Raw genomic sequence first — 57437 nt, forward strand, 5'->3', positions numbered from 1 at the left:
GTTGGCGCCATGGATGGCGCCATCGAGCCCCCATGGACGGGTTTACGGCGTGTCCCGCTGGCCCATCCCGTCCCGCCCAGCTAGCAGCAATCCAGAGCCGCTCTTGACGTTGATGTTGCTGTTGCTGTTGCCTGCCGCAGGCAGCGCCCGCGGCCGCCGCCGCAAAGGAAACTCCTTAAATCTTCTTCGCCAGCGACTCGGCCAGGCCGGTGTAGCTGCCCGGGGTCATCTCCAGCAGGCGCTGCTTCGCATCCGCCGGCAGCTCCAGCCCCTGCACGAACGCACGCATCGACTCGGCCGTGATGCCCTGGCCGCGGGTCAGCGCCTTCAGCTGCTCGTACGGGTTCGGCAGGCCATGGCGGCGCATCACCGTCTGCACGGCTTCCGCCAGCACTTCCCAGGCCGCGTCCAGATCGGCATCCAGGCGCTGCGGGTTCACTTCCAGCTTGCCCAGGCCCTTGGCCAGCGAATCCAGCGCCACCTGGCTGTGGCCGAACGCGGTGCCCAGCGCACGCAGCACGGTGGAGTCGGTCAGGTCACGCTGCCAGCGGCTGATCGGCAGCTTCGCGCTGAAGTGCTCGAACAGCGCGTTGGCAATGCCGAAGTTGCCTTCCGCATTCTCGAAGTCGATCGGGTTGACCTTGTGCGGCATCGTCGACGAGCCGACTTCGCCTTCCTTCAGGCGCTGCTTGAAGTAGCCCAGCGAAACATAGCCCCAGATGTCACGGGCCAGGTCGATCAGGATGATGTTGGCGCGGCGTGCGGCATCACCGATCTCGGCGATGTTGTCGTGCGGTTCGATCTGCGTGGTGTACGGGTTGAACACCAGGCCCAGGCCGGTCACGAAGCGCTCGGCGAAGGCCGGCCAGTCCACGTCCGGGTAGCTGGCGATGTGGGCGTTGTAGTTGCCCACCGCGCCATTGATCTTGCCGGTCAGTTCGACCGCGGCAATCTGCCTGCGCTGGCGTTCCAGGCGGGCGACCACGTTGGCCAGTTCCTTGCCCAGCGTGGTCGGCGAGGCGGTCTGGCCGTGGGTGCGCGACAGCATCGGCTGGCCGGCCTGGGCGTGGGCCAGGCTGCGCAGGCTGTTGGCGATGCCGTCCAGGGTCGGCAGCAGCACCTCGCGGCGGGCCTGTTCCAGCATCAGGCCGTAGCTGAGGTTGTTGATGTCTTCGCTGGTGCAGGCGAAATGCACGAATTCCAGCGCCGGGGCCAGCTCGGCGTCGTCCTTCAGCTGTTCCTTGATGAAGTACTCCACCGCCTTGACGTCATGGTTGGTGGTGCGTTCGATCTCCTTCACGCGCGCGGCCTGGACCGGGCTGAAGCTGGCGGCCAGGGCGCGCAGGCGGGCGACGGCGGCGTCGGAGAACGGGGCCAGTTCGACGATGCCCGGCTCGGCGGCCAGGGCCAGCAGCCACTCCACTTCGACCGTGATGCGGGCCTTGATCAGGCCGTACTCGGAGAAGATCGGGCGCAGGGCGTCGACCTTGCCGGCATAGCGGCCATCGAGCGGGGACAGGGCGAGCAGGGCGGAATCGGACATGTCGGCAGGGCTGGGGCGAGCGGCGGGGGCCATATTCTACGACGTGCCGGTGAGGTAGTGCCGGCCGCTGGCCGGCAACCACGCCAGGCCCACGATTCGATGGATTGCCGGCCAGCGGCCGGCACTACCCCTTGTGCGTGCAGATCGGCCCTGCGGATGAAACGATCTGGCCCGCCCTCGTCATCCCACGCTGCGGGCAAGGGAGTATCGTTGGCGCAGCCGCCAGCCCGGGAAGCGACACCCTGCCAGCCGCCGCTTCCCTTTCCCCAACTGAAGTAGTGCGGAGTTGATGCAATGAGCAAAGCTGCAAGCAAGGGTTTCAGAATCGAACACGACAGCATGGGCGAGCTGCAGGTGCCTGCGGACGCCCTGTGGGGCGCCCAGACCCAGCGTGCCGTGCAGAACTTCCCGGTGTCGGGCCAGCGCATGCCGCGCGGTTTCATCCGTGCCCTGGGCCTGGTCAAGGGCGCCGCCGCGGGCGTCAACGCAGAACTGGGCCACCTGCCGAAGAACGTGGCCAAGGCCATCCAGACCGCTGCCGCCGAAGTGGCCGCCGGCAACTGGGACGCGCAGTTCCCGATCGATGTCTACCAGACGGGTTCTGGCACGTCGTCGAACATGAATGCCAATGAGGTCATCGCCACCCTGGCCAACCGTGCCGGCAAGGCGGGCAAGACCAGTGTGCACCCCAATGACCACGTCAACCAGGGGCAGAGCTCCAACGACGTGATTCCGACCGCACTGCGGGTGTCGGCGGTGTTGGCGACGCATGAGCAGCTGCTGCCGGCGCTGGTGCACCTGCGCAAGACCCTGGACAAGAAGGGCCGCAGCCTGCGCAAGGTGGTCAAGACCGGCCGCACCCACCTGATGGATGCGATGCCGCTGACCTTCGAGCAGGAATTCGGCGCGTGGTCGGCGCAGCTGGCGTCGGCGCAGGAGCGTATCGAAGACAGCCTCAAGCGCGTGCGCCGGCTGCCGCTGGGTGGCACCGCCATCGGCACCGGCATCAATGCCGATCCGCGCTTCGGTGCACAGGTGGCCAAGGCACTGAAGCAGCAGACCGGTTTCAAGTTCGACAGTGCCGAGAACAAGTTCGAAGGCCTGGCCGCACAGGACGACGCGGTGGAGCTTTCCGGTCAGCTCAATGCGCTGGCGGTGGCGCTGATCAAGATCGCCAACGACCTGCGTTGGATGAACGCCGGTCCGCTGGCCGGGCTGGGCGAGATCGAACTGCCGGCGCTGCAGCCGGGCAGCTCGATCATGCCGGGCAAGGTCAACCCGGTGATTCCGGAAGCGACGGTGATGGCCTGTGCACAGGTGATCGGTCACCACACTGCGATCACCGTGGCCGGGCAGACCGGCAACTTCCAGCTCAACGTCACCCTGCCGCTGATCGCAGTGAACCTGCTCGATGGCATCGGCCTGCTGGCCAACGTGTCCACCCTGCTGGCCGACAGTGCGATTGCCGGGCTGAAGGTGCGCGAGGACCGGGTTGCCGAGGCGCTGGCACGCAACCCGATCCTGGTTACCGCCCTCAACCCGATCATCGGCTACGAGAAGGCTGCGGCGATTGCCAAGCGTGCGTACAAGGAACAGCGCCCGGTGCTGGATGTGGCGCTGGAGGACAGTGGACTGGAGGAGGCCGAGCTGCGTCGCCTGCTGGACCCGACCGCGCTGACTGCCGGTGGCATCCAGGCCGGTGGCGGCGGCGCCGGCGGTTGATCGGCCGGTTGTAGAGTCGAGCCATGCTCGACTGTTGTTCCGGAGTCGAGCATGGCTCGACTCTACAGAAAGCAGAAACGCCGCCCTTTGGGCGGCGTTTTCTTTCAGCGACGGTCGGCGACGATGTTGCCGAAGGTGTCGGTGTAGTCCTTGAACTCGGGGATGCGCTGGATCAGGTCCGCCGGAATCACGACCATGCCCTCCGGCGGCTGGATCTTCACCGGCTGCATGTTGGGATCGGCCGGTGCGGCCACCAGGGTGTTCTGGCGCAGCACCTGCAGTTTGCCGAACATGGTCTGCAGCATCTGTTTCTGCCCGTCGTCCAGCGGAATCTGGATCTCGTCCATCTTCATCGTGCCGTCGGCGAGGATGATGATGTTCGGCGCGGGCGGGCGACGCACGGTGACCATGCCTTCGCTCACGGATATCTTGGGCTTGCCGCGTTCGGCACGGTGGTTGCGGTAATCCTTGTCACAGCCAACCAGGCCCAGGCAGAGCAGGGCGGCCAGCAGCAGAAACAGCTTCTTCATGGCAATCGGTTCGGGGGCGTCCGGGGCCGCCATTGTAAGCCGGGCGGCGCACTACGGCCGGCAGCCGGACGCCGCTGCCGGCCGGGTGCGCTGATCTGTCACAGGCCTAGCGCTGGACCACGGTGTCCTTGCCGCAGTCGTCCACGTCGCTCTGGTCCATGGTCGCGTAGGGCTTGAATGCCGGCAGTTCACGTGCGAGCGCCTGCTGGCTGGCCAGCATCGCCGGAAGGCGGTCGCAGATGCGCTTGGCCTGGGCTTCGATCTTCTCGGCTTCGGCATTGATGCGCTTTTCGACACCTTCGCTGTCGCCGCTGAAAATGCCCTTCAGCGCTTCGCCGGCAGCACTGGCACCCAGTTTGGCGCCGGCCAGGCCGACATCCATGCCGTCCATCGCGATGGCGACCACGTGGCCGCGGTAGTCCTGCAGATGACGGCGCTGGATATCGTTGGCGGCGATCTCCTTGCCCGCGATCAGCAGGCGGCCATCCGGCGTGATCTCCGCACGTGGCTGCTTGTCCGCCGAGATCTTGATGTTGCCCTGGGCGATATCCTTGCGGGCATCGTCCATTGCGTTCTTGACGGTCTCGCCGACGCCGCCTGTGGCTTCGGCCACACTCTTGCCGACGGTCTTGTCGGGTGCTGACGACGTGCCGCCGCAGGCGATCAGCGGCAGGGACAGCAGCACAGCGGGCAACAGGCGCAACAGGTTCATGGTGTTCCCCTGGTAGTGTCTGGAAGAGGGTTTACTTGCTGCGCGGCAGAGTGACCCGGCCGCTGACGTTGCGATGATCGACGTCACCGCTGCCGCTGCGGTCGACGGTCAGGGTGCCGCGCACGCCGTCGACGTTGATGTCGCCCGAGCCGTGGCTGCGGACATGCACATTGCCACCGATGTCGGCCAGATCGACCCCGCCGGAGCCGACCACGCCCACTTCAACGCTGCCCTGCACGCGCTTGAACTCGATATCACCCGAGCCCACGGTATCCAGCCGCGCGTTGCCACGCACATCGCTGATCTTCAGGTCACCGGAGCCGACGGTACCGGTGCTGGCATCGCCGGTGATGTTGCGTACGGTGACGTCGCCGGAACCCAGCGACAGCAGATTCAGGGAGCTGCCGCCATCGATGTTGAGGTCGCCCGAACCCACTGCAGCGTGGATGCTGCCGCGGGTACCGCGGACCACGGCATCACCGGAACCCACGTCCACGCTCAGCGACTGTGCGTTCTCCACGCTGGCATCGCCCGAGCCGATCTTGAACTGCAGCGGCATGTTGTCCGGCACGCTGCCACGGATATCCAGCCAGGCGTAGCTGTTGCCCAGGCTGATACCGCTTTGGCGGCCGTCGCGGCGCAGGCTCACCACCAGCTTGTCGCCGACCTTGCGCTGCTCCAGCACCAGCTGGTCCAGCCATTCCTGGCTGGACGCGCAGGCGCGGCCATCCAGCTGGCCGCCGCCAGCGCTGGCGACCACCTTCAGGTCATGCTGATTGACCTCGAACACCACCGTCCTGGCACCAGCCACGTCCAGCTTCAGTGCGCGGGCGGCAGTGAACTTGCAGTTCGGAGCATCGGCGGCCAGCGCCGACAACGGCAACAGCAACAACGCAGAACAGGCGAGCAAAGAACGCATGGGTGGTGCCTCCGGATGGATGGGATCAGATCTCGCCGGCGCGCTTGCGCAGACGGATGGCAAGGAAGATGAACACTGCACCGACGACGGCGCCGATCCACAGCTCCGGCATCGCCAGCGACTTCAGCTGCGAGGCGGGGGACATCAGGCTGACGACCGAGTCCAGATCGCGGCGCGATGCTTCGTCGGCGCCGAGGCGATACAGCAGGTCCATGCCGGGCACGCCGCCCAGCAGCAGGCGGCCGACGATGTTCTGCCAGAACCAGCCGGTGGTCAGGCCGAACAGCGGCATCATCTTGGTGGAGCTGACAATGATGCCGGCAAACAGCGGCAACATTACCGCCCACAGGAACGGCTTGCTCCTGGCCCATGCCGAGCACAGCAGCAGCCAGCCGGCGGTGGGCAGGGCCCACAGGGCATAGACCGGAATCCAGGCCAGGTGTCCAGCGGCCAGGGTCAGCGGGCTGGCCGGGCCCCAGATCAGGGTCATCGGGCTGCCACCGTGCAGCAGCGCGACGGCACTGATGATCAGCATGAAGCCGAACATGGTGAGGATGCCGGCGATGACCGCGAACAACGGTGCCACGATCAGTGCGCTGATCACCTTGGACAGCACGGTCTGCGTGTCCGACAGCGGCAACGACTTCCAGAACAGGATGCTGCGGTCACGGCGATCGTCGTAGAGGGCGCCCAGGCAGTAGAAGAACACGACGAAGGCCAGCACCACGAACGGCCAGCTTGAACTGAGTACCAGAGTCAGGTCCAGGCCGTTGCCAAGATCAGCAAGGTCCTTGGCACTGATGTCACGGGTGAGCAGGGCCAGGTTCAGGCCGTTGATGTTCACGTTCTCGCCATCGATGTGCAGGCCGCCGTCGCGTGCTGCACGGTTCAGCGCGAACAGGCCGAAGGCAATGCCGGCGATGCTCATCACCAGTGAGATCAGGCCCGCGATCAACGGGGCATACAGGAAGCCGCCGCGGTTCTCCCAGTACTCGCGCTTGAGCAGCCAGCGCAGGGTGCCGATCGGGCTGATGGGGTGGTTGACGGCATTCATGCGTAGGTCCCCTTCATGATGGCGACGAACAGGTCGGCCAGGCCCGGGATGCGGGTCTCGCCGAGAGAGGAAAGCTGGGTGCGCGGCACGCCATCGAACAGCATCACCGTCTTGCCGAACGCCAGGCTGCGCTCGTCGATCGGCTTCAGGGCGCGCGCGGTGTCCAGCTGGTCGGCATTGACCAGCAGCTCGGTATAGCGCTGGCCGACGTCGTCCATTTCCGCGTCGAGCACGATGCGGCCATCGCGGATGAACATCACGTCGCTGAGGATGTGCTCGATCTCCTCCACCTGGTGGGTGGTGACGATGATGGTTTTCTGTTCGTCGAAGTAGTCTTCCAGCAGGCGCTGGTAGAACTCCTTGCGGTACAGGATGTCCAGGCCGAGGGTCGGCTCGTCCAGCACCAGGATGCGGGCATCGATGGCCATCACCAGCGCCAGGTGCAGCTGCACGATCATGCCCTTGGACAGCTCGCGCACGCGCTGCTTCGGCTGCAGCTTGGTGTTGGCCAGGAAGCGCTCGCAGCGGGCGCGGTCGAAGCGCGGGTGGACGCCGGCCACGAAATCGATCGCCTCGCGCACCTTCAGCCAGCGCGGCAGCACGGCGACGTCGGCGATGAAGCAGATGTCGTTCATCAGTTCGTCGCGGTGCAGTCGCGGGTCGCGGCCGAGCACGCTCAGTTCACCCTCCACCGAGGTCAGCCCAAGAATGGCCTTCAGCGCGGTGGTCTTGCCGGCGCCATTGGGCCCGATCAGGCCGACGATGCGCCCGCTTGGAATGCTGAAACTGGCATTGTCGAGGGCGACCGTGGTCTTGTAGGCCTTGCGCAGGCCTCGGGCGGTGATGACCGACTCACTTGCAGTGCTATTCATCAGACTTTCCCCTGGGGCAGCAATTCGTCGAGGCTCAGGCCCAGGCGCTGGATGCGCTCCAGAACCGCCGGCCATTCTTCGTTGAGGAAACGGTCGCGTTCGCTGCTGCGCAGCTGCGTGGCCGCCTGCTCGGTCATGAACATGCCCAGGCCGCGGCGCTTCTCGACCAGGCCTTCGTCGGCCAGCTCCTGGTAAGCGCGCGAAACGGTGATGGGGTTGAGTTGATAGTCGGCGGCCACCTGGCGCACCGAAGGCAGGGCATCGCCCGGCTTGAGGATTCCGTCGAGCATCATGGCGATCACGCGCTCCTTCAACTGACGGTAGATGGGAGCGCCGTCGCTCCACTGGATGTCGCTCATATTCAGCTCCGTGGGGTCAGCGGCTGGGCGAACGAGAAATACGGCATGGACAGCGCGCTGTGCAGCCGACGCGGGGGAGGGGGGGAGGAGGGGGCGTTCCCTGCGGGGGAGAGAGTCGCGTCCTGCGCACTTTCAGCAGCGGCGGAAACAGGGGCGGTGGGCGTGGCCCACCAGGCCAGCACGAGCAGGGTCGAAACAGCGACGGCCGCGGGGGCGGTGAGGTTGCGACGGATCCGGACGTTCATGGCTTCCCCCTGTCTCAGGTGACTGGTGTTGTATGCAACTATAACACCGGCACGCCTACGTGCAACCCCTTGCCGTCCCCAACTGATGGCAGGGGTGGTCAGATTGCTGAAACATCCCTTTAGTCGATTGATTTAAAAGGGAAATGAATCTTCTGCAGGGGGCTTTTCGGGGCGGCCTTCCATTCAGTGATGTCCATGCTATGTCATCACTGCGCCTTCGATGGCGCCCGGGCAGCACATTCGCCACGCCGCGCAAAGCCTGGGGGACCTGTGCCATCAGGGGCTCCAGAGCCCGGTGCTATAGTTCGGCCGATTCCCGGCCAGCACTGGCCGGGCCTTGTGAATGGCTACCGCGGACCGCCTCTGATGCCCCTGCCGACCGTTTCCCCGTGCCGCCTGCGCGGCCTGTCCCTGCTGGCCCTGATGGTGGCCGGCGCCGCCGGTTCCGCCAGTGCGCTGGCGGCCGACCTGCTCGATCTGGAATACCGGCCGTTGGCCAGCAAGCAGCAGGTGAATCTGCAGCAGCGCTATCACGGGCAGGTGCTGCTGGTGGTCAACACCGCCAGCAAGTGTGGCTACACGCCGCAGTACGAAGGGCTGGAGGCGCTGCAGAAGCGCTATGCAGGCCGCGGTTTTGCGGTGCTGGGCTTTCCTTCCAATGACTTCAAGGGCCAGGAACCGGGTGACGAGAAGCAGATCCAGGACTTCTGCACCCTGACCTACGGCGTCAAGTTCCCGATGTTCGAGAAGGTGCATGTGGTCGGCACGCAGGCCACGCCGCTGTACCAGCGGTTGACCGCAGCGACCGGCGTTGCGCCGGCCTGGAACTTCCACAAGTACCTCGTGGGCCGCGATGGCAAGGTCATTGCCCAGTTCGCCAGCAAGGTGACGCCGGACGATCCGCAGCTGACCGCGGCCATCGACAAGGCGCTGGCGGCAGCCGCCACGCATTGATATCCAGCACGCATGCCTCGACATCGACGGCATGCGTGCGACAATGTTTCTTTTCGCGCCGACGTCGGCGCCCAGACACTTCCAGGAATGCAGCGAATGAAGATGGGAATGCGCGGCGCCGCGGCGTCGGTTCTGATTCTGGCGATGGGCACTTCGGGTGTCGCTCTGTCGCAACAACCGGCTGCCCCCGCAGCCGCCAAGGAGACCGCAACCTTGAATTCCCCCAAGCAGAAGCTCGGCTACGCCATCGGCCTTGATGTCGCCAAGTCGTTCACCCCGATCGCCGATGAGATCGATGTGGCCGCCCTGCGCACCGCCGTTGAGCGTTCGTTCGAGGGCCTGCAGCCGCAGATCACCCAGGAACAGGCCAAGGCTACCGATGCCGCCCTGCGCCAGGTCGTGATGGCCCGCAGCGGCCAGCAGGTGCCGGGCGTGGCACCGGGCTCGCAGCCGCCGAAGGTCGACCGCGTCAAGGTGTCGCAGATGATCGGCTCCTACTCGGTGGGTCCGTCGCTGGCGCAGCTGAAGGACGATATCGATGTCGCCTCGTTGTTTGACGCAATCAGCACCGGCCTGACCAAGGGCCAGCCGAAGATGACGGAAGCTGACGCGACCGCCACCATCCAGGCCTTCATGGGTGCCAAGCAGGCTGAAATGCAGGCCAAGGCCGCCCAGGCTGCGCAGACCAACCGCACGGAAGGCAACGCATTCCTGGCCAAGAACAAGACCCAGCCGGGCGTGGTGACCACCTCGTCGGGCCTGCAGTACCAGGTGATCCGCCCGGGTAGCGGCGAGCGCCCGCTGCCGAGCAGCAAGGTGCGCGTGAACTACGAAGGCAAGCTGCTCAACGGCACCGTGTTCGACAGTTCCTACGGCCGCCAGCCGGCCGAGTTCGGTCTGGACCAGGTGATCAAGGGCTGGACCGAAGGCGTCGCGCTGATGCCGGTCGGTTCGAAGTACCGCTTCTGGATCCCGGGCGAACTCGCCTACGGTGAGAACGGCACCCCGGGCGGCCCGATCGGCCCGAACGCGACTCTGACGTTCGACGTCGAGCTGCTGGGCGTTCTGCCGTAAGCGACCACGGAGCCTGCACGGACATGCGCGTTGCGATTTTCGGTACCGGTTATGTAGGGCTGGTGACTGGTACCTGCCTGGCCGACGTCGGCCACCAGGTGGTCTGCGTCGATATCGACCAGGCCAAGGTCGATGGCCTCAACCAGGGCATCATCCCGATCTATGAGCCGGGCCTGGAGCCGATGGTGAAGGCCAACCACGCTGCGTCGCGGCTGGCGTTCACCACGGATGCTGCGGCCGCCATCGATCATGGCCAGGTGGTGTTCATCGCCGTTGGTACGCCGCCGGACGAGGATGGCAGTGCCGATCTTCAATACGTGCTTGCCGTAGCCCGAACCATTGGTCGGCACATGAGTGTGCCGACCGTGGTGGTCAACAAGTCGACGGTGCCGGTCGGCACCGCTGACAAGGTGCGTGCGGCCATTGCCGAGGAGCTGGCCGCGCGTGGCGCGGACATCGCCTTCGACGTGGTGTCCAACCCGGAATTCCTGAAGGAAGGCGATGCGGTTGCGGACTGCATGCGCCCGGACCGCATCATCATCGGCGCGGCGCACGAAGAGTCGGTGGCGGTGATGCGTCGCCTGTACGCGCCGTTCAACCGCAACCACGACCGCGTGGTGGAAATGGACGTGCGTTCGGCCGAACTGACCAAGTACGCCGCCAATGCGATGCTGGCAACCAAGATTTCGTTCATGAATGAAATCGCCAACATCGCCGAACGCGTCGGTGCCGATGTCGAGCAGGTCCGCCAGGGCATCGGCTCGGACCCACGCATCGGCTGGCACTTCATCTATCCGGGTGCCGGTTACGGCGGCTCGTGCTTCCCCAAGGACGTGCAGGCATTGGCCCGTACCGCCCAGCAGTATGGCCTTGAGCCGAAGCTGCTCAATGCGGTTGAAGCGGTCAACGATGCGCAGAAGGGCCATCTGTTTGCCCTCATCCAGCGTCATTACGACAAGGGCGAGGACGAGGGCGTGCGTGGAAAGATCTTCGCCGTATGGGGTCTGGCCTTCAAGCCGAACACCGACGATATGCGTGAGGCCTCCAGCCGTCGACTGCTGGCGCAGCTGTGGGAAGGCGGTGCGACGGTGCGTGCCTACGATCCGGAGGCGATGCACGAGTCGCAGCGCATCTTCGGCGAACGCGATGACCTGGTGTTCTGCAACAGTGCCGATGAAGCGCTGCAGGGTGCCGACGCGCTGGTGGTGGTCACCGAGTGGAAGCAGTTCCGCAGCCCCGACTTCCAGAAGCTGCGCGAGCAGCTGAAGGATGCGGCGGTGTTCGACGGCCGCAACCTGTATGAGCCGGGCGAAGTGGAAGCCGCAGGTCTTGCGTACTACGGCATTGGCCGGGGGCGCTCGTTGCATGTCTGATCTGCCCACTGAACGTGAGCAGGCGCTGGAAGCGCGCCTGGTCGAGCTGGAAATGCGCGTGTCCTTCCAGGAACAGGCGCTGGCCGAGCTGAGCGACGCGCTGGCTGATGCCCGCATGCAGGGCATGCGCAACGCCGATGTGCTGCGCGTGCTGCTGGAAGACCTGGGCAAGGTCCGCAACGCACTGAATTCTTCCGATCCGGCGAGCGAACCGCCGCCGCCGCACTACTGATCCGAATCCTATGAGCGATACCCTCCGCGACCAGCTGATGGGCCTGGGCTTCAAGCCCGCGCCCAAGCCCGAGCGCAAGAATGATGGCCCCCGCCGTGATGGCCGCCCGCAGGGCAAGGGTGGCAACGGCAACGGCAATGGAAAGCCGCAGGGCGCAGGCAAGGGCGAGCACAAGCCCGGTGAGCGTCGTGGGCAGGGCCATGGCGCGGGCAAGCCCGGCGGGCATGCCCGCGGTGGCCAGGGCCAGCAGGGCCCGCGCAAGCCGCGCAGCACCGAAGAGATGGACCTGGCCAAGGCCTATGCCATCCGGGCGCAGCGGGAGAAGGAAGAGCGCATCGAGACCGAGCGCCTGAAGCAGGAAGAAGCACGCATGCGCCGCGAGGCGAAGGCCAAGCTGGAAGAACTGCTGAAGGACAAGAGCCTCAACGCCGAGGCAGCGGACATCGCCCGCCACTTCCCGTATGGCGGCAAGATCAAGCGCATCTATGTGACTGCCGAACAGCTGACCGCGCTCAATGCCGGTGAGCTGGGCGTGGTCCAGCTCAATGGCCGTTACCTGCTGGTGACTGCCGAAGTGCTGGCACAGTCCGAGGCGGTGTTCGCCGCCTCGGTGGCGCTGAAGGTCGATCCGAATGCGCCGGCCGAGGAAGATCCGTATGCGGATCCGCAGTACCAGGTGCCGGACGACCTGGTCTGGTAAAGGCGCAACCACCGCGGACGGCACTGCCTCCGCGGTTGGGGGGAAGGGATGACCGCTGATCCAAGCCGCGGCTACGTGCCGCACATTGACGGCCTGCGCGCGATTGCCGTGCTGGCCGTCATCGTGTTCCACCTGGACCCGGCCTGGTTGCCGGGCGGGTTCACCGGCGTAGACGTGTTCTTCGTCATTTCCGGGTTCGTGGTCAGCGCGTCGGTGCACCGGCTGCCGCCGTTGTCGCTGTGGCAGTCGATGCTGCGCTTCTATTCGCGTCGCATCCGCCGCATCGCACCTGCGCTGATCAGCTGCCTGCTGTTGACCGCCGTCGGCAGCGTGCTGTTCATTCCCGAGTCCTGGCTCAGCGAGGCCAGTGACAAGACCGGGCTGATGGCATTCTTCGGCTTCAGCAACTGGGTGCTGGCGCTGATCGGCAACGACTATTTCGCGCCCAAGGCCGAATTCAATCCCTATACCCATACCTGGTCGCTGGGCGTGGAGGAACAGTTCTACCTGCTGTTCCCGCTGCTGTTCCTGGCCTGGGCGCGCGGCGTGCGCGGGCGTTGGATCAGCCTTGGCCTGTTTGCCGTGGTCAGCGCGGCGTCGCTGCTGCATGCGACGGTGCTGGGCCTGCGCGAGGCGCCGCCATCGTGGGCGTTCTACGCCACCACTACGCGGCTGTGGCAACTGGGTGTTGGCGTACTGCTGTTCCAGCTGCTGCATGTTCGCCAGCCAGTGGATGCGGTGACGACGATTGCACTGAAGCGCGCTGCGCCCGTGTTCTCGCTGCTCGCGATGGTGGCGCTGGCCTTGCTGTGCTGGGCATTGTGGACCGCACGGGCCGGACGTTCGCCGTGGCCTGATGGCCTGCTGCCGACCCTTGCGGCGGCAGGCCTGCTGTGGGCGCTGCATCATCATCCCCGGTCCTGGGTGGCACGCCTGTTGGCCAGCAGGCCGATGCGCTCCATCGGCCTGCTGTCGTACTCGCTGTATCTGTGGCACTGGCCGGTATTCGTGCTGATGCGCTGGACGGTGGGCCTGCAGACACCCCTGCAGATGAGCGCTGCGATGGCGCTGGTGCTGCTGCTGTCGTGGTTGTCGTGGCGCTGGGTGGAGCAACCGTTCCGGGGCCCCTTGGCGCAGCGTCTGCGCCCGGGTCGCTGGGTGCTGGCAGGTTCGGTTGTGCTGCTGGTCGCGGCCGGCACCCAGACGCTGCTGTACCTGCAGGCACCGCGGATATCACTGAGCACGGTCAGTCGGCATCCCGGCGACTGGTATCCCAACGGCAAGAGCGTGGCAGGCGACTATCCCGACTGCAGCCTGGTGACCACCAAGCGACGCTTCGAAGGTGGCAGCATGCGGACCTATGCGCGTGGTGACTGCGATCGGCCGGTGCCTGCCGGTGCGCCGAAGCAGGTGTTCGTTGCTGGCGATTCGCATGCAATGGCCTACATCGAGCTGCTGCAGCGGCTGGCGCTTGAGAGTGGCTCGGAGGTGATTCTCTACGGTCGTGGTGGATGCCCGCAGGTGAGCCTGCAGAAGTGGCGCGGCGCGGGTGCCGGTTGCAGTGATTTCGACGCAGCGATGCTCGCCGATGTCACGCAGCGTGCGCAGCCAGGTGATGCCGTGGTGCTGGTGTCGCTGCGGATACCGCGCTTGTCCGATCAGTTCGTATTGTTCGATGCGCAGGCGCAGCTGGCGGGCGAGCTGACCCCGGAAGCCACTGCAGGACGCGAGGCCGAAGTGGCCGAGGCGATCACCCAGTGGAAACCGTTGGCCGAGCGCGGTGTGCGAATTGTGCTGGAGGCGCCCAAACCGGTGCTGCCGGCGCCGCCGTATCGCTGCTCTGACCGCTTCAATTCACGCAACGAGGTCTGCCGCAACGGCCTGGACAGCACGCGTGAGGCGATGGAAACGCTGCGTGCGCCGATGCTGGGCAGCCTGCAGCAGGTGGTCGATGGCCTGCCAGGGGGTGTGCTGTGGGATCCGATGCGGGTGCTGTGTGATGACGTGCTGTGCCCGGCGCAGCGCGATGGCCGGCCGTTGTTCTTCGATGGCGATCACCTCAGCGCGCATGGCAACCGTGTGCTGCTGCCGTCGCTGCAGCAGGTACTGCTGCAGCAGTAGGACCGCGCCGGCGTCAGGCCTTGAAGCGGCTCCGGCGTGCGCGGATCAGTGGCAGGCTCGGTGCGAAGAAGCACAGCAGTGCGCCGACCAGGGCAAACGACACCGGACGAGAAACCGTCAAAGCCCAGCGCAATGATGAAGCGAAAAGGGGACGGAGGGGATTAAGTCGTTTTGGGCACAAACGACTTAATCCCCTCCGTCCCCTTTTTGTGTCATTCGGGGTCGTAGTCTAGGTTGGAGGCCAGCCAGCGCTCGGCCTGGGCGCGGTCCACGCCCTTGCGGCGGGCGTAGTCGCTGACCTGCTCGCGGCTGAGGCGGCCGACCACGAAGTACTGGCTCTGCGGATGGCTGAAGTAATAACCCGAAACGGCCGCCGTAGGCAGCATCGCGAAGCTCTCGGTCAGTTCCATGCCGGCGTTGGCTTCGGCCTGCAGCAGGTCGAACAGGCGGCGCTTCTCGCTGTGCTCCGGGCAGGCGGGGTAACCCGGTGCCGGGCGGATGCCGCTGTACTGCTCGTCGATCAGTGCCTCGTTGTCTAGTGTCTCGGCATGGTCGTAGCCCCAGAAATCGATGCGCACGCGCTGGTGCAGGCGCTCGGCCAGCGCTTCGGCGAAGCGATCGGCGAGGGCCTTCAGCAGGATCGCGTTGTAGTCATCGTGGTCGGCTTCGAAGCGCGCTACGTGCGCGTCGATGCCGATGCCGGCAGTGACGGCGAAGGCGCCGATCCAGTCCTGCTTGCCGCTGTCGGCCGGGGCGATGAAATCGGCCAGGCAGAAATCCGGGCGCTCGGCCGGCTTGTCCACCTGCTGGCGCAGGAAGTGCAGGGTGGTTTCGCCCTGCGGGTGCTGCACGCGCACGTCGTCGCCGATGCTGTTGGCCGGCCACAGGCCGAACACGGCCTTGGCGGTCAGCCATTTCTCATTGACGATGCGCTCAAGCATCGCGCGGGCGTCCCTGTACAGATCGCTGGCCTGGGTGCCGACGATTTCGTCGGTGAGGATGGCCGGGAACTTGCCGGCCAGCTCCCAGGCCTGGAAGAACGGCGTCCAGTCGATGTAGTCGACCAGTTCGGCCAGCGGGTAGTCGTCAAATACGTGCAGGCCGGGCTGGTTCGGTGCCGGCGGCGTGTAGGTGTCCCAGCCGCCCTGGAATTTCTGCCCACGCGCGTGTTCCAGCGAAACCAGGCGCTTGGCATCGCCACGGTTGCGATGGCGCGCGCGGATCTCGGCATAGTCGGCCTCGTTGGCGGCTACGAAGGCCTCGCGCAGGTCACGCGAGATCAGCGACTGGGCCACGCCGACCGCGCGCGAGGCGTCCTTCACCCACACCGTGGGCGCCTTGTAATGTGGGTCGATCTTCAGCGCTGTGTGCGCGCGCGAGGTGGTCGCTCCACCGATCAGCAGCGGCAGGTCGAAGCCCTGGCGCTGCATCTCCCGGGCCACGTGGCTCATCTCTTCCAGTGATGGAGTGATCAGGCCGGACAGGCCGATCAGGTCGGCGTTGTGCTCGCGCGCGGCATCGAGGATCTTCTGCGCCGGCACCATCACGCCAAGGTCGACCACCTCGAAGTTGTTGCAGGCCAGGACTACGCCTACGATGTTCTTGCCGATGTCATGCACATCACCCTTCACCGTGGCCATGATGATCTTGCCGTTGCTCTTGGCGGTGTCGCCACTGCGCGCCTTCTCGGCCTCGATGTAGGGCAGCAGGTAGGCCACGGCCTTCTTCATCACGCGCGCGGATTTCACCACCTGCGGCAGGAACATCTTGCCGGCGCCGAACAGGTCGCCGACCACGTTCATGCCATCCATCAACGGACCTTCGATCACGTCCAGCGGGCGGCTGGACGCCTGCCGGGCCAGTTCGGTGTCTTCTTCCACGAAGGCATCCAGGCCGTGCACCAGCGCGTGCGCCAGGCGCTGCGCCACCGGCTTCTCGCGCCAGGCGAGGTCTTCGGTCTTCGCCGCGCCCTTCTTGCCCTTGTAGCGCTCGGCGATTTCCAGCAGGCGCTCGGTGGCATCGCTGCGGCGGTTGAGGATCACATCCTCCACGCGCTCTCGCAGTTCCGGTTCCAGTTCGTCGTAGATCGGCATGGCGCCGGCGTTGACGATGCCCATGTCCATGCCGGCGGCAATGGCGTGGTACAGGAACACCGAGTGGATGGCCTGGCGCACCGTTTCGTTGCCGCGGAACGAGAACGAGACGTTGGAAACACCGCCGGACACATGGCAGTGCGGCAGCGTCTGCTTGATGATGCGGGTGGCTTCGATGAAGTCCACCGCATAGTTGTCGTGCTCTTCGATGCCGGTGGCGACGGCGAAGATGTTCGGGTCGAAGATGATGTCCTGCGGTGGGAAGCCGATCTCGTCGACCAGGATGCGGTAGGCGCGGGTGCAGATCTCGACCTTGCGTGCGCAGGTGTCAGCCTGGCCGCTTTCGTCGAATGCCATCACCACCGCGGCAGCACCGTAGCGCAGCACCTTGCGCGCGTGTTCGCGGAACAGCGCCTCGCCTTCCTTCAGCGAGATCGAATTGACCACGCTCTTGCCCTGCAGGCACTTCAGGCCGGCCTCGATCACGCTCCACTTGGAGGAGTCGACCATCACCGGAATACGGGCGATGTCCGGCTCGGACATGATCAGGTTGAGGTAGCGGGTCATCGCCGCTTCCGAATCGATCAGGCCCTCGTCCATGTTGACGTCGAGGATCTGCGCGCCGCTGGCCACCTGCTGGCGGGCCACGTCCACCGCTTCTTCGTAGCGGCCTTCCTTGACCAGCTTGCGGAACTGCGCGCTGCCGGTGACGTTGGTGCGCTCGCCGACGTTGATGAACAGAAGGTCCGGAGTGATGACCAGAGGTTCCAGGCCGGACAGGCGGGTAGGGCGGACAGGCGTCATGGCAGGCGTCAGCTCAACAGCAATAGGGCGGGAAGTGCGGAACGGTGGCGGCGACATTCATGCGGCCTGCTCCTGGATACCGGGCAGGGCGCGCGGCGGCAGCCCGGCCACGGCCTCGGCGATTGCGCGGATATGGTCAGGGGTGGAGCCACAGCAGCCACCGACCAGGTTCAACAGGCCATCCTCGGCGAAACCGCGCAGGGTGCTGGCCATGTCCTCGGGCGTCTCGTCATACTCGCCGAAGGCATTGGGCAGGCCTGCGTTGGGGTGCGCGCTGACGTAGCAGTCGGCGACCTGCGCAAGGGTTTCCACGTGCGGGCGCATCGCATCGGCACCCAGTGCGCAGTTCAGGCCGATCGACAATGGGCGCGCATGCGCGAGCGACGCGTGGAAGGCCTCGGCGGTCTGCCCGGACAGCGTGCGTCCCGAGGCATCAGTGATGGTGCCGGAGATCATCACGGGCAACCTTGCGCCGCGTGCATCGAAGGCCTCCTCCAGTGCATACAGCGCGGCCTTGGCATTGAGCGTGTCGAAGATGGTCTCGACCATGATGGTGTCGGCGCCGCCGTCGATCAGGCCGTCAATGGCTTCGCGGTACGTGTCGCGAAGCTCGTCGAAGCTGGTGTTGCGAAAGCCCGGATCGTTGACGTCGGGACTGATCGAGGCGGTGCGGCTGGTCGGGCCGATCACCCCGATCACGAAGCGTGGCTTGCCTGGTGTGGTTGCGGCTACTGTATCGCAGCAGGTGCGTGCCACCGCTGCGCCAGCCTTGTTCAACTCGTACACCAGATGTTCGAGGTGGTAGTCGGCCTGGCTGACCGACGTGGCGTTGAACGTGTTGGTCTCGACCAGATCCGCGCCCGCTTCCAGGTAGGCGGTATGGATGTCGGCGACGATCTGCGGCCGGGTCAGCAGCAGCAGATCGTTGTTGCCCTTCAGGTCATGCCCTTCCTGCACGGCGTGGTCGCAAGCGGGGCCATGCACATGATCGTAGCCGCCGGCGAATCGCTCGCCGCGGTAGTCATCTTCCTGCAGGCCATGGCGCTGGATCATGGTGCCCATCGCGCCGTCGATGATCAGGATCCGCTCGCGCAGGGCGTCGAGCAGGGCGTTGGCACGATCAGGATGCAACCAGGGCAGGGCAGGCATGGCGATCTCGGGCTCAGGGCTTGTTGGCGATCAGTGAAATCACTTCGAAGTGCGGCGGACGCTTTTCGCGGGTGACCGTCTCCAGGCTGGACACCTGCAGGCCGGCCTTGTCGACGAACCTGCGCAGCTCCTTGTCGCTGAAGCCGAGGTTGACGTGGCCGTAGGCCTCCACCGCCGCCTTGTGCTCGTGGCGGGCCAGGCTGCACAGCAGCAGGCGGCCGCCAGGGCGCAGCACGCGTGCGGCTTCGGTCACCGCCTGCGCCGGTTTGCTGGCGTAGGTCAGCGCATGCATCAGCACCACCAGGTCGAAGCTGCCGTCCTTGAACGGCAGCGCATGCATGTCGCCCTCGCGCACTTCCACATTGGGCAGGCGGCGCAGGCGCTCGCTGGCGGCGGCAACCACGCGCGCGCTGGTATCGATGCAGATGTAGCGCTTGGCATGCGGGGCGACGAGTTCGGCCAGCACGCCGTCACCGGAGGCGATATCCAGCACGTCGCCGGTCTCCAGCAGGGGCAGCGCCGTGCGCGCCAGCGCCTCCCAGGTGCGGCCGGGAGAATAGTGGCGCTCCATGTCGCCGGCCACGCTGTCGGCCCAGTTCTGGTCGGAGGCACGGTGGGCCAGCACGGCGGCGACACGTTCAGCGTCCTGCCGCAGCAACGGGTCGTCGCTTCCATTGCTCAAGGCATGCCACAATGCACGCTGCGCCGGGTCCAACTGGGCCTCGTCGAAGCGGTAATAGGCCGACACGCCCGCACGGCGGTCGCGGACCAGGCCGGCTTCCTTCAGGCGCGCCAGGTGGGTGGACACCCGCGGCTGTGCCAGCCGGGTGATCGCCGACAGTTCGGCCACGGTCAGTTCCTCCTGCTCCAGCAGCGCCAGCAGGCGCACGCGGGTGGCATCGGCGAACACCTTTAGGCGGGTCGACCAGTCTTCCAGATCCATAAATATCTACCTATCGCGATATAGAGATATATTCGCTGAGAAGGCCTGCCGCGGTCAAGTCGCTGGCGTACGGAAACTGGCGGGCCCCGGTACAATCGAGGCACCTGGGCGCGCGCTGCGCGGCCCATAACTTCATGTACCCGGGAGGGTGTTGTGGATTTCAGCTTTACTGAAGAGCAGTTGATGCTGCAGGACGTGGCGCGGCGCATCGCGCAGGAAAAGATCGCCCCCAGCGCGGAGCACCATGACCGCACCGGCGAGTTCCCGCTGGACAACATCCGCCTGCTGGGCGAAAACGGCCTGATGGGCATCGAAGTGCCGACCGAATACGGTGGCGCGGGCATGGACCCGGTGGCGTACGTGTTGGCGATGGTGGAGGTCGCCGCCGCCGACGCAGCCCATTCGACCATCATGTCGGTCAACAACTCGCTGTTCTGCAACGGCATCCTCACCCACGGTACCGAGGAACAGAAGCAGACCTACGTGCGTGCCATCGCCGAAGGCGAGGCCATCGGCGCGTTCGCGCTGACCGAGCCGCAGTCCGGTTCGGACGCCACCGCCATGCGTTGCCGCGCAGTGAAGCAGGCCGATGGCACCTTCGTCATCAACGGCAAGAAGAGCTGGATCACCTCCGGCCCGGTGGCCAAGTACATCGTGCTGTTCGCAATGAGCGAGCCGGACAAGGGCGCGCGCGGCATCACCGCCTTCATCATCGATACCGACAAGGCGGGCTTCGGTCGCGGCAAGACGGAGCCGAAGCTCGGCATCCGCGCTTCGGCCACCTGCGAGATCGAGTTCAACGACTACGTGGCGCAGGCTGAAGACGTGCTGGGCCAGGAAGGCGAGGGCTTCAAGATCGCCATGAGCGTGCTCGATGCTGGCCGCATCGGTATCGCCTCGCAGGCCATCGGCATCGCCCGTGCCGCCTATGAAGCGACCCTGGAGTACGTGAAGGAGCGCAAGGCGTTCGGCGCGGCCATCGGTACCTTCCAGATGACCCAGGCCAAGATCGCCGACATGAAGTGCAAGCTGGACGCGGCGCTGCTGCTGACCCTGCGCGCGGCGTGGGTGAAGGGCCAGGGCAAGCGCTTCAGCACGGAAGCAGCGGTGGCCAAGCTGACCGCCTCGGAAGCGGCGATGTGGATCACCCACCAGGCCGTGCAGATTCATGGCGGCATGGGGTATTCGAAGGAAATGCCGCTGGAGCGCTACTTCCGTGATGCCAAGATCACCGAGATCTACGAGGGCACCTCGGAAATCCAGCGCCTGGTGATCGCCCGCAACGAGACCGGGCTGCGCTGAGTTCGACCGGTCGCGCCGCTGCAACGGCGGCGCGGCCAGTAGATCCACGCCATGCGTGGATACACGGTCTTCTTGGCCGAGCGATACCCGATCTGGTCCAATGCAAGCCGGCTTTTACGCGGTCTGCAAAGATGATCTATCGAGGTTGGGGATTCATGACGCTGGTGACGCCGATTGCAGCCATCCTGCTGCTGGCGTACTTCTTTCCGCATGAAGGCTCCAGGGGCAACACGCCGCTGCCCCAGGTTCTGTTGGGTGCAGGCATCGGCGCAGCGGTGAACGTATTGCTGGGTCTGTGGCTCAACCGTGCGCCCCGGCAGAAGGGTATGGCTGCACCTCATCATTTCTTCTTTGTGCCGATGCAATGGGCTGCATTGGCTCTCGTGGTGGTGTGCGTGGTGGTTGCACTGCTGCGCTGAGACGCCGGCTTGGCATGCGCCAACCTTGGTTGGCATGGATCCAACGGCGCCAACCAAGGTTGGCGACTACCGGCTTCATGGCACGAATGAAAAGGCCCCGGATCGCTCCGGGGCCTTTTCGTTTCAACTCACTACCGGATCAACGATCCGGACGATGCGCGGCTTCCGCGTCACGCTGGCGCTCCATGAATTCCTTGGAGGACTCATCCAGCTTGTCACCCAGCATGCGGCGCACGACCACGAAGAACACCGGGATCATCAGCAGGCCGAGCAGGGTGGCGAACAGCATGCCGCCGATCACGCCGGTACCGATGGCGTGGCGGGAATTGGCGCCGGCGCCCGTGGAGATCGCCATCGGGATCACGCCCATGATGAACGCGAACGAGGTCATCAGGATCGGTCGGAAACGCAGGCGTGCCGCCTCGATGGTGGCATCGCGAAGGGTCTTGCCTGCTGCGCGCTGCTCCACCGCGAACTCGACGATCAGGATCGCGTTCTTCGCGGCCAGGCCGATCACGGTGATCAGGCCGATCTTGAAGAACAGATCGTTCGGCAGGCCACGCAGCATCGACAGGCCGAGGGCGCCAAGCACGCCCAGCGGCACCACCAACAGCACCGCCACCGGGATCGACCAGCTTTCATACAACGCGGCCAGGCACAGGAACACCACCACGATCGACAGCACCAGCAGCAGCGTCGCCGCGTTGCCGGCCAGGATTTCCTGGTAGGACATGCCCGACCAGTCGTAGCCGAAGCCAGCCGGCAGATCGTCGTTGACGATGCCTTCCATGGTCTGCATCGCCTCACCCGAGCTGGTGCCCGGTGCCTGCGAGCCGACGATGTTGATCGCCGAGTAGCCGTTGTAGCGGCTCAGCGACGGCGGTGCCGACACCCATTCGGACTTGACCACCGTATTGAGCGGGATCATCGCATTGGTGCCGTCGGCATTCGTGGTCAGGCTGGACGGGCTGTAGAAGCTCTTCAGCGACTCCTGGCCGGTGCGGTACGGACCATCGGCCTGCATGGTCACGCGCTTGATGCGGCCTTCGTAGAAGAAGTCGTTCACGTACACCGGGGCCAGCATCAGCTGGATGGTGCTGTACACGTCCGACACCGACATGCCCATCGACTGCGCCTGCACGCGGTCGACATGCAGCTGCAGCTGCGGGGCGTTTTCCAGGCCGTTCGGGCGTACGCCCACCAGATGGTCGGGCTTCTGCGCAGCCTGGCCAAGCAGGATGTTGCGCGCCTGGGTCAGCTGCTCGTAGCCGGCACCGCTGCGGTCCTGCAGCCACATGTCGAAGCCGCCGAACTGGCCGAGGCCCTGCACGGTGGGCAGGTTGACCACGAAGATCTGCGCCTCCTTGATGCCGTAGAACGCGCCGTTCATGTTCTGGATGAACTCGGGCGCGGTGAACTTGCGTTCCTCCCACGGCTTCAGGCGGATGAAGCCCATGCCCACGTTTTCGCCGGAACCGACGAAGCTGAAACCGGCCACCTGCAGCATGCCTTCATAGCCATCCTGCTTTTCCAGGATGCCACGCATCTGCGCGAACACTTCGTTGGTCTGGCCCTTGGTCGAGCCCGGCGGCAGCTGCACGATCGCCAGCGCATAGCCCTGGTCTTCTTCCGGCAGGAAGCTGCCCGGCATGCGGGTGAACAGGAAGCCGCACAGTGCGGTCAGCACCACGAACAGGATCATCCAGCGCGGTGCATGGCGCACCGCCGAAGTGATGTGCCCCACATAGGTATGGCTGATCTTGTCGTAGTACTTGTTGAAGGTGCGGTAGATGATGTTCGGGTTGTCGTTGTGCGTCGGCTTGAGGAAGGTCGCGCACAGCGCCGGGGTGAAGCCCAGAGCCAGGAACGCCGAGAACGCCATCGAGATGGCGATGGTCAGCGCGAACTGCTTGTAGATCTCACCGGCGGCGCCGCCCTGCAGGGCGGACGGGATGAACACCGCAGCCAGTACGACGGTGATCGCCACCACCGCGCCGGTGATCTGGGTCATCGCCTTCTGCGTGGCCGGCTTCGGCGCCAGGCCTTCCTCGGTCATGATGCGTTCGACGTTCTCGATCACCACGATCGCGTCATCGACCACGATGCCGATCGCCAGCACCATCGCGAACAGGGTCAGCTGGTTGATCGTGAAGCCGATCATCCACATGCCCAGGAAGGTGCCGAGCAGGGCCACCGGGATGACCAGGGTCGGGATCAGGGTGGCGCGGAAGTTCTGCAGGAAGATCAGCATCACCAGGAACACCAGGAACACTGCTTCAAACAGTGTCTTGACCACTTCCTGGATGGAGATCTTGACGAAGGTGGTGCTGTCGTACGGCGAGAACCAGGTCACCCCGGACGGGAAGCTGGGCTGCAGCTCGTCCATCTTGGCGCGCACCGCATCGGCCACGTTCAGGGCGTTGGCGCCCGGCAGCAGCTGGATGGCGAAGGCACCGGTCGGCTTGCCGTTGTACTGGGTGTCGAAACCGTAGTTGTTGGCACCGAAGGCAACGCGGGCGATGTCCTTCATCAGCACCCGCGAACCGTCCGGATTTGCCCGCAGGATGATGTTCTCGAACTCCTGCGGCGAACTGAAGCGGCCTTCAGCCGAGACCGTGGCGGTGAAGTGCTGGCCTTCCGGCGACGGGTCCGAACCCAGCGCACCGGCGGCGAACTGCACGTTCTGCGCGCGCACCGCCGCCAGCACCTGGCTGGCCGACAGGCCATAACCCTGCATCTTCTCCGGGTTGAGCCAGATGTTCATGGCGTACTCGGAACCGAACTGCTGGGTGCTGCCGACGCCGGGAATACGCGAGACCTGGTCGAGCACGCGCGAGCCGACGATGTCGTTCAGGGCGTCACGGTTGATGGCCGGCGTATCGGACTGCAGCGCGATCACCATCAGGAAGCCGGCGTTGGCCTTGGCCACCACCACGCCCTGCTGGGTCACTTCCGAAGGCAGGCGTGGCGTGGCCAGCGAGACCTTGTTCTGCACCTGCACCTGGGCGATGTCCGGATCGGTACCGGTCTCGAAGGTCAGGGTGATCTGCGCACGGCCGTTGGAGGCGGACGAGGAGCTGAAGTACAGCAGGTGATCGATACCGGTCAGCTGCTGCTCGATCACCTGGGTGACCGATTTCTCGGTGGTGTCCGCACTGGCGCCCGGGTAGGTCGCCGAGACGGTGACCTGCGGCGGGGCAATGTTGGGATAGGACTCCACGCCCAGGTTGAGGATCGCGATCACGCCGCTGAGCGAGATCAGGATCGCAACCACCCAGGCGAAGACTGGATGTTCGATGAAAAATTTAGGCATGACGGAAGGTTCCCGTTACTGCTTGTTCGAATCGTTGGCGGCCGGCTTGGCCGCATCGGCCTGCTCGGGCTTGGCCGCGTCGGCCGGTGCCTTGCCTGCGGCCGGTGCTGCGCCCGCCGGAGCGGCGCCGCCTGCGGCAGGCTTGCCGTTGGCGTCCTGCCCCGGGGTCCACGGCTTGGCCACCGCCGGTGCACCTTCCTTGACCTTCTGCACGCCGGCCACGATCACCTTGTCACCGGCGGCCAGGCCGTCGCTGACCAGCCAGTTGCCGTTCTGCGCGCCATCGGTCTTCACGTTCTTGCGCACCACCTTGCCGTCGGCACCGACCACCATCACGTAGCCGCCGGTGGTGTCGCGCAGCAGCGCCTGCTGCGGCACCAGGTAGGCGTTGTTGCGCTCGCCGAGGTTGGCCTGGAAGCTGACGAAGGCGCCGGGCAGCAGGATCTGCTGCGGGTTCGGCAGCAGCGCACGCAGCGACACCGCGCCGGTGGCCGGGTCGACCGTGGTCGAAGAGAAGTCCAGCGTGCCCGGCTCGCTGTAGGTGCTGCCGTCGGCCAGCTTGACGTTGACCGTGGCCTTGCCGTCACCGGACAGCGCCAGCGCACCCTTGGCCTGCTGCGCGCGCAGCTGGGTCAACTCGTCCACGCTCAGCGAGAAGTTCACGTACAGCGGGTCGAGCTGGTCGACGGTGGTCAGCAGGGTCACATCGCCCTGGCCGACCAGCGCGCCTTCGGTGACCTGCTGCTTGTTGGCCACACCGCTGATCGGCGCGGTCACTTCGGTATAACCCAGGCTGATGCGCGAAGAGGTCACCGCCGCTTCGGCCTGCTTGACCGCGGCCAGCGCGGTGCGCTCGGCCGATTCGGCGTTGTCCAGGTCGGACTTGGAGACGAACTGCTGCGGCGCCAGCGAACGCGCGCGGTCGGCGGCGACCTTGGCGTTGGCGTAGGTCGCGCGGGCCGAGGCCAGCTGGGCCTCGGAGGCATTGAGCGAAGCACGCAGCGGCGCCGGGTCGATCAGGAACAGGGGCTGGCCCTGCTTGACCTGCGAGCCTTCCTGGTAGACGCGCTTGAGCAGTACGCCCGGAACGCGCGCACGCACGTCGGCGCTGCGGAACGGCGACAGGCGGCCGACCAGCTCACGCTGCAGCGGCAGGGTCTGCGGCTTGGCGTCGATCACGCCCACCTCCGGCGGCGGGGGCGTCTGCTGTTCCGGCTTCTTGCAGGCAGCCAGCGCGACAGCAACGGCGCACGTCAAGGCAAGGGTGCGGAGTGGGGCGGTCATCAGGAGGAACTCCGGGGTTGGTTTGAAGACGGGGCCGCCGACGGCTGAGGCGCGAAGGCGCGCAGGAAGCTGTCGACGGAGAACTCTGCCCAGCGCCGACGCAGCTGCGCGTCATCACGATGGGGGGTATGGAAACGCTGTTTGTCGAAATCCTGACCGGCGATCATGCTCAGCAGCAGTTCGGCCATGAAGTGCGAGTCGTCATGCCGGAGCTGGCCACGCATGCAAACGGTTTCAATCCATTCAGCAAGATGAAGCGTCAGCGCGCCGGCGCCATGCCGGTACAGCGTACGCGCCTCTTCGGGAAACTGGGCCGCGTCGGCGGCGATCAGCCGACAGGCCTGCCCTACGTGCGGTTGGTTGAAATGCTCCAGGAAGTCGGTGGCGAACTGGAGCAGGCTGGCACGCAGGTCGTCAGTGCGGAGTGCACGAACCATGGCTCCGGTAGCGTGGCCGACATGGCGCTGCATCACCCGGCGCAGCAGTTCCTGCTTGTTGCCGTAGCGCGAGTACAGGGTCTGCTTGGAGCAGCCGGCATGCTGGGCCACCGCGTCCATGCTCATCTGCATGCCCTGCTGGGCCAACAGCTCGCGCACGGCATCGAACACGCGCTCATCGCGTGCGTCGAGGGCAACGGGGAGGTAGGCCGGGTTCACGCGGTGGACTATACCGTCCAGTTCAGGATTGTGGAATCGAATCGGCGTCGCCGCGTGTGTCTTCCGGTAACACGCTTTGCCGATCCTGTCGGCAGTGCTGAAGCGCGCACCAGCACCATACCGGTGCGAACTGAATAGGCGTCTAAACCGCAGCAAACCCGAATCTGGTTATTCCGTCCTGCAGCAAGGCCTTTTCGTGCGGTAGGGCTACAATTTCATTTTCCCAACTGAGCAAGCGCATCGCTCTGCCATGAAACCGCAAAAAACCGCAGCCAAGACCGTGAAAAACAAGACCAAACCAGCAGAGTCGGAGGTCGCAGTGACCGCTGGTTTCTCCCTGGAGCCGGTGTACACGGCATTGCGCAAGCGTTACCCCGCGGCCCCACAGGCCGAAGCGGTGGCCTTCGCCACTGACTTCTACAAGCGCATGGAGTCGGACGAGTTCCCGCACCACAGCGCTGAAGAGTGGGCCGCTCTCGCGGCTGAGACGCTGGAATTCGCCCGTGCCCGCAAGGCCGGCAAGGCCAACGTCCGCGTGTTCAATCCGACCGCGAAGGCCAACGGTTGGGAATCGCCGCACACCGTGCTGCAGATCGTCAACGACGACATGCCGTTCCTGGTCGACACCGTCACCATGTCGCTGGCCGAACAGGGCGTGGGCGTCCACGTGCTGGGCCACCCGGTGCTGCGCTTCACCCGCGACAAGGCCGGCAAGCTGGTCAAGGTCGGCGAGGGTGATGCCGAGTCGGTGATGCTGCTGGAGATCGACCGCCAGCCGGCCGAAGCCATGGCGGCCATCGAGCAGGCCATCAGCAAGGCGCTGGACGAAGTGCGTGCGATCGTGCGCGACTGGCAGCCGATGAAGGACAAGGCGCTGGCGCTGGCCGACGACCTGGGCAGCCGCCAGCTGCCGGTCGACGACGCGTCGCGCAAGGAAGCACAGGAATTCCTGCGCTGGGCCGCCGACAACCACTTCACCTTCTTCGGCTACCGCGAGTACCGCGTCGAGAAGCAGGGCAAGGAAGAGGTGCTGGCGCCGCTGAACGACACCGGCCTGGGCCTGATGCGCGGCAAGGACAAGTCCGCCGCACGTCCGGTCAAGACCCTGGCCGCGCAGGGCCTGAACACCACGTCCGGGCTGAAGGACGCGCTGATCCTGACCAAGACCAATGCCCGTTCGCGCGTGCACCGCGCCGGCTACATGGACTACATCGGCGTGCTGGAATTCGACGCCAAGGGCAAGATCATCGGCGAGCAGCGCTTCCTCGGCCTGTTCACCTCCAGCGCCTACAACCGTCGCCCGTGGGAAATCCCGCTGGTGCGCCAGCGCCACGAGCACGTGATGAAGCAGTCGGGCCTGGCCTCGGCCAGCCACAGCGGCAAGGCCCTGCGCCACATCCTGGAAACCCTGCCGCGCGAAGAACTGTTCCAGTCCAGCGAGGACGAACTGTTCCGCACTGCCATGGGCGTGCTGGGCCTGCAGGAGCGCGTGCGCAGCCGCCTGTTCCTGCGCCGCGACAAGTACAGCCGTTTCATCTCCGCGCTGGTCTACCTGCCGCGTGAGCGCTTCAACACCGACGTGCGCCTGCGCATCGAAGCGATGCTGAAGGACGCGCTGCACGGCGAGTACGTGGACAGCTCGGTGGTGCTGGGCGAATCGCCGCTGGCCCAGGTGCACCTGATCGTGCGCCCGAAGCCGGGCGAAATGCTGGACGTCGATACCGCCGAACTGGAGCAGAAGCTGGCCCAGGTGCTGCGCAACTGGCAGGACGACCTGCGCGAAGCGCTGGTGACCCGCCATGGCGAAACCGAAGGCCTGCGCATCGCTGCCCGCATCGGCAGGGCACTGCCGGCCGGCTACATCGAAGACAACAGCACCGCCGTTGCCGCCAACGATGTCAGCCAGCTCGATGCCCTGACCGGCCCGGACGACCTGCGCCTGAGCCTGCAGGCGGTGCCGCGTGAATCTGGTGATGGCCTGCGCCTGAAGCTGTATCGCCAGCTGGATGACATCCCGCTGTCGGACGCGCTGCCGATGATGGAAAACATGGGCCTGCGCGTGATCGCCGAGCGTCCGTACCGCCTGTCGGTCGACAACGCGCCGGTGTATGTGCAGGACTTCGAGGTCGAGTCGACCGCCGGCGCGATCGATGCCGCCAGCGTCGATGAAGCCTTCGGCGAGACCTTCGCCCGCGTCTGGCACGGCGATGCCGAGAACGACGGCTTCAACCGCCTGGTACTGGCCGCTGGCCTGCACTGGCGCCAGGTCGCCATGCTGCGTGGCTACTGCAAGTACCTGCTGCAGACCGGTGTGCCATTCTCGCAGGCCTACGTGGAAGGCACCTTCGCGCGCTACCCGCTGCTGGCCCGCCTGCTGGTCGAGCTGTTCGAAGCACGCTTCGATCCGGCTACCGGCCAGGAGAGCAAGGACGATATCGCCGCCGGCCAGGCCCAGCTGAAGGCCCACTTCGATGTGCTGGCTGCTGGCGACGACGCCACCCTGAAGGTGCTCAAGACCGTGGTCGACGCCCGCAAGGGTGACCGCGACGCGCAGATGCAGGCCGCGCGCGATGCGCTGCTGAAGCTGATGGACCGCGTGTCCAGCCTGGACGAGGACCGCATCCTGCGCTCGTTCATGGGCGTGATCGACGCGACCCTGCGTACCAGCTACTACCAGACCGATGCCAACGGCCAGCACGGCCATGTCATCAGCTTCAAGTTCGATTCGGCGCTGGTGCCGGACCTGCCGAAGCCGCGCCCGTACCGCGAAATCTTCGTCTACGGCCCGCGCGTGGAAGGTACCCACCTGCGCTTCGGCGCGGTCGCCCGTGGTGGCCTGCGCTGGTCGGATCGTCGCGAAGACTTCCGTACCGAAGTGCTGGGCCTGGTCAAGGCGCAGATGGTCAAGAACACCGTCATCGTGCCGGTCGGCGCGAAGGGCGGCTTCTTCGCCAAGACCCCGCCGGTGAACGGCGACCGCGACGCGATCTTCGCCAACGGCGTGGCCTGCTACAAGCTGTTCATCCAGGGCCTGCTGGACATCACCGACAACATCGTCAACAACAAGATCGTGCCGCCGGTGGATGTCGTGCGACACGACATGGACGATCCGTACCTGGTGGTGGCTGCCGACAAGGGCACCGCGACCTTCTCCGACATTGCCAACGGCCTGGCCATCGCGCACGGCTTCTGGATGGGCGATGCGTTCGCCTCTGGTGGTTCGGTGGGTTACGACCACAAGGGCATGGGCATCACCGCACGCGGTGCGTGGGAGTCGGTCAAGCGCCACTTCCGTGCGCTGGGCCGTGACAGCCAGAGCCAGGACTTCACCGCGGTCGGCGTCGGCGACATGTCCGGCGACGTGTTCGGCAACGGCATGCTGCTGTCGCGCCACATCCGCCTGGTCGCTGCGTTCGATCACCGCCACATCTTCCTGGACCCGAACCCGGATGCAGCCACCACGTTCGTCGAACGTGAGCGCCTGTTCACCGTGCCGCGTTCGAGCTGGGCGGACTACGATGCCAAGCTGATCAGCAAGGGCGGCGGCGTGTACCCGCGCAGCCTGAAGTCGATCGAGATCACCCCGCAGGTGCGTGAAGTGCTGGGCCTGGACGAGAACGTCAAGGCGCTGTCGCCGAACGACCTGATGAGCGCGATCCTGAAGGCACCGGTCGACCTGCTGTGGAACGGCGGCATCGGTACCTACGTCAAGGCCGCCAGCGAGCAGCACAGCGATGTCGGCGACCGCGCCAACAACGCGCTGCGCGTGAACGGTGGCGAGCTGCGCTGCAAGGTGGTGGGCGAGGGCGGCAACCTGGGCATGACCCAGCTGGGCCGCATCGAAGCCGCCCAGGCCGGCGTGCTGCTCAACACCGACTTCATCGACAACTCGGCCGGTGTCGACACCTCCGACCACGAAGTCAACATCAAGATCCTGCTCAACGATGTGGTGCGGGCCAAGAAGCTGACCGTCGAGCAGCGCAACAAGCTGCTGGCTTCGATGACCGATGAAGTCGCCGAGCTGGTGCTCAACGACAACTACCGCCAGAACCAGGCGCTGAGCCTGATGGAGCGGATGGCGGTCAAGCGCCTGGGTTCCAAGCAGCACTTCATCCGTACCCTGGAGCAGCAGGGCCTGCTTGATCGCCAGATCGAGTTCCTGCCGTCCGATGCCGAGCTGTCGCAGCGCAAGGCACGCGGCCAGGGCCTGACCCGTCCGGAGCTGTCGGTGCTGCTGTCCTACTCCAAGCTGGTGGCGTTCGCCCAGCTGCTGGATTCGGACATTCCGGAAGATCCGTACCTGTCCAAGGAGCTGCAGCGCTACTTCCCGACCCCGCTGCAGAAGAAGTACGCCGACGCAATGGAGCGTCACCGCCTGAAGCGCGAAATCATCGCCACGGCCGTGACCAACCAGACCATCAACCGCATGGGCGCCACCTTCCTGATGCGCATGCAGGAAGATACCGGCCGTTCCATCGCCGAGGTCGCCAAGGCCTACACCATCAGCCGTGAAACGCTGGATGCACGCGCGCTGTGGGCGCAGATCGATGCCCTCGACGGCAAGGTGCCGGAGTCGGTGCAGATCGACGCACTGGAAGTGATCTGGAAGCTGCAGCGCTCGTTCGTGCGCTGGCTGCTGTCGCGCCCGGGCGCGATGCCGGGCATCACCGAAGCGGTCAACCGCTACCAGGGTCCGTTCAACGACATCCGCGTTGCCTCGGGTGTGCTGCCGGATTCGCAGCGTCCGACCTATGAAGCCCTGGTGGCCGAGTGGAAGGAAAAGGGCCTGCCGTCCGCGTTGGCGCAGCAGCTGGCCGAACTGCACTTCCTGGAGCCGGCGTTCGACATCATCGAACTGGCCCGTACCCGCAAGCTGAAGCCGGTGGACGTGTCCAAGGTCCACTTCCGCCTGGGCGATGCCCTGCAGCTGCCGTGGCTGTTCGAGCAGGTCGATGCGCTGGAGGTCAACGGCCGTTGGCACGCCGTGGCACGTGGCGTGCTGCGCGACGAGCTGGCCGCCAACCACCGCAACCTGGCGGGCCAGGTGCTGGGCACCAAGGGTGGTAGTGCCGAAGCCAAGGTTGCCGCATGGATGGGCCGCGATGACAACAGCCTGCGCTTCACCCTGGCGATGCTGGCCGAACTGGCCGAGCAGAAGACCCTGGACTACCCGACCGTCTCGGTCGCGGTGCAGCGCCTGGGCCAGCTGGCCGCGCATGGTGCGTAAGCGCATTCGCGCTGACGCCCCACGGTTTGCTCTGCAAACCGTGGGCCCCATGCCAACCATGCTCCCAGACCCCCGCGCCGTTGGCGCGCCCCCCTGACTCAGGGGGGCTCCTGATCTGCAGCAGTTGGAGGAACGGCCCCGCGAAAGCGGGGCCGTTCTGTTTCTGCCTGCTTTTCTGCGATCACTGACCCGACGCCGGCCGTCGACCTGTCAGGTGGATGACCGGCATATCCGCCGGGACCGTGAGCGCCATGGATGGCGCGATCGAGCCCCCAGGGACGGGTTTACGGCGTGTCCCGGCGGATATGCCGGTCATCCGCCCCGCGCGGTCCACCCCCCGGCGCTCGGTTATGCTCTTCACCAGTCCCCCCCCGGATCCACCGATGAGCGACACCCCCCGCATCGCTTTCCTGGCCAGCACCACCGAGCCCGCGCAGATGGCCCGCGCCGCGATGGTCTCGCGCTATGGCGATCACGCGCCGGAGCAGGCGGACGTGCTGTGCCCGCTGGGCGGCGACGGTTTCATGCTGCAGACCCTGCATCGGCACGGGCACCTGGGAAAGCCGGTGTTCGGCATGAAACTGGGCACCGTCGGCTTCCTGATGAACCAGTACCGTGGCGACGACGACGTGCAGGCGCGCATTGCCCGTGCCGAACCGGCCAACCTGCGCCCGCTGGAAATGGTGGCGCTGACCGAGTCGGGCACCAGTACCGGTTCGCTGGCCTACAACGATGTGTCGCTGCTGCGCCAGACCCGGCAGGCCGCGCATATCGGCATCGACCTCAACGGCCAGGAACGCGTGGCCGAACTGATCGGTGACGGCGTGCTGGTGGCCACCCCGGCCGGCAGCACCGCCTACAACTATTCCGCACACGGTCCTGTGCTGCCGCTGGGCTCGCATACCATCGCGCTGACGCCGTTGGCCCCGTACCGGCCGCGACGCTGGCGCGGGGCGATTCTCAAGGCCGACACCGAAGTGCGTTTCCGCGTGCTCGATCCGTACAAGCGCCCGGTCAGCGTCACAGCGGATTCGCACGAGACCCGCGACGTGGTCGAGGTGACCATCCGCGAGTCGAAGGACCGCCGCGTGACCCTGCTGTTCGACCCGGAGCACAACCTGGAAGACCGGATCCTGAGCGAACAGTTCGTTTTTTGACGACAATAGGCGGCCGGCCCCGCCGACCGCTTGAAGGACCCCCACCGATGGGCGACAACTCCCCCCGTTTGCTGACCGTCGCGGTGACCTCGCGCGCCCTGTTCGACCTCGAGGAAAGCCATGCGCTGTTCGAGAGCGATGGCGTGGCGGCCTATGCCGAATTCCAGCGCCAGCACGAGGACGATATCCTCGGGCCCGGCGTGGCCTTCCCGGTGGTGCGCAAGTTGTTGGCGCTGAACCAGGGCGCCAGCCCGGAGAATCCGCGGGTCGAGGTGATCCTGCTGTCGCGCAATTCGGCCGATACCGGCCTGCGCATCTTCAATTCGATCCAGCACTACGGCCTGGGCATCATCCGCGCGACGTTCACCGCCGGCGAGCCGACCTGGCCGTACGTGAAGCCGTTCGGTACCGACCTGTTCCTGTCGGCCAACCCGGAATCGGTGCGCAGCGCGCTGCGCCATGGCATCGCGGCGGCGACCATCCTGCCCAAGCCGCCTGGCGAAACCGCCGCCGCGGCGGCCGACCAGATCGATACCGGTCGCCCGGCCGGTCAGCTGCGCATCGCCTTCGACGGTGACGCGGTGATCTTCGGTGACGAGAGTGAGCGCATTTCGCGCGAGCAGGGCGTGGAAGCCTTTGGCCGCCACGAGCGCGAGCGCGCCCGCGAGCCGCTCAGCGGCGGGCCGTTCCGTGGCTTTCTGTCGGCGCTGCACACGCTGCAGGAAGTGTTCCCGGCTGGCGAGAGCGCGCCGATCCGTACCGCGCTGGTGACTGCGCGTTCGGCGCCGGCGCACGAGCGGGTGATCCGCACCCTGCGCGAGTGGGGCGTGCGCCTGGACGAGGCGCTGTTCCTCGGTGGCCGCCACAAGGGGCCGTTCCTGCAGGCGTTCGGCGCCGACATCTTCTTCGATGATTCGCAGCACAACATCGACAGTGCCCGAGAGCACGTAGCCGCCGGCCATGTGCCGCATGGCGTTGCCAACGAAGGATAGGGTCTGGTAATTGCCAACCTTGGTTGGCGCCGTCCTGGATCCATGCCCACCAAGGTGGGCATCTACCAGAGCGCCATGCCCCGGTAGTCGCCAACCTTGGTTGGCATTGCCGTCAGGCCACGGGTCCGGTCACGGGCTGCCCGACATCCCCAGCTGCAGGTCCACCACCCTCCAGCGCAGGCCCTGCGGTTCCAGCACCACCTTCAACGGCGGCTGGCCGGGGCCGCGATCGACATCGATCACGAAGCGGTCCAGCGCTTCGAAATGATGTTCGGCATGCTTCAGCGGCCGCGCGGGTTCGGTCGCGCCGAAGGCATCGCCGCCCTGCAGTTCATTGCGGCCGCGCTTCCACAGCACGTGACCCTGCAGCATCGCGCCGATCCCGGTCGGGGTCACCATGGTGTCCACCGCGGCACCCCCAAGCTGGTCGCCCAGCCCGTACAGCAGGGCACCGAACGGGCTGGCCGCCACATCCGGGCCGGCCTGGCGCACCAGATAGTCATTGAGCTGCGCGCGCAGGCTGCTGCGCACGCGCGGGAAATCGACGTAACGCTCCAGGCGCGCGGTGTCGCGTTGCTCAATGGCCTTGGACAGGCCATTGATGGTCATGTACGGGCCGCCGAACCACCAGGCGGCCAAGGCCAGGACCAACAGCCCAACGAGTGCGGTGAGTTTCTTCATGCCGCCCAGACTGCCGCAACCGCAGCAGCATGGGGTGAAGACTCAATGACTGGGAGATCCGCGGCCATCACCGAAGGCGTCCACCAGCTGCTGGCGTTCGGCTGCGGTCAGTGCCTCAAGCCGCGTCGCCAGTACTTCTTCCAGGCTGGCGGTGCGGGTGGTACCCAGGATGCCACTGGCCACGCCGGGATGGCCCAGGGCGTAGGCAAACGCGGTCTGGGCGGGGCGCTGGCTGCGGATGGCGGCCAGCGCCTTCCGCATGTTGCGTGCGCTGTGCATCAGTGTGCGGCTGCTCGGTTTGAGCCAGGCCCTGGCCAGGTACCAGGCATCCGCCGGTCGTGGCAGGCGCGGACGCGGTGGCAGTAGATGGCCCTGCGCCAGCACGGTGCCGGCCAGTACGCCGATGCCCACTGCGTGCAACTGGTCGATGAGGGGTTCACGGTCCTGCTGCAGGGCGTTGTAGTCCAGAAGCACCACGTCGAACAGCGTGGGATGGTCGATCATCCAGCGCAGGGTCGATGCCGTGTGCGTATTGATGCCGGTGTGCCGGATCAGCCCGCGTTCGCGCAGGCGTTGCAGCGCGGCCAGCAGGTCATCGTTGATGTCGTGCTGGCTGGCACCGTGCAGCTGGTAGATATCCAGGTAATCCAGGCCGAGGTTGCGCAGCGAGGCCTCGCAGCTGGCAGTGATGGCTGCCGGCGAGAAATTGCGTTGCTCTGCGCCGCTGACGCCGGCCTGGCCGGTCAGTGTGCCGCCCTTGCTGGAAATCACCAGCGACTCGCGCGGGTATCGCTTCAGCAACGGGCGCAGGATGCGGCCCAGCCGCGGCTCGGCGTGGAAACCGGAATAGTTGTGGCCGGTGTCCAACAGGTTCACGCCCTGTGCCAGTGCATGCTCGACCACGTGCGCGGCCGACTGTTCAGGGAAGCGGCGATGCCCCCAGAAGCCGGAGCAGCCCAGGCCCACCGGCGAAATCGGCAGGCCGGTGCGGCCCAGCGTGCGGCGTTGCTGTGCCAACGGCATCAGAATTCCAGGTCCAGCGCCGCGCACAGGTAGTCGACGAACGGGCCGAGCGCGGCCAGGTCCTTGCCCAGCGTGGACAGCAGGCGCGGGCCGGTCATGGTGGCGTCGTCCAGCGAGCGCCACATCACCCAGTTGCGGTGCTTGAGGTCATCGATGAATTCGAAGTCGGCCGGGAAGCCGCGCGGCGGCCGCACCAGCTTTTCGCTCTCCTCGAAGTCGAAGCGTTTGCGCAGGGCCGGTGCATGCGCGGCGGCCTTCCAGCTGCCGGGGTTGTCGAGGATGAAATGGCGCACGCGGCGCTGGGTCTCCGGTTCCGGATGCCACAGGCCGGCACCGACGAAGCTCTCGCCTGGCTGCAGGTGCACGTAGAACGAAGGCGCGGCCACCTCGCGGCGGCGTTCGTGGAACAGGCGCGCACCCTGCCAGGTCTTGTACGGAGATTTGTCGTTGGAGAAGCGCGCGTCGCGATGGATGCGGAACAGCGAGCCGCCGACGGCGCGGGTATCGGCGCGGAAGTGGTCGCTGACCTCGGCCAGCGCCGGCTGAAGGTCGCCCAGCAGGCGCAGGAACGGCTGCCGCACGTGGTCTTCGTACTGCTGGCGGTGGTCGTTGAACCATGCCTTGTCGTTATGCCGCGCCAGGCTGCGCAGGAACTTGAAGCTGGCGTCCGAGAAATAGGTACTCACAAGGTCTCCTGCAGGTGCTGGCCCCAGTCGCGCAGCGATTGCAGCAGGGCCTGGCGCCGCGCATCTTCGGGCGCTTCGGCGGCCAGTGCATCGAGCTGCTGCTGGTACTGGGGCAGGTTGAGTTCGCCCAGCCCGCCGTCTCCGAGCAGGCGCTGGCGGCGGTAATCCTGCCAGCGCTGGCGTTCAGCCGGTGCGAGGCTGTCGGGATGATTGCGCGCGCGGTAGCGGAACAGCAGCTCCGGCAGGCGCGGGTCGCGGAAGCGGCCTTCCAGCGCGGCCAGCTGCTCCGGCGCGGTGGTGCGTGCCAGCGCAAGCAGCGGCTTGTCGCCATTGCCGAGGAAGCCGTCGTAGAGCGAGGCATCGACATCGGCCACGGTGGCGGCGCGGGGCTGGTTGTAGACCTGCCGGGCCTTCTCGGCCAGCTGCGGGGCGAACGCGCGCAGGCGTTCCACCTTGGCCTCGATCGCGGCCACGTCCAGGCCGAGGCGCGCGTGGTCATCGGCGCGCAGGTGGTTCCAGGCGATCAGCGCGGGCACCTTGTTCAGGTGCACTTCCTTCAGCGGCACCCGCGCCACGCCTTCGGGCAGTTCGCTGGCGCGCATGTACAGGCGCTGCGCGATCACCTCGGCCGGCAGTTCCAGCAGATCGTCGATCTCGCCTTCCAGGTCGAACACGATCACCCGGTTGTTGATGGTCGGGTGCGCGGCCAGCGGCAGCACCGGGGCCGCGCATAGGCGACTGGCCGGGTAGCGCATGGAAATGTGTAGTACCGGCTTCATCGCGGCCACGTCCAGCAGGCTGCCGACGAAGCGTTTGTCGCGCAGCTTCAGCGCGTACTCCCACAGCCGTGGCTGCGACTGCTTGAACAGGCGTGCCATGCCGATGGTGGCGCGTACGTCGGACAGCGCTTCGTGCGCATCGCCTTCGCGCACGTTGTTGGCCTCGGCCAGGTGCTCGAGCTTGAACGAGGTGGCGCCATCCTCGCGCAGCGGCCACTGGATGCCGTCCGGGCGCATCGCGCGCATCAGCCGCAGCATGTCCAGCAGGTCCCAGCGCGAATTGCCGTTGCGCCACTCGCGTTCGTACGGGTCGTGGAAGTTGCGGAACAGGCCGTAGCGGACGAACTCATCGTCGAAGCGCAGCGTGTTGTAGCCCAGCGCACAGGTGCCGGGGCGCGACAGCTGCTCGTTGATGCGATCGAAGGCCTCGGCTTCGCTGATGCCCTCGGCCAGTGCATGCTGCGGGGTGATGCCGGTGACCAGGGTGGCCATCGGCGAGGGCAGCAGGTCATCGGCCGGGCGCACGAAGAAACTGACCGGCGTGTCGATTTCGTTGAGATCGACGTCGGTACGGATCGCGGCGTACTGCGAGATGCGCGTGCGCCGTGGGTCCTGGCCGAAGGTTTCCAGGTCGTAGAACAGGAAGCTGTCGGCCATCAGTGCGCGCCCTCCAGGGCCGGCAGCTGGGCGTGGATCTGTGCTTCCAGTCCGGTCCAGTCGATGTTGTCCAGTGAATCGTGACCAGCGGTGGCGGCCACCAGCATGTCGCGCTGCAGTTCGGTGCGGCGCAGCGCCTCGGCGTACGGCGTGTGCAGGAAAGTGACCATCGTGTAGTGCGGTACGAAGCGGATCGGCCAGCGCCGCTGCAGTTCCTGTTCCAGCTCGCGCTGCAGCAGGAAGGCGGGATCGGCCACGCGGTCGCGCATCTCCAGGTAGTTCTCCAGTGCCATCTGCTGGATCGCGCACGCGTTTGGCTTGCGCTCGGCTTCGAACGCGGCGAACGCGCCTTCCAGATCATCGGCCTCCATCAGGTGACGGGCCAGCGCAACGCAGTCCTCGAACGCGCAGTTCATACCCTGGCCATGGAACGGCACCATCGCATGCGCGGCGTCGCCGATCAGCACGGCGCGGCCCTGCTGGTGCCAGCGTTCCAGGGTGAGCGTGCCGAGCAGGCCCGGCGGGTGCTGCTCCCAGTCCGCGCGCAGGTTCGGGATCAACGGCAGGGTGTCGGCGAACTCGCGCGCGAACAGCGCCTCGGCCTGTGCGCCGGTGTTGACGGCGGCGAAGCTGGGGTCGCCCTGGTTGGGCAGGAACAGAGTGACGGTGAAGGTGCCTTCATGGTTGGGCAGGGCGATGCACATGTAGTGGCCGCGCGGCCAGATGTGCAGTGCATTGCGCTCGATGCGGAAGCTGCCATCGGCAGCCGGCGGGATCTCCAGCTCCTTGTAGGAGTGGTCGAGGAAGGCGATGTCCTCACCCAGCGGCGCGCGCCGGTTCATCGCCGCACGCAGTGCCGAACCGGCACCGTCGGCACCGATCAGGGTGTCGAAACGGATGTCGTGCGGGCTGTCGTCACGGTCATCGATGAAGCGTGCGTAACCCGCATCGAAATCGACGGTGTGCAGGCGGCGATGGAAGTGCACGGTGGCGCCGGCCTGTTCGGCCAGCTCCAGCAGCGTGGTGTTCAGGTCGCTGCGGTGGATCGACCAGATCACTTCGCTGTCGTCGCGGCCATAGCGCTGCAGCTGCGGTTCGCCCTCGCGCGGGTGCACCATGCGCCCGCGCATCATCACCGCGCGCGCCATCACCTCGTCCTCCACGCCCGCCTGACGCAGTGCGTTGCGCCCACGCTCGGCCAACGCCAGGTTGATCGAGCGGCCGCTCTCGTAGTCGGCCACGCGTGGATCGCCGCGGCGTTCGTACAAGGTGATGCGCCAGCCCTGGCGTGACAGCAGGATGGCCAGCAGGGACCCGGCAAGGCCGGCACCGATAATGCTCAACGAGCGGGAAGCGTGTGCGATCAACGAACTGTCCAGCAGTAGGGGAGGGGCCGGCTTAGAGGCCGGCCCAGGCTTCCACTTCCTCGACGAAGTGGTGCACGTCCAGGTAGCGGTTGTAGAGCGGGGTGGGCGAGATGCGGATCACGTCGGGCTCGCGCCAGTCGCCGAGCACACCGATGCCGCGCAGATGCTCGAACAGCGCACGGCCGCGCTCGCGGCCACCGATCACACGCAATGACAGCTGGCAGCCACGGCGCTGCGGCTCGGCCGGGGTGATGATGTCCAGCACGCCGGACAGGCGCGCACGGACCAGTGCTTCGAGCATGCCGGTCAGTGCCAGCGACTTGCTGCGCAGCGCCTCCATGCCGGCGCGCTCGAACAGGTCCAGCGAGGCGCGCAGCGGCGCCAGGCCGAGGATTGGCGGATTGCTCAGCTGCCAGCCTTCGGCACCGATGGCCGGGGTGAACTGCGGCGCCATCTGGAAGCGGGTGGATTCCTCATGGCCCCACCAGCCGGCAAAGCGCGGCAGGCTGGTGTCGCGGTGATGGCGCTCGTGGACGAAGGCGCCGGCAACCGCGCCCGGGCCGCTGTTGAGGTACTTGTAGTGGCACCACACGGCGAAATCAGGGGCCACGTCATGCAGGCGCAGCGGCAGGTTGCCGACCGAGTGTGCCAGGTCGAAGCCGATACGCGCGCCCTGCAGACGTGCGGCGCGGGTGATCGCATCGAGGTCGAAGGCCTGGCCGGTGCGGTACTGCACGCCAGGCCACAGCACCAGCGCCAGGCGTGAACCGTGCTCGGCGATGGCATGCTCGATCGCGGTCAGTGAAATCGTGCCGTTGGCCTCGTCCGGCTGCACTTCCACCAGGCACTCGGCCGGGTCGAAGCCATGGAAGCGGATCTGTGCTTCCACCGCGTGGCGATCGGTCGGGAATGCGCCGGCTTCCATCAGGATCACCGGGCGCTCGGCCGTGGGCCGGTAGAAGCTGACCATCATCAGGTGCAGGTTCACGCTCAGCGTGTTCATTGCAACTACCTCGCTGGGCAGCGCACCGACCACGCGGGCCAGCTGCGCGCTCACCAGGCGGTGGTAGGACAGCCACTGCGTCGGGCCGGTGAAGTGGCCTTCCACCGCCAGCTCGCCCCACTGCTTCATCACTTCCTGCACGGCCGCCTGCGCGCCACGCGGCTGCAGGCCCAACGAGTTGCCGACGAAGTAGGTCTGCTCGCCGCCGCCATGGCGCGGAATCAGGAATTCATTGCGCAGCGGGCGCAGCGGATCGGCGGCGTCCAGGGCAATGGCGTGGGTGCGGCTGAGCAGGTCGGACATGGTCGGGCAACAGGCTGCAACGGGACCGCCAGTGTAGCGCCTGGGCCAGGGCCCGGTAGCAGCCGACCCTGCACCAGCGCCGCATGACCCGGTTGTCGCCAACCTTGGTTGGCGCACGTACAAGCAAGCGCCCACCAAGGTGGGCATCTACCAGAGCGGGGGCGAGCATGCGCCCACCAGGGTGGGCGACTACCGTTCGAGGCTCAGCCGACCGCTGGCGCCGGCAGCGGGTCCACGTGCCCGCACTCGCTGCAGGTACGCAGTTCCAGGCTGGCGTGATAGCGCGCAAACACCTTGGGCAGGTCGGTTTCGATGTTCTGCAGCGGGAAATACTCTTCGTGCAGCTTGTGGTTGCAGCGCTCGCAGTGCCAGATCACGCCGTCCATCTCGTGCGGCAGGCGCTTGCGCTCGACCACCAGACCGATACCACCGGGCGGGCGCCGCGGCGAGTGCGGCACCTTTGCCGGCAGCAGGAAGATCTCGCCGGCGCGGATCGGAATGTCGCGCACTGCGCCGTCTTCCTGCACCTTCAGCACCATCTCGCCTTCGAGCTGGTAGAACCACTCGGGGCCTTCGTCGTAGTGGAAGTCGGTACGAGAGTTTGGCCCGCCCACCACCATCACGATGAAGTCGCCGTTGTCGATCATCTTGTTGCCCACCGGCGGCTTCAGCAGGTGGCGGTTTTCTTCGATCCAGGCGTGCAGGTTGATCGGCGAAGCGAGCATGGTGGTCATCCGTAAGGGATCAGTCGCGCTTGCCCTTGCGCGGGACGTAGGACAGGGCCTTTTCATAGGCGGGCTGCAGCTCTTCCTGCGAACCGACGTCGATGCCCATCTCGCGCACGCGTCCGTCCTTCAGGCTGTAGACCCAGCCGTGCACCATCAGCTTCTGGCCGCGGGCCCAGGCGTCCTGCACGATGGTCGAGCGGCACAGGTTGGCCACCTGCTCGATCACGTTCAGTTCGCACAGGCGTGCGTGCTTGAGCTCGTCGGTCTCGATCGCATCAAGGATGCCGGTGTGCTTCTGCATCACGTCGCCAACGTGGCGCAGCCAGTTGTCGGCCAGGCCGACGCGGGTGTTGTGCAGGCAGGCATGCACGCCGCCGCAGCCGTAGTGGCCGACGATCAGGATGTGCTTCACTTTCAGCTGGTCCACCGCGTACTGCACCACGCTCAGGCAGTTCAGATCGGTGTGGGCGACCACGTTGGCGACGTTGCGGTGCACGAACACTTCACCCGGGGCCATGCCGATGATCTGGTTGGCCGGCACGCGCGAATCGGAACAGCCGATCCACAGGTATTCGGGGTGCTGCTGCTTGGCGAGCTGGTGGAAGAACTCGGGGTCTTCCTTCTCGATGCGGTCGGCCCAGTCGCGGTTGTTCTGCAGCAGTTTGTGGATGTCTTTCATGTATGGGTCCCTGGCGTCGGGTGGGGGCGCGCCGCAACCATCCGGCTGCGGCGCTGCGGGAATCTGGGGCGTTCAGTCGCTGCGGGCGGCCTGTTCGCGGTGCCAGCGCATCCACTGCGCCAACTCGGTGGAATAGGGGGTGCCCAGTTGTTCCAGTTCGGCGATCACCGCGCGCTGGTTCGCATCGGGATGGTTCTGGCTCAGCTTGAGCTTCAGCTGCACCTGTTCGACCTGGAAACGGAAGCCGACGATGGCGCGCAGCTCCGGGCCATGTTCGGCACGCGTGGCATCGAACTGCCAGGCCTGGCCGACACTCGCTTCGAAGCGGTCGCTGATCGCGCCGACCAGTTCGGCCAGCGCCTCGGTATCGTCGAAGGTCTGCAGCTGGCCACGCAGCTCGGCGGCGGCGTAGTTCCAGGTGGGTACCCGCGCAGCGGGTTCCTTGTCCGGATACCAGCTGGCCGAGACGTAGCCATGCGGACCATCGATCAGTACCTTGGCCGCGCCGCGGTGGCGCGACTGCGGGTTGGCGCGCGCCCAGTGGCCGCGCAGTTCGATCTGGTCGCCGTCACGCCGGTACAGCACCGGCATCCGGGTCAGCTCCGGCAGGCCATCGCTGCCGGGCGTGAGCACGGTAACGAACGGGTCGCGCGCCAGCAGGCGGTCCAGCCAGAGCAGATCGGTCTCGGCGAAGGCGCGCGGGGTGAACATGCAGGGGTCAGGCGCGCCCGCCCAGCGACTGGATCATGCGGCCGCGCAGGCCCTCATCGCTGTCGGCCTGCGGCGGCTGCACTTCGCGCAGGCTGAAGCCGCGCACCAGCGCGTCTTCCTCGTCCAGGCCGTCGTACTCGACGAATTCGGCGTCGAACAGCTGCGAACGCGCGGTGTCTTCGCTGTCATAGCTCAGCGTGTTGCCATCGCTGTCGAGCACTTCGGCGGTGCCGGCCGGGCGCACGCGCAGGCGCGCCCAGATCAGGGTGTTGCCGAGGCTGGCCAGCCACCAGCTGTCGCGCGAGGCGGTGATGTCATTCATGGATGTGTTACCAGAGCGAGGCCAGCCAGAGCAGGGCGGCCATGCCCAGTCCGGCCAGCAGGGTCAGCAGCGATACCCAGGCCGGCGTCGCCAGCCCGGACAGCGAGCGGTCCGGCTGCTGGCGATAGTCACGGCGCAGCAGCCAGGCCAGGGCATCGGGCTTGAGGAAGGCACCGCTGCCGAAGCGCTCGGCGAGCGCCGGATGGCGATCGCGTACGTGCACCAGGGTCAGCGGCCAGAAGATCACGAAGGCACTGAACCCGGCCACTGCAACGCCGACGAAACAGAGGGCGAAGAACAGGGTCATGGGAGCGGTACCTCCGTGGTCGTGTGGGGCTTAGAAGTCCGCGCTGCCCGGGGCGCGCGGGTAGGGGATCGCATCGCGGATGTTGGACAGCCCGCAGACGTACACCACCAGGCGTTCGAAGCCCAGGCCGAAGCCGGCGTGCGGCACCGAACCATAGCGGCGGAAGTCGCGATACCAGCTGTAGTGCTCACGATCCAGGCCGAACTGGGCCATGCGCGCGTCCAGCACGTCCAGGCGCTCTTCGCGCTGGCTGCCGCCGATGATCTCGCCGATGCCCGGGGCCAGCACGTCCATCGCGGCAACGGTCTTGCCGTCGTCGTTCAGGCGCATGTAGAAGGCCTTGATGTGCTCCGGATAGTTGGTCACCACCACCGGGCGGCCGACGTGTTCTTCGGTCAGCCAGCGCTCGTGCTCGGTCTGCAGGTCCAGGCCCCATTCGACCGGGAAGTCGAACTTCTTGCCGGACTTCTGCAGCAGGCTGACCGCATCGGTGTAGTCGATGCGCTCGAACGGCGCATTGATGAAGTCTTCCAGCTTGGTGATCGCGTTCTTGTCCACGCGCTCGGCGATGAAGGCCAGGTCGTCGCCACGCTCGTTCAGCACCGCGCGGAACAGGTACTTCAGGAACTCTTCGGCTAGGCGAGCGTCTTCGGCCAGGTCGGCGAAGGCGATTTCCGGTTCGATCATCCAGAACTCCGCCAGATGGCGGGTGGTGTGGCTGTTTTCGGCGCGGAAGGTCGGGCCGAAGGTGTAGACCTTGCTCAGCGCCAGGCAGTAGGCCTCGACGTTCAGCTGGCCGGACACGGTCAGGAAGGTTTCCTTGCCGAAGAAGTCGCGGCTGAAATCGATCGCGCCCTTCTCGTCACGCGGCAGGTTCACCATGTCCAGGGTGGACACGCGGAACATCTGGCCGGCGCCCTCGGCGTCGGAGGTGGTGATGATCGGGGTGCTGATCCAGTTGAAGCCGTTCTCGTGGAAGAAACGGTGCACGGCCTGGGCCAGGCAGTTGCGGATGCGGGTGACCGCGCCGAACAGGTTGGTGCGCGGGCGCAGGTGCGCCACTTCGCGCAGGAACTCCGGCGACATCGGCTTGGGCTGGATCGGGTAGGTGAGCGGGTCTTCGACCCAGCCGACCACTTCCAGCGTGCTGGCCTGGATCTCGAACGACTGGCCCTTGCCCTGCGACTTCACCAGGGTGCCGGTGGCGATGACCGAGCAGCCGCTGGTCAGGCGCTTGATCTCGTCGAAGTTGGCCAGGCTGTCGCCGGCCACGACCTGGATCGGCGCGAAGCAGGAGCCGTCGCTCACATTCACGAAGGCCAGATTCGCTGAACCGCGCACCGTGCGCACCCATCCGCGTACCGTGACTTCGCCGCCTTCCGGGATCTTCCCGGCAAGCGCATGTTCAACGCTGACCACCGTCATGACTTGAATCCTCTGCTGATCGACTCGATCTGTGAACACGGGAGTTTACCGGTTGCAGCGCTCTGCTTGCGAGGCATTTTTCGTGGCAACGGCTCCTTATAATGTCCCCGTACCTCTGGAGTAGCCCCATGGCCGTCAGCCTGACCCCCATTGCCTTCGAGCGCGTGCAGCGCTTTGTCGCCCAGACCCCCGGCGCGCTGGGTCTGCGTTTCGGCGTGACCAAGACCGGTTGCTCGGGCTGGGGTCACATCACCGACCTGGCCCGCGACGAGCGCGAGGGCGACACCGTGTTCGACCAGGACGGCGTGAAGATCTACGTCGACGCCAAGAGCCTGGCGCTGGTGGACGGCACCGTGATCGACTTCGGCAAGCACGGCCTGAGCGAAACGTTCACGTTCAGCAACCCGAACGCCACCGCCGAGTGTGGCTGCGGCGAGAGCTTCACCACCGACGCCGACAAGGCCTGAGGGCTGGTTCTGGCGTCCGCCGGGCATGGCCGGGCGCTGGTAGATGCCGACCTTGGTCGGCAGGGAAGGGATCCACGGATGGAACGACCGCTTTTCATTTATCACCCCAACGCCTACGCCCTCTCCTTCGAAGTGGTCGACGGGGTCTGCGACTGCTGCGGTCAGCCGCGCACACTGCGCTACCGGGGGCCGTTCTACTCCGTTCTGAGCCCCGATTACCTGTGCCCCTGGTGTATCGCCGATGGCAGGGCAGCGGCCAGTTACGAGGGTGAATTCACCGGCTGGAGCGATATCGAAGGGGTATCCCCGGATCCGGCCGATCCGCCGCCGACCATCGCCCGTGAGCTGCTGCTGGAGATCTGCGAGCGCACCCCGGGCTACTCGTCCTGGCAGCAGTCGGTCTGGCTCAGCCATTGTGAGCGGCCCTGCGCCTTCCTCGGTTACGCCGGTAGCGAGGACCTCCAGCCCATCCTCGACGAGGTCCGGCCCGACGTGGTCGAGGTCAATCCGCGCGACGCCGACTGGGTGCTTGAACACCTGAGCCGGGACGGGGAGATGATTGGCTGCCTGTTCCAGTGCCTGGAATGCGGCCAGCACCGCCTTCATGTGGATCTGGGGTAGCCCGGTTCAGGTTGCCCTGTGGCCCGCCGGTTGCCCGGCCACCCCATCTGCGCCATAATGCGCGGCTTCCTGCCTTCCTGGCGGGAATCCTTGCCCCACCGCGGTCTCAACGGCGGGGGGCTGTCCGGCCGCAAGGCCACATCCGAAAGGTAGAAAAAACATGAGTCGTCATTACGAAATCGTGTTCATGGTCCACCCGGACCAGAGCGAGCAGGTCCCGGCCATGATCGAGCGCTACAAGTCGCTGGTCGAGAACGGCAACGGCACCATCCACCGTCTGGAAGACTGGGGCCGCCGCCAGCTGGCGTACCCGATCCAGAACCTGGTGAAGGCCCACTACGTGCTGATGAACATCGAAGCCGACCAGGCCGTTCTGAACGAACTGACCGAAAGCTTCCGCTTCAACGACGCCGTGCTGCGCAACCTGGTCATCAAGCGTGACGAGGCTGACACCGAGCAGTCGCTGATCATGAAGAGCAAGGACGAGAAGGGTGACAAGCCGGAGCGCGGTGAGCGCCGTCGTCGTGACGACGAAGAAGGCGAGTCCACCACCACCGCTGACAACGAAGCCGGCGACGACGCCGCTTCCGCCGCCTAAGGAGCCTTCCCATGTCCAAGTTCTTCCGTCGCCGCAAGTTCTGCAAGTTCACGGCTGAAGGTGTGAAGGAGATCGACTACAAGGATCTCAACACCCTGCGCCAGTACCTGACCGAGAACGGCAAGATCGTGCCGAGCCGCGTCACCGGTACCAAGTCGAAGTACCAGCGTCAGCTGGCGACCGCCGTCAAGCGCGCTCGCTTCCTGGCCCTGATCCCGTACACCGACAACCACGACGTCTGATGCCCGGCGGGGCGGCCCGGTGCCGCCCCCGCTGTGCCAGCTATTCGGACAGCCTTTGTTGCGGGGCATCGCCTCGCTAACGAATAACTCATCTGGAGCAATACCATGCAGCTGATCCTCCTGCAGAAAGTCACCAACCTCGGCAACCTGGGCGACCTGGTCGACGTGAAGCCGGGCTACGGCCGTAACTTCCTCGTGCCGCAGGGCAAGGCCGTTCCGGCCACCGAGAGCAACAAGGCCGAGTTCGAAGCCAAGCGCGCCGAATACGAAGCCAAGGCCCAGGCCATCCACGCCGACGCTGACGCCCGCAAGGCCAAGCTGGAAGGCGCGAGCGTGACCATCCCGGCCAACGCTTCGACCGAAGGCAAGCTGTACGGCTCGGTCGGCGCCCGCGAAATCGCCGATGCCTTCACCGCTGCCGGCCTGCCGGTCAGCAAGAGCGAAGTCATCCTGGGCGAAGGCGCCTTCCGCAACATCGGCGAATACGACGTGCTGGTCCACCTGCACGCTGACGTCGAGACCACCGTCAAGGTCGTCGTCGTCGCCGAAGCCTGATCCCACGCCGCAAGGCCTGGAATCACCGCAGAACGGGCGCCCGCAAGGGTGCCCGTTTTGTTTTATGGCTCCGTTTCGTGGCGTCGGGCCACGTCCGGCCGACGGGGTGGGGCTGGACAATGTTCCACGCCCATTCGTAGAACACGGCCACATCGGTATACTCAGGGCGTCACACCCGTTCCACGGGCATCGATCCCAGCAGGATCAATGACTTGGAGGGTAAACGCAGGCCGCTTGCCGGCCCCAGTCCGGAACCCCTATGCGTCTTTCCACGATCAAGCTGTCCGGCTTCAAGTCGTTCGTCGATCCGACCACCCTGCACCTGCCGACCAACATGACCGGCGTGGTGGGGCCCAATGGCTGCGGCAAGTCGAACATCATCGACGCCGTGCGCTGGGTCATGGGCGAGAGCTCGGCCAGCCGCCTGCGCGGCGACTCGCTGACCGACGTGATCTTCTCCGGTTCCAATGCCCGCAAGCCGGTCTCGCAGGCCACCGTCGAGCTGATCTTCGACAACTCCGACCACACAATCTCGGGCGAGTACGCCTCGTTCAACGAAATCTCGGTCAAGCGCACGGTCAGCCGCGACGGCACCAGCAACTATTACCTCAACGGCACCAAGTGCCGTCGCCGCGACATCACCGACCTGTTCCTCGGCACTGGCCTGGGCCCGCGCAGCTACTCGATCATCGAGCAGGGCATGATCAGCCAGATCATCGAGGCGCGCCCGGAAGACCTGCGCGTGTACCTGGAAGAGGCGGCCGGCATCTCCAAGTACAAGGAGCGCCGCAAGGAGACCGAGACCCGCATCCGCCACACCCGCGAGAACCTGGACCGGCTGGGCGACCTGCGTGACGAGATCAGCAAGCAGCTCGAACACCTCAAGCGCCAGGCCAGGCAGGCCGAGCAGTACCAGGCGCTGCAGGAAGAGCGCCGGGTCAAGGATGCCGAGTGGAAGGCCCTGGAATTCCGCGGGTTGGACGGTCGCCTGTCCAAGCTGCGCGAGGGCCTGTCGCAGGAAGAGACCAAACTGCAGCAGCTGATCGCCGACCAGCGTGACGCCGAGGCCCGCATCGAGACCTCGCGCGTGCGCCGCGAAGAGGCCGCCGACGCGCTGAACACCGCGCAGGCCGCGGTCTACCAGGTCGGCAGCACGCTGGCGCGCGTGGAACAGCAGATCCAGCACCAGCGCGAACTGTCGCAGCGCCTGCACAAGGCGCGCGACGAGACGCGCCAGGCGTTGGCCGAACTGGGCCAGCACATCAGCGGCGACGAGGCCAAACTGCTGGTGCTGCGCGAAGCGGTGGAGGCCGCCACCCCGCAGCTGGAAGAGCTGCAGGAAGAGAACGAGATCAAGCAGGAAAGCCTGCGCGAGGCCGAGGACCGGCTGGCCAGCTGGCAGCAGCGCTGGGAGCAGCACACCTCGCAGAGTTCGGAGGCGTCGCGCGCCGGCGATGTCGAGCGCACGCGCGTGGACTACCTGGACAAGCAGATCCTCGACGCTGACCGGCGTCGCGAGGCGCTGGCCGCCGAGCGCGCCGGGCTGGACGTGGACGCGCTGGAAGAAGCCTTCGAGCAGCTGCACCTGCAGCACGACACGCAGAAGACTGCGCTGGATGAATTGAGCGAAGACGTCGAGCTGCGCAAGCAGGGCGTGGCGGCCGTGCAGGAACAGCAGCGCAATGGCCAGAACGAACTGGCCGAACTGCGCAAGCAGGCCAACGGCCTGCGCGGTCGCCTGGCCTCGCTGGAAACCCTGCAGCAGGCCGCGCTGGGCCAGGAGCAGGGCGCTGCCGTGGCGTGGCTGAAGGCGCGTGGGCTGGATTCGGCAGCGCGTGTCGGCGAACGCCTGGACGTTGATGCCGGCTGGGAAAACGCGGTGGAAAGCGCGCTGGGCCAATTGATCGAAGGCGTGCTGGTTGATGATCCGGCCAGCCTGGTCGATGCGCTCGGCGAACTTGGCGAGGGCCACATCGCACTGGTCGCCAACGATGGCGCGGACCTGAAGGTCGCGCCGACCTCGCTGGCGGCCCGCGTGCGTGGCCCGGCAGCGATCCGTCGACTGCTGGCACACCTGCACGCAGCCAAGGGCCTGTCCGAGGCGAAGGTGTTGCAGGGCAGTCTTCCGGAAGGCGATTCGATCATCACCCAGAGTGGTGAGCGCCTGGGCCAGGGCTGGCTGCGCGTATCGCGCTCCGGTGCGGCCCAGCAGGGCGCGCTGCTGCGCGAGCGCGAGATCAACGAGCTGCGCGAGCAGATCGAGCAGCTGCAGGACCGCGAGGCCGAGCTGGAAGAGCAGCTGAGTGGTTTCCGTGAGCAGTTGCAGGCGGCTGAACAGCAGCGCGAAGACGCGCAGCGTGGGCTGTACCAGGCCCATCGTGCGGTCTCTGAACTGGCTGGCCAATTGCAGGGACAGCAGGGCAAGGTGGAAGCGGCGCGTACCCGCATCGACCGCATCGAGGGCGAACTGAAGCAGCTGCAGGAAACGCTGGAAGCCAACAACGAGCAGGCACGTGAAGCGCGCTCGCGGTTGGAGAACGCGGTCAGCAGCATGGGTGACCTGGAATCGACCCGGCAGCGGCTGGAGGGCGAGCGCCGCCAGCTGACCGAGGCGCGCGACCTGGCACGCGATGCTGCACGTGCGGTCCGTGAGCGCTCGCATTCGCTGGCCCTGACCCTGGAATCGCAGCGGGCGCAGCTGGCTTCACTGAGCCAGGCGTTGGAGCGCATGGGTACCCAGCGCGGGCAGCTGGATTCGCGACTGGGCGAACTGCACTCACAGCTGGATGAAGGTGATTCGCCGGTCGAATCGCTGCAGGTCGAGCACCAGAATGCGCTGGAAGAACGCGTACGGGCCGATCGCGTGCTGACCGAGGCGCGCACGCTGCTGGACGGCATCGACGCCGAGCTGCGCAATTACGAACAGACCCGCCACCAGCGCGACGAACAGGCGCTGGCCCAGCGCGAGCGAATCTCGCAACGCAAGCTGGACCAGCAGGCGCTGGTGCTCAGCGCGGACACCCTGCAGGGCGCGGTGGAGAAGGCCGGCTTCGTGCTGCAGGACGTGCTCAACGCACTGCCCGAGGACGCCCGCCTGGGCGACTGGGAGCAGGCCGTGCACCAGATCGATGGCCGCATGCGCCGGCTGGAGCCGGTCAACCTGGCCGCCATCCACGAGTACGGCGAGGCTTCGCAACGCTCGGATTATCTGGATTCGCAGCACACCGACCTGACCACGGCGCTGGAAACCCTGGAAGATGCGATCCGCAAGATCGACCGCGAGACCCGCGGTCGTTTCAAGGACACCTTCGATCGTGTCAACGCTGGCGTGCAGGCGCTGTACCCGCGCCTGTTCGGTGGCGGCCACGCCTACCTGGAACTGACCGGTGAAGACCTGCTCGACACCGGTGTGACCATCATGGCGCGTCCGCCGGGCAAGCGTGTGTCCAGCATCTCGCTGCTGTCCGGCGGCGAGAAGGCGATGACCGCGGTGGCGCTGGTGTTCGCCATCTTCCAGCTGAACCCCGCGCCGTTCTGCCTGCTGGACGAGGTGGACGCGCCGCTGGACGAAGCCAACGTCGGCCGCCTGGCCAACATGGTCAAGGAAATGAGCGAAAAGGTGCAGTTCCTGTTCGTCAGCCACAACAAAGCGACGATGGAGGCCGCGCACCAGCTGTCGGGCGTGACCATGCGCGAGCCGGGCGTCAGCCGCCTGGTCAGCGTGGACCTGGAAGAAGCCGCGCGATTGGCGGGCGCGGCCTGACGTGCCATCCTAGTTACCTGAATGAACTAGCCGGAGAACCTATCGAATGTCCGACACGGCACTGTTGCGCATCGGCATCCTGGCCGCCGGCCTGCTGTTGATCGCCGCGATCTTCCTGTTTGGCCGTCCGAAAAAGAAGCCCCAGGGGCGCCGCGTGGAAGGCGCGGAACCGACCAGCGGCGAGCGCCGCGAACCGGTACTGGGCGAAGACGGCGTCGCCGTGGCCGATGGCCGCGTCGAACCGGGCATGGGCACGGAAGGCGAGCAGGCCGAACTTGGTCTGGGCGAAACCGACCCGGGCGCCAGTGATCTCGGCAAGCGCGCCACCCAGGATTTCGACAAGATCGTCTCCTTGTTCGTGGCTGCCCGGGCCGGCGAGCAGCTACGTGGCGAAGACATCGTGGTGGCGGCTGAGAAGACTGGCCTGGTGTTCGGCCACATGAACGTGTTCCACCGCCTGGTGGAAGGCCACCCCGAGCGCGGCCCGATTTTCTCGATGGCCAGCATCATGAAGCCGGGCAGCTTCGACATGGCCAACATCCGTGCCATGGAAACCCCGGCCATCGCCTTCTTCCTGACCCTGCCGGCGCCGCTGACCGCGCTGGACGCCTGGGAGAAGATGCTGCCGACGGTGCAGCGCATGGCTGAACTGCTGGATGGCGTGGTGCTGGATGACAGCCGCAATGCCCTGGGCCGCCAGCGCATCGCACACATCCGTGACGAGCTGCGCGCCTACGACCGCCAGCACCAGGCCCCGCCGCTGACCAAGACCCCGCGCTGGTAAGCCCCCAACTGTAGAGTCGAGCCATGCTCGACTGCCTTTCTGTAGAGTCGAGCCATGCTCGACTTGCGGATCCCAGGGTAAGCCCCAGTCGAGCATCGCTCGACTCTACAGGGTCGGCCATCCCTGACTCGCCTCTAGGGCGATCGATCGAACCACCGGCACCAGGCAAACGGATGATCGCCGAGCTGTGCCGCCAGCCCGGCGCGCACAGGATTCGCTGCGATGTACAGAGCTTGGTTTCTCAGGGACTCATCACATCGCACAGCGTGATCATGGTAACCACGCTGCCAGAGCGGCCCGTCGATGCCTATGAGTCGGCTGCAGCGGGATTTCATCATCTGGATCGACGCGGCAAGGGTTCCTGAGCGCAGTTGCATCAACCAATGCACATGATCTGGCATGACCGCCCATGCGAGGTTAAGGCATCGACCCTCCTGCTGAATCCACTGCAGGCCCGCTACAACGACGGCGGCCTGGTGTGGATCATCAAAGTGCCGATGGCGCTGGTGAGTGACGGTGGTGATCGCGTAGACGTTCCGCAGTTGCGACCAACGGCCTCTCAGGAGACGTGGACTGGGCATGCCTCAGCATTGGCTGGCCGAGGCAGCTTGGATATCGCTTGAGTGCGGTAAGGCTTGTAGGGAAGGCCCCAGTCGAGCATGGCTCGACTCTACAGGGGCCCAGGTCGGCACCCACAACAGTAGATCCACGCCATGCGTGGATGGGGCGAACCAAGGTTCGCCCCATCCAACAGGATCAGGCCGGTACGCCGGCCACCTTCGCGAACGCATGGCGGAACGCGGCCATTTCTTCTTCGGTGCCGACGGTCACGCGCACGCGCTGTGGCCAGATCGGCCAGCTGCGTCCGATCACCACGCCGTTGTCCGCCATCGCCTTGGCGAACGCGCTGCCATCGCGTTGCACGTCGACCACGAAGCAGTTCGCTTCCGACGGCAGGCAGCTGAAACCACGCTTGCCCAGCCATGCGATGGTAGCCTGGCGCACCTTGGCATTCTGCAGGCGGCGCTGTGGAATCAACTGCGGATCGCGCAGGCTGGCCAGTGCCGCCGCCAGCGCCGGCACCGGCAGCGGGTTGTCGCCGAGGCTGGCCAGCTCGCGCAGGCGGTCTGGATGTGCGGTCGCCACGCCCAGGCGCAGGCCGGCCATGCCATATAGCTTGGAGAACGTGCGCAATACGATCAGGTCATCGCGCTGCGCCACCTGCGCGATCAGGCTCGGCTGTTCGCTGTACTGCAGATACGCCTCGTCCAACAGCACGCGGGTGGAAGCGGGCTTGTGGGCCAGCAGCCAGGCGAGCTCATCTGGTGGGCTGATCGAGCCGGTCGGGTTGTTCGGGTTGCACACATACAGCAGCCCGGTCGGGCGTGCGTGTGCGGCGGCGACCATCGCACGCAGGTCGTGTGCACCGTCCTCGCGCAGCGGCACTTTCTGCACGTGTGCACCGTGTGCGGCGGCGACCTCGCCGAGCGTCTCGAAGGTCGGGTCGGCCACCGCCAGCCCCGCCTGCGGGCCGGTCCACAGCGTGGCAGCGCGGTTCAGTGGTTCGCTGGAGCCCGGATAGAGGCGCATATGGTCGGCCGGAATGCCGGCCTGCTCGATGAACGCATCGCGCACCTGGCCCGCCAGTTCGAAGCGGTAGCGGCCGCAGCTGGCGATGCTGTCGCGCGCCGCCTGCTGGGCTGCGGGCGAGGGGCCGTACGGGCATTCGTTGAAGTTCAGTAGTACGGCGCCTTCGGCAGGGGCTGGGGCGGCGGCTGTCGCGGGTTGGGCATGGCCGAGCTGCGGCAGGCCGGTGCCGGCGACGGCGAGGCCAGCACCGGCCAGTTGCAGGAAGCGTCGACGGGAAGCGGGCAGGGGCACGGGTAGGATTCCGAAGGGCGACCGTCGCACGCTAGCGCCGGTGGGCACGGGCGGCAAGCTGCTCTTCTGCGGAGTCGAACCATGTTCGACTGTAGATGTGCCAACCAAGGTTGGCACCTACCAGAGCTGGGGAGTGGTTGGCACCTACCAGAGCGGGAGGGTGGTTGGCACGTACCAGGATGGGGGAGTGGTTGGCACCTGCCAGAGCGAGGGAGCACCAGACGAGCAAGCTCGACGCTACAAAGGCGGGAGCGTTACAGGGCCTGACGGTCGGGCGCGGTAGAATCCCCGGCCATCCCAGAACCACCGGATCCCGATGAGCCCCAGCCCCGCCGAACGCGCCGAAGACCTTCGCCGGCAGATCGCCCAGGCCAACCGCGCCTACCATGAGCTGGACGCGCCGGAGATCCCCGACGTCGACTACGACCGGATGGTGCGCGAGCTGGAAGCGCTGGAGCGCGAGCATCCGGAGCTGGCCCGTGCCGACAGCCCGACCCAGCAGGTCGGTGCGCGCCCGTCCGGCCGCTTCCCGGAAGTGCGCCACGCGGTGCCGATGCTGTCGCTGTCCAATGCCTTCAGTGACGAGGAAGTGGCGGATTTCGTACGCCGCATCGACGAGCGCCTGGGCCGTCGCAGCCTGCGGTTCTCGGCCGAGCCGAAGATGGACGGCCTGGCGATCAGCCTGCGCTACCAGGACGGTCATTTCGTACTCGGCGCAACCCGCGGTGATGGCAGTACCGGCGAGGACGTGACGGCCAACCTGCGCGAGATCGGTGACATTCCCAAGCGCCTGCACGGCAAGGACTGGCCGGATGTGCTGGAAGTACGTGGCGAGGTCTACATGGCCCGCGCCGACTTCGAGGCCTACAACGAGCGTGCGCGCCAGCAGGGCGGCAAGGTGCTGGCCAATCCGCGCAACGCGGCGGCCGGTTCGCTGCGCCAGCTCGATCCGAAGATCAGTGCCCAGCGCCGGCTGAGTTTCTTCGCCTACGGCACCGGCGAAGTGCAGGGCGGCGAGCTGCCCGACACCCATTCGGGCACGCTGGCCCAGCTCGGTGCCTGGGGCTTCCCGGTCAGTGAGCTGTGCAAGGTGGTGGAAGGCACCGACGGCCTGCTCGGCTACTACCGCGATATCGGTGAGCGCCGCGATGGCCTGCCGTTCGATATCGATGGTGTGGTCTACAAGCTGGATGACCGCGCCGGCCAGCAGGCCATGGGCTTCGTTTCGCGTGCGCCGCGCTGGGCCATCGCGCACAAGTTCCCCGCGCAGGAACAGAGCACTACGGTAGAGGCGATCGAGATCCAGATCGGCCGCACCGGTGCTGCCACACCGGTCGCGCGGCTGGCACCGGTGGCGGTGGCCGGCGTGATCGTGTCCAACGCCACGTTGCACAACGCCGACCAGATCGCACGCCTGGATGTGCGCGTGGGCGACAGCGTGATCGTGCGCCGCGCCGGTGATGTGATTCCGGAAGTGGTCAGCGTCATCCTCGACCGCCGCCCGCAGGGCACTACGCCGTGGCAGATGCCGACGCGCTGCCCGGTGTGCGGCTCGGAAATCGTGCGCGAGGAAGGTGCAGCCGCATGGCGCTGCTCGGGCGAGCTGTCCTGCCCGGCGCAGCGCAAGGAGGCCATTGCCCATTTTGCTTCGCGTCGTGCAATGGATATCGACGGCCTCGGCGACAAGTACATCGAAACCCTGGTCGACGCCGGCATCGTCAGAAGCGTGGCCGATCTGTACCGGCTCAACCGTGACCAGCTGCTGCATCTGAAGCTGGTGCTGGATGCCGAGGACCCTTCCGCACTGGCGGCTGCGCTGAAGCTGCACCTGCCCGCCGAAGGCAGTGGTGCGGTGCTAAATGCGGTGCTCAAGCTGGATGGCAACGATCCGGGCTGGCGAGCACAGGCGCTGGCACAGCCGGCCAGCTTCGAATGGAACACGAAGAAGATCGCCACCAAGTGGGCCGACAACCTGATCGCGGCGATCGACGCCAGCCGTGCGGCCACGCTGGAGCGCCTGCTGTTCGCGCTTGGCATCGAGCACGTGGGTGAGAGCACGGCCAAGGCGCTGGCGCAGTGGTTTGGTGACCTGGAGCTGATCCGCCACCTGCCGTGGCCGTTGTTCAAGCGTGTGCCGGACATCGGCGGCGAAGTGGCGCGTTCGCTGGGCCACTTCTTCGAGCAGCAGGGCAACCAGCAGGCCATCGATGACCTGCTACAGGTCGGTCAGGTGCGCATCAGCGATGTGCATGCGCCCAGTGCCAAGCTGCGCGAAGGGCTGGATCTGGCGCAGCTGCTGGTCGAATCGGAAATCCCTGGCATCACCCGCCTGCGCGCCGAAAAACTGGTCGCTGCGCTTTCCGGCGCGCAAGCAGTGCTCGACGCCGAGCATGGCCAGTTCGTCAACGCCGGCCTGCCCGATGACACTGCACGCGGCCTGGCTGCGTGGCTCGATGCAGATGGCCATGGCGCGATGTTGCTGGCGGCCGAGAAGGCGATGCAGCAGATCCTGGCCAAGGCGCCGGCGCTGGCCGAGATCGTAGCCGGCCCGCTGGATGGGCAGACCGTGGTGCTGACCGGCACCCTGGCCCAGCTCACCCGCGATGCCGCCAAGGAACGCCTGGAAGCGCTGGGTGCCAAGGTCTCCGGCAGCGTGTCGAAGAAGACCAGCTTCGTGGTGGCCGGTACCGAGGCCGGCTCCAAGCTGGACAAGGCGCAGTCGCTGGGCGTGCCGGTATGGGACGAAGACCGCCTGCTGGCCTACCTCGCCGAACACGAATGATGACCCCGCCGGGTGCCTGGCGCCCGGCATGAAACACAAAGGAACACCGATGCAGACCGCTCCGCTGGATTTCCGCCTGGCCACCCGTGCCGACGAAGAACTGTTGATCGCGTTGATGCGCGAGTTCTATGCCGAAGACAAGATCGACTTCGACGACGCGCGCGTGCGTCGCGGCGTGGACGCGCTGCTGGCCGATCCGCGCAATGGCGAGGTGCTGCTGTGGCTGGACGAGGCCGCCGAGGTGGTGGGCTACGCAGTGATCGCGATGAGTTTCAGTCTGGAGCAGGGCGGCCACTTCATGCTGCTGGACGAGCTGTACCTGAGCTACCGCGCGCGCGGCCGCGGCCGCGGCAAGCAGGCGCTGGCCATCTGCGAACAGCGCGCTCGCGGGCGTGGCGTCAGCCGCCTGCGGCTGGAAGTGAACCACCACAACGAACTGGCCCGGCGCCTGTACCTGGCCAGTGGCTACATCGATGACACCCGCGATCTGCTGACCCTGCCGCTGGATCATCCGCGCCCGGAGGGCATCCTGTGAGCGAGGCCCTGCTGCGCGCGCTGCAGCAGCGTGCCGCGCTCAACGCGCTGGTGCGCCGCTTCTTCGCCGATCGCGATGTGCTGGAGGTGGAGACGCCGATCCTGTCGGTGGCCGGCAACACCGAGCCGAACATCGACAGCTTCCATACCGATTTCACCGGCCATGTCGATGCCGGTGGCCGCCGCCGCTGGCTGCGTACCTCGCCGGAGTATCCGCTCAAGCGCCTGCTGGCGGCGGGCGTGGGTGACTGTTACGAACTGGGCCGGGTGTTCCGCAACGGCGAGGCGGGCAGCCGCCACAATCCGGAATTCACCATGCTGGAGTGGTACCGGGTCGGTTGGGACCACCATCGCCTGGTGCAGGAAACCGCCGAGCTGGTCGGCCAGGCGCTGGCCCTGGTCGGGCGCAGTGCGACGCTGCGTGTGCTCAGTTACCGCGAGCTGTTCCAGCAGTACGTGGGTGTGGATCCGTTCGATGCCGACGAGGCCGCGCTGCGTGCCGCGCTGGGCGAGGTACATATCGACCCGGTCGGGCTGACCCGCGATGACTGGTTGGATCTGCTGATGACCCATCATATCCAGCCGCATTTCGATGACGCGGTGATGACCGTGGTCCATGATTGGCCTGCCAGCCAGGCCGCACTGGCGCGCATTCGAGCCGGCACGCCGCCGCTGGCCGAGCGTTTCGAGCTTTATCTGGGGGCCGTGGAACTGGCCAACGGCTATCACGAACTGAACGACGCGCACGAACAGCGTGCGCGATTCCAGCGTGACCTGCAGCGCCGCCATG

The 57437-nt window shown here is 66.2% G+C and carries 49 protein-coding genes (1 of these 49 running past the window's edge); 22 read left to right on the plus strand and 27 right to left on the minus strand.

What is annotated here, in order from left to right; genetic code table 11:
- Positions 1 to 175: 175 nt before the first annotated feature.
- Positions 176 to 1543, minus strand: coding sequence for an adenylosuccinate lyase (gene purB, locus R1L06_RS13060; RefSeq protein WP_049462123.1), 1368 nt, complete (start codon positions 1541 to 1543; stop codon positions 176 to 178).
- Between the two features lie 294 nt (positions 1544 to 1837).
- On the opposite strand from purB, the gene R1L06_RS13065 reads away from it, so the two are divergent.
- Complete coding sequence (locus R1L06_RS13065; RefSeq protein WP_049462122.1) at positions 1838 to 3265, plus strand: class II fumarate hydratase; 1428 nt, start codon at positions 1838 to 1840, stop codon at positions 3263 to 3265.
- Between the two features lie 104 nt (positions 3266 to 3369).
- On the opposite strand, the gene R1L06_RS13070 is transcribed toward R1L06_RS13065, so the two are convergent.
- The 6 genes from R1L06_RS13070 to R1L06_RS13095 all read right to left on the minus strand — a co-directional run bounded on the left by R1L06_RS13070 (position 3370) and on the right by R1L06_RS13095 (position 7711).
- Entirely contained in the window at positions 3370 to 3795 is a 426-nt protein-coding gene (locus R1L06_RS13070) for a hypothetical protein (RefSeq protein WP_317217903.1), read from the minus strand.
- Between the two features lie 106 nt (positions 3796 to 3901).
- Complete coding sequence (locus R1L06_RS13075) at positions 3902 to 4507, minus strand: YggN family protein (protein ID WP_182266396.1); 606 nt, start codon at positions 4505 to 4507, stop codon at positions 3902 to 3904.
- Positions 4508 to 4538: 31 nt separating this feature from the next.
- Positions 4539 to 5426, minus strand: a complete 888-nt coding sequence (locus R1L06_RS13080) for a DUF4097 family beta strand repeat-containing protein (protein ID WP_317217904.1) — start codon at positions 5424 to 5426, stop codon at positions 4539 to 4541.
- Between the two features lie 25 nt (positions 5427 to 5451).
- On the minus strand, positions 5452 to 6480 hold the full coding sequence (locus tag R1L06_RS13085) for an ABC-2 transporter permease (RefSeq protein ID WP_317217905.1): 1029 nt from the start codon (positions 6478 to 6480) through the stop codon (positions 5452 to 5454).
- Entirely contained in the window at positions 6477 to 7352 is an 876-nt protein-coding gene (locus R1L06_RS13090) for an ABC transporter ATP-binding protein (RefSeq protein ID WP_032130455.1), read from the minus strand. The genes R1L06_RS13085 and R1L06_RS13090 overlap by 4 nt, the downstream gene beginning before the upstream one ends.
- Positions 7352 to 7711 carry a GntR family transcriptional regulator gene (locus R1L06_RS13095; RefSeq protein ID WP_006453095.1) on the minus strand — a complete coding sequence of 120 codons (360 nt, stop codon included), beginning with the start codon at positions 7709 to 7711 and terminating at the stop codon, positions 7352 to 7354. Before R1L06_RS13095 ends, R1L06_RS13090 begins: the two co-directional genes overlap by 1 nt.
- Positions 7712 to 8322: 611 nt before the next feature.
- Between R1L06_RS13095 and R1L06_RS13100 the strand changes: the two genes are divergently transcribed.
- The 6 genes from R1L06_RS13100 (at position 8323) to R1L06_RS13125 (ending at position 14410) form a co-directional block, all read left to right on the plus strand.
- A complete protein-coding gene (locus R1L06_RS13100) occupies positions 8323 to 8910 on the plus strand; it encodes a glutathione peroxidase (protein WP_019337359.1) in 588 nt (195 codons plus the stop codon).
- 96 nt (positions 8911 to 9006) lie between these two features.
- Positions 9007 to 9984: an FKBP-type peptidyl-prolyl cis-trans isomerase gene (locus R1L06_RS13105; RefSeq protein ID WP_019337358.1), complete on the plus strand. Its 978-nt coding sequence runs from the start codon at positions 9007 to 9009 to the stop codon at positions 9982 to 9984.
- 23 nt (positions 9985 to 10007) lie between these two features.
- Positions 10008 to 11357, plus strand: a complete 1350-nt coding sequence (locus tag R1L06_RS13110) for a UDP-glucose dehydrogenase family protein (RefSeq protein ID WP_317217906.1) — start codon at positions 10008 to 10010, stop codon at positions 11355 to 11357.
- Positions 11350 to 11589, plus strand: coding sequence for a SlyX family protein (locus R1L06_RS13115; protein ID WP_019660397.1), 240 nt, complete (start codon positions 11350 to 11352; stop codon positions 11587 to 11589). The genes R1L06_RS13110 and R1L06_RS13115 overlap by 8 nt, the downstream gene beginning before the upstream one ends.
- Before the next feature lie 10 nt (positions 11590 to 11599).
- Positions 11600 to 12289 carry a DUF2058 domain-containing protein gene (locus R1L06_RS13120; protein ID WP_317217907.1) on the plus strand — a complete coding sequence of 230 codons (690 nt, stop codon included), beginning with the start codon at positions 11600 to 11602 and terminating at the stop codon, positions 12287 to 12289.
- A 48-nt stretch (positions 12290 to 12337) separates the two neighbouring features.
- Positions 12338 to 14410 (plus strand): acyltransferase family protein, encoded by a 2073-nt coding sequence (locus R1L06_RS13125; RefSeq protein ID WP_317217908.1) that lies wholly within the window; start codon positions 12338 to 12340, stop codon positions 14408 to 14410.
- Between the two features lie 212 nt (positions 14411 to 14622).
- Here the strand turns inward: R1L06_RS13125 and metH are convergent, their stop codons facing one another.
- From metH to R1L06_RS13140, 3 genes are read right to left on the minus strand one after another with little or no spacing between them, the layout of a single operon-like run.
- Positions 14623 to 17307 carry a methionine synthase gene (gene metH / locus R1L06_RS13130; RefSeq protein ID WP_317217909.1) on the minus strand — a complete coding sequence of 895 codons (2685 nt, stop codon included), beginning with the start codon at positions 17305 to 17307 and terminating at the stop codon, positions 14623 to 14625.
- A 57-nt stretch (positions 17308 to 17364) separates the two neighbouring features.
- Positions 17365 to 18456, minus strand: coding sequence for a homocysteine S-methyltransferase family protein (locus tag R1L06_RS13135; protein WP_317217910.1), 1092 nt, complete (start codon positions 18454 to 18456; stop codon positions 17365 to 17367).
- Positions 18457 to 18469: 13 nt separating this feature from the next.
- Positions 18470 to 19399, minus strand: coding sequence for an ArsR/SmtB family transcription factor (locus R1L06_RS13140; RefSeq protein ID WP_010480432.1), 930 nt, complete (start codon positions 19397 to 19399; stop codon positions 18470 to 18472).
- Positions 19400 to 19552: 153 nt separating this feature from the next.
- Here R1L06_RS13140 and R1L06_RS13145 point away from each other — a divergent pair, with 153 nt between their 5' ends.
- Together R1L06_RS13145 and R1L06_RS13150 are read left to right on the plus strand one after the other, a co-directional pair.
- Positions 19553 to 20701 carry an acyl-CoA dehydrogenase family protein gene (locus R1L06_RS13145; RefSeq protein WP_049422068.1) on the plus strand — a complete coding sequence of 383 codons (1149 nt, stop codon included), beginning with the start codon at positions 19553 to 19555 and terminating at the stop codon, positions 20699 to 20701.
- Positions 20702 to 20856: 155 nt separating this feature from the next.
- Positions 20857 to 21120 carry a hypothetical protein gene (locus R1L06_RS13150; protein WP_080355173.1) on the plus strand — a complete coding sequence of 88 codons (264 nt, stop codon included), beginning with the start codon at positions 20857 to 20859 and terminating at the stop codon, positions 21118 to 21120.
- 139 nt (positions 21121 to 21259) lie between these two features.
- Here R1L06_RS13150 and R1L06_RS13155 read toward each other — a convergent pair whose 3' ends face one another.
- From R1L06_RS13155 to R1L06_RS13165, 3 genes are read right to left on the minus strand one after another with little or no spacing between them, the layout of a single operon-like run.
- Positions 21260 to 24433: a multidrug efflux RND transporter permease subunit gene (locus R1L06_RS13155; protein WP_049400218.1), complete on the minus strand. Its 3174-nt coding sequence runs from the start codon at positions 24431 to 24433 to the stop codon at positions 21260 to 21262.
- Between the two features lie 15 nt (positions 24434 to 24448).
- Positions 24449 to 25717, minus strand: coding sequence for an efflux RND transporter periplasmic adaptor subunit (locus tag R1L06_RS13160; protein ID WP_032127668.1), 1269 nt, complete (start codon positions 25715 to 25717; stop codon positions 24449 to 24451).
- Positions 25717 to 26373 (minus strand): TetR/AcrR family transcriptional regulator, encoded by a 657-nt coding sequence (locus tag R1L06_RS13165; RefSeq protein WP_317217924.1) that lies wholly within the window; start codon positions 26371 to 26373, stop codon positions 25717 to 25719. The genes R1L06_RS13160 and R1L06_RS13165 overlap by 1 nt, the downstream gene beginning before the upstream one ends.
- A gap of 250 nt (positions 26374 to 26623) precedes the next feature.
- Between R1L06_RS13165 and R1L06_RS13170 the strand changes: the two genes are divergently transcribed.
- From R1L06_RS13170 to R1L06_RS13180, 3 genes are all read left to right on the plus strand, one after another.
- Entirely contained in the window at positions 26624 to 31600 is a 4977-nt protein-coding gene (locus R1L06_RS13170; RefSeq protein ID WP_317217911.1) for an NAD-glutamate dehydrogenase, read from the plus strand.
- A gap of 383 nt (positions 31601 to 31983) precedes the next feature.
- Entirely contained in the window at positions 31984 to 32757 is a 774-nt protein-coding gene (locus tag R1L06_RS13175) for an NAD kinase (RefSeq protein ID WP_006376667.1), read from the plus strand.
- A 47-nt stretch (positions 32758 to 32804) separates the two neighbouring features.
- Positions 32805 to 33749: a 5'-nucleotidase gene (locus tag R1L06_RS13180; RefSeq protein ID WP_005410242.1), complete on the plus strand. Its 945-nt coding sequence runs from the start codon at positions 32805 to 32807 to the stop codon at positions 33747 to 33749.
- 129 nt (positions 33750 to 33878) lie between these two features.
- On the opposite strand, the gene R1L06_RS13185 is transcribed toward R1L06_RS13180, so the two are convergent.
- From R1L06_RS13185 to asnS, 12 genes are all read right to left on the minus strand, one after another.
- Entirely contained in the window at positions 33879 to 34430 is a 552-nt protein-coding gene (locus R1L06_RS13185) for a DUF2939 domain-containing protein (RefSeq protein WP_317217912.1), read from the minus strand.
- A gap of 42 nt (positions 34431 to 34472) precedes the next feature.
- Positions 34473 to 35453 (minus strand): aldo/keto reductase, encoded by a 981-nt coding sequence (locus tag R1L06_RS13190; protein WP_317217913.1) that lies wholly within the window; start codon positions 35451 to 35453, stop codon positions 34473 to 34475.
- On the minus strand, positions 35453 to 36139 hold the full coding sequence (locus R1L06_RS13195; protein WP_317217914.1) for a DUF2461 domain-containing protein: 687 nt from the start codon (positions 36137 to 36139) through the stop codon (positions 35453 to 35455). Before R1L06_RS13195 ends, R1L06_RS13190 begins: the two co-directional genes overlap by 1 nt.
- Entirely contained in the window at positions 36136 to 37575 is a 1440-nt protein-coding gene (sbcB, locus tag R1L06_RS13200) for an exodeoxyribonuclease I (RefSeq protein ID WP_317217915.1), read from the minus strand. Before sbcB ends, R1L06_RS13195 begins: the two co-directional genes overlap by 4 nt.
- Positions 37575 to 38942 carry an FAD-dependent oxidoreductase gene (locus tag R1L06_RS13205; RefSeq protein ID WP_317217916.1) on the minus strand — a complete coding sequence of 456 codons (1368 nt, stop codon included), beginning with the start codon at positions 38940 to 38942 and terminating at the stop codon, positions 37575 to 37577. The genes sbcB and R1L06_RS13205 overlap by 1 nt, the downstream gene beginning before the upstream one ends.
- Positions 38943 to 38973: 31 nt before the next feature.
- Positions 38974 to 40248 carry a kynureninase gene (gene kynU, locus R1L06_RS13210; protein WP_032127677.1) on the minus strand — a complete coding sequence of 425 codons (1275 nt, stop codon included), beginning with the start codon at positions 40246 to 40248 and terminating at the stop codon, positions 38974 to 38976.
- 203 nt (positions 40249 to 40451) lie between these two features.
- Positions 40452 to 40973, minus strand: a complete 522-nt coding sequence (locus tag R1L06_RS13215; RefSeq protein WP_032127723.1) for a 3-hydroxyanthranilate 3,4-dioxygenase — start codon at positions 40971 to 40973, stop codon at positions 40452 to 40454.
- A gap of 19 nt (positions 40974 to 40992) precedes the next feature.
- On the minus strand, positions 40993 to 41655 hold the full coding sequence (can, locus tag R1L06_RS13220) for a carbonate dehydratase (RefSeq protein ID WP_014037740.1): 663 nt from the start codon (positions 41653 to 41655) through the stop codon (positions 40993 to 40995).
- 72 nt (positions 41656 to 41727) lie between these two features.
- Positions 41728 to 42366: an FMN-binding negative transcriptional regulator gene (locus R1L06_RS13225; protein ID WP_317217917.1), complete on the minus strand. Its 639-nt coding sequence runs from the start codon at positions 42364 to 42366 to the stop codon at positions 41728 to 41730.
- 7 nt (positions 42367 to 42373) lie between these two features.
- Positions 42374 to 42688 carry a hypothetical protein gene (locus R1L06_RS13230; protein ID WP_149909398.1) on the minus strand — a complete coding sequence of 105 codons (315 nt, stop codon included), beginning with the start codon at positions 42686 to 42688 and terminating at the stop codon, positions 42374 to 42376.
- A 7-nt stretch (positions 42689 to 42695) separates the two neighbouring features.
- The gene (locus R1L06_RS13235) at positions 42696 to 42995 is read right to left on the minus strand and encodes a hypothetical protein (RefSeq protein ID WP_005417403.1); all 300 of its coding nucleotides are present in this window, start codon (positions 42993 to 42995) and stop codon (positions 42696 to 42698) included.
- A 30-nt stretch (positions 42996 to 43025) separates the two neighbouring features.
- Positions 43026 to 44420 carry an asparagine--tRNA ligase gene (gene asnS, locus R1L06_RS13240; protein ID WP_049400203.1) on the minus strand — a complete coding sequence of 465 codons (1395 nt, stop codon included), beginning with the start codon at positions 44418 to 44420 and terminating at the stop codon, positions 43026 to 43028.
- A gap of 128 nt (positions 44421 to 44548) precedes the next feature.
- On the opposite strand from asnS, the gene R1L06_RS13245 reads away from it, so the two are divergent.
- The 7 genes from R1L06_RS13245 to zipA all read left to right on the plus strand — a co-directional run bounded on the left by R1L06_RS13245 (position 44549) and on the right by zipA (position 51450).
- Entirely contained in the window at positions 44549 to 44887 is a 339-nt protein-coding gene (locus tag R1L06_RS13245) for a HesB/IscA family protein (protein WP_006376495.1), read from the plus strand.
- A 78-nt stretch (positions 44888 to 44965) separates the two neighbouring features.
- Positions 44966 to 45508, plus strand: coding sequence for a CbrC family protein (locus R1L06_RS13250; RefSeq protein ID WP_317217918.1), 543 nt, complete (start codon positions 44966 to 44968; stop codon positions 45506 to 45508).
- Between the two features lie 160 nt (positions 45509 to 45668).
- Positions 45669 to 46106: a 30S ribosomal protein S6 gene (gene rpsF, locus R1L06_RS13255; RefSeq protein WP_006452997.1), complete on the plus strand. Its 438-nt coding sequence runs from the start codon at positions 45669 to 45671 to the stop codon at positions 46104 to 46106.
- Between the two features lie 11 nt (positions 46107 to 46117).
- The gene (gene rpsR, locus R1L06_RS13260) at positions 46118 to 46348 is read left to right on the plus strand and encodes a 30S ribosomal protein S18 (protein WP_002804494.1); all 231 of its coding nucleotides are present in this window, start codon (positions 46118 to 46120) and stop codon (positions 46346 to 46348) included.
- Positions 46349 to 46453: 105 nt separating this feature from the next.
- Positions 46454 to 46903, plus strand: a complete 450-nt coding sequence (gene rplI / locus R1L06_RS13265) for a 50S ribosomal protein L9 (protein WP_014037734.1) — start codon at positions 46454 to 46456, stop codon at positions 46901 to 46903.
- A 259-nt stretch (positions 46904 to 47162) separates the two neighbouring features.
- Positions 47163 to 50666, plus strand: a complete 3504-nt coding sequence (gene smc, locus R1L06_RS13270) for a chromosome segregation protein SMC (protein WP_317217919.1) — start codon at positions 47163 to 47165, stop codon at positions 50664 to 50666.
- Between the two features lie 46 nt (positions 50667 to 50712).
- On the plus strand, positions 50713 to 51450 hold the full coding sequence (zipA, locus tag R1L06_RS13275; protein ID WP_006376490.1) for a cell division protein ZipA: 738 nt from the start codon (positions 50713 to 50715) through the stop codon (positions 51448 to 51450).
- 134 nt (positions 51451 to 51584) lie between these two features.
- On the opposite strand, the gene R1L06_RS13280 is transcribed toward zipA, so the two are convergent.
- Positions 51585 to 52031 carry an REP-associated tyrosine transposase gene (locus tag R1L06_RS13280; RefSeq protein WP_317217920.1) on the minus strand — a complete coding sequence of 149 codons (447 nt, stop codon included), beginning with the start codon at positions 52029 to 52031 and terminating at the stop codon, positions 51585 to 51587.
- Positions 52032 to 52206: 175 nt separating this feature from the next.
- The gene (locus R1L06_RS13285; RefSeq protein WP_317217921.1) at positions 52207 to 53331 is read right to left on the minus strand and encodes a pyridoxal phosphate-dependent aminotransferase; all 1125 of its coding nucleotides are present in this window, start codon (positions 53329 to 53331) and stop codon (positions 52207 to 52209) included.
- A gap of 310 nt (positions 53332 to 53641) precedes the next feature.
- Between R1L06_RS13285 and ligA the strand changes: the two genes are divergently transcribed.
- The 3 genes in view from ligA to epmA are tightly spaced (at most 49 nt apart) and all read left to right on the plus strand, a layout consistent with a single transcriptional unit that may run on beyond the window.
- Positions 53642 to 56113 (plus strand): NAD-dependent DNA ligase LigA, encoded by a 2472-nt coding sequence (gene ligA / locus R1L06_RS13290; protein WP_317217925.1) that lies wholly within the window; start codon positions 53642 to 53644, stop codon positions 56111 to 56113.
- Positions 56114 to 56162: 49 nt separating this feature from the next.
- Positions 56163 to 56648 carry a GNAT family N-acetyltransferase gene (locus tag R1L06_RS13295; RefSeq protein ID WP_317217922.1) on the plus strand — a complete coding sequence of 162 codons (486 nt, stop codon included), beginning with the start codon at positions 56163 to 56165 and terminating at the stop codon, positions 56646 to 56648.
- Positions 56645 to 57437: the 5' portion of an EF-P lysine aminoacylase EpmA gene (gene epmA, locus R1L06_RS13300; RefSeq protein ID WP_317217923.1), read on the plus strand. 164 nt of this gene lie beyond the right edge of the window; the window shows 793 of its 957 coding nt (coding positions 1-793); its start codon is at positions 56645 to 56647; its stop codon lies off the right edge, out of view. The genes R1L06_RS13295 and epmA overlap by 4 nt, the downstream gene beginning before the upstream one ends.

It is taken from the genome of Stenotrophomonas mexicanensis (genome assembly GCF_032911605.1).
Taxonomy (GTDB): domain Bacteria; phylum Pseudomonadota; class Gammaproteobacteria; order Xanthomonadales; family Xanthomonadaceae; genus Stenotrophomonas; species Stenotrophomonas maltophilia_A.

Bases quoted from the DNA above. Each gene is read 5' to 3' on its own strand.
- R1L06_RS13075 (WP_182266396.1), bottom strand. From the start codon at position 4,507: ATGAACCTGTTGCGCCTGTTGCCCGCTGTGCTGCTGTCCCTGCCGCTG.
- R1L06_RS13280 (WP_317217920.1), bottom strand. From the start codon at position 52,031: ATGCCCAGTCCACGTCTCCTGAGAGGCCGTTGGTCGCAACTGCGGAAC.
- R1L06_RS13150 (WP_080355173.1), top strand. From the start codon at position 20,857: ATGACGCTGGTGACGCCGATTGCAGCCATCCTGCTGCTGGCGTACTTC.
- R1L06_RS13185 (WP_317217912.1), bottom strand. From the start codon at position 34,430: ATGAAGAAACTCACCGCACTCGTTGGGCTGTTGGTCCTGGCCTTGGCC.
- R1L06_RS13190 (WP_317217913.1), bottom strand. From the start codon at position 35,453: ATGCCGTTGGCACAGCAACGCCGCACGCTGGGCCGCACCGGCCTGCCG.
- R1L06_RS13180 (WP_005410242.1), top strand. From the start codon at position 32,805: ATGGGCGACAACTCCCCCCGTTTGCTGACCGTCGCGGTGACCTCGCGC.
- R1L06_RS13065 (WP_049462122.1), top strand. From the start codon at position 1,838: ATGAGCAAAGCTGCAAGCAAGGGTTTCAGAATCGAACACGACAGCATG.
- R1L06_RS13295 (WP_317217922.1), top strand. From the start codon at position 56,163: ATGCAGACCGCTCCGCTGGATTTCCGCCTGGCCACCCGTGCCGACGAA.
- rpsF (WP_006452997.1), top strand. From the start codon at position 45,669: ATGAGTCGTCATTACGAAATCGTGTTCATGGTCCACCCGGACCAGAGC.
- R1L06_RS13140 (WP_010480432.1), bottom strand. From the start codon at position 19,399: ATGGATCTGGAAGACTGGTCGACCCGCCTAAAGGTGTTCGCCGATGCC.
- zipA (WP_006376490.1), top strand. From the start codon at position 50,713: ATGTCCGACACGGCACTGTTGCGCATCGGCATCCTGGCCGCCGGCCTG.
- purB (WP_049462123.1), bottom strand. From the start codon at position 1,543: ATGTCCGATTCCGCCCTGCTCGCCCTGTCCCCGCTCGATGGCCGCTAT.
- kynU (WP_032127677.1), bottom strand. From the start codon at position 40,248: ATGTCCGACCTGCTCAGCCGCACCCACGCCATTGCCCTGGACGCCGCC.
- R1L06_RS13105 (WP_019337358.1), top strand. From the start codon at position 9,007: ATGAAGATGGGAATGCGCGGCGCCGCGGCGTCGGTTCTGATTCTGGCG.
- rplI (WP_014037734.1), top strand. From the start codon at position 46,454: ATGCAGCTGATCCTCCTGCAGAAAGTCACCAACCTCGGCAACCTGGGC.
- can (WP_014037740.1), bottom strand. From the start codon at position 41,655: ATGAAAGACATCCACAAACTGCTGCAGAACAACCGCGACTGGGCCGAC.
- R1L06_RS13135 (WP_317217910.1), bottom strand. From the start codon at position 18,456: ATGCCTGCCCTGCCCTGGTTGCATCCTGATCGTGCCAACGCCCTGCTC.
- R1L06_RS13230 (WP_149909398.1), bottom strand. From the start codon at position 42,688: ATGAATGACATCACCGCCTCGCGCGACAGCTGGTGGCTGGCCAGCCTC.
- sbcB (WP_317217915.1), bottom strand. From the start codon at position 37,575: ATGGCCGACAGCTTCCTGTTCTACGACCTGGAAACCTTCGGCCAGGAC.
- R1L06_RS13125 (WP_317217908.1), top strand. From the start codon at position 12,338: ATGACCGCTGATCCAAGCCGCGGCTACGTGCCGCACATTGACGGCCTG.
- metH (WP_317217909.1), bottom strand. From the start codon at position 17,307: ATGACGCCTGTCCGCCCTACCCGCCTGTCCGGCCTGGAACCTCTGGTC.
- R1L06_RS13110 (WP_317217906.1), top strand. From the start codon at position 10,008: ATGCGCGTTGCGATTTTCGGTACCGGTTATGTAGGGCTGGTGACTGGT.
- R1L06_RS13115 (WP_019660397.1), top strand. From the start codon at position 11,350: ATGTCTGATCTGCCCACTGAACGTGAGCAGGCGCTGGAAGCGCGCCTG.
- R1L06_RS13170 (WP_317217911.1), top strand. From the start codon at position 26,624: ATGAAACCGCAAAAAACCGCAGCCAAGACCGTGAAAAACAAGACCAAA.
- R1L06_RS13080 (WP_317217904.1), bottom strand. From the start codon at position 5,426: ATGCGTTCTTTGCTCGCCTGTTCTGCGTTGTTGCTGTTGCCGTTGTCG.
- R1L06_RS13245 (WP_006376495.1), top strand. From the start codon at position 44,549: ATGGCCGTCAGCCTGACCCCCATTGCCTTCGAGCGCGTGCAGCGCTTT.
- asnS (WP_049400203.1), bottom strand. From the start codon at position 44,420: ATGACGGTGGTCAGCGTTGAACATGCGCTTGCCGGGAAGATCCCGGAA.
- rpsR (WP_002804494.1), top strand. From the start codon at position 46,118: ATGTCCAAGTTCTTCCGTCGCCGCAAGTTCTGCAAGTTCACGGCTGAA.
- smc (WP_317217919.1), top strand. From the start codon at position 47,163: ATGCGTCTTTCCACGATCAAGCTGTCCGGCTTCAAGTCGTTCGTCGAT.
- R1L06_RS13120 (WP_317217907.1), top strand. From the start codon at position 11,600: ATGAGCGATACCCTCCGCGACCAGCTGATGGGCCTGGGCTTCAAGCCC.
- R1L06_RS13225 (WP_317217917.1), bottom strand. From the start codon at position 42,366: ATGTTCACCCCGCGCGCCTTCGCCGAGACCGATCTGCTCTGGCTGGAC.
- R1L06_RS13250 (WP_317217918.1), top strand. From the start codon at position 44,966: ATGGAACGACCGCTTTTCATTTATCACCCCAACGCCTACGCCCTCTCC.
- R1L06_RS13070 (WP_317217903.1), bottom strand. From the start codon at position 3,795: ATGAAGAAGCTGTTTCTGCTGCTGGCCGCCCTGCTCTGCCTGGGCCTG.
- R1L06_RS13175 (WP_006376667.1), top strand. From the start codon at position 31,984: ATGAGCGACACCCCCCGCATCGCTTTCCTGGCCAGCACCACCGAGCCC.
- R1L06_RS13235 (WP_005417403.1), bottom strand. From the start codon at position 42,995: ATGACCCTGTTCTTCGCCCTCTGTTTCGTCGGCGTTGCAGTGGCCGGG.
- R1L06_RS13090 (WP_032130455.1), bottom strand. From the start codon at position 7,352: ATGAATAGCACTGCAAGTGAGTCGGTCATCACCGCCCGAGGCCTGCGC.
- R1L06_RS13095 (WP_006453095.1), bottom strand. From the start codon at position 7,711: ATGAGCGACATCCAGTGGAGCGACGGCGCTCCCATCTACCGTCAGTTG.
- R1L06_RS13155 (WP_049400218.1), bottom strand. From the start codon at position 24,433: ATGCCTAAATTTTTCATCGAACATCCAGTCTTCGCCTGGGTGGTTGCG.
- R1L06_RS13100 (WP_019337359.1), top strand. From the start codon at position 8,323: ATGCCCCTGCCGACCGTTTCCCCGTGCCGCCTGCGCGGCCTGTCCCTG.
- R1L06_RS13085 (WP_317217905.1), bottom strand. From the start codon at position 6,480: ATGAATGCCGTCAACCACCCCATCAGCCCGATCGGCACCCTGCGCTGG.
- R1L06_RS13215 (WP_032127723.1), bottom strand. From the start codon at position 40,973: ATGCTCGCTTCGCCGATCAACCTGCACGCCTGGATCGAAGAAAACCGC.
- R1L06_RS13160 (WP_032127668.1), bottom strand. From the start codon at position 25,717: ATGACCGCCCCACTCCGCACCCTTGCCTTGACGTGCGCCGTTGCTGTC.